The organism is Synechococcales cyanobacterium CNB, from assembly GCA_030263455.1.
Taxonomy (GTDB): Bacteria; Planctomycetota; Phycisphaerae; order Phycisphaerales; family UBA1924; genus CAADGN01.
Genome location: SZOZ01000006.1, coordinates 57,672 through 114,296 on the forward strand (window position 1 = coordinate 57,672; position 56,625 = coordinate 114,296).

Consider the following 56,625-nt stretch of genomic DNA (forward strand, 5'->3'; position numbering starts at 1 on the left):
CGACCTCACCGCCGAGACCAACGGTGCGCTCCTCGATCCAGCCACTGTCTCCAGTTATGTCTCGACCTGGGACGGCCTCAACGTCGTCGGCGCGGACAAGGACACCGGCGAAATCATCGTCTACTGGTGGTCACCCGCACGCGTCGATGACGGCTGGGCCATCACCTCGCTCTCCGATACCGTCCCTGTCGGCACGCCCGTCATCGGACCGCCGCTCACCGGCATGGCAGGCTCGAACAGCAGCCTCAACGTCTTCGGTTACTCCTCCGCAAACGCCTTCGTGCGCTACTACTGGGAGCCGAGCTTCGGTGGGGCATGGAACGCCGAGAACCTGACCGATATCGCCGTCGAGCGGTGAACGCGCCGTCACTCGCTGATCCGCCGGACGCGTTCGACCGCGAGCGAGAGCGTCGAGCCGGTTCGCGCGAGGGTTCCCTCGACTTCTACAGGTTCGGCGATGAACGGCAGGACGAGCGCGTTTGCACGGGATCTCGCGGAGTCTGTGAGCAGGATGAAACGCAACGTTCCATCAGGGCCGGTCGCGACGAGCATCGGCGGGATGCCTCCCTCGACGCAGAGCGTGGCGCAGGCCTTGTGTGCCTTTCCATCCCCCGGTTTCATGGCCCCGAGATAGCACTTGCTGTCCACGATCTCGCCGCGCAACGCGACGGACCCCAGACCCTCGTGCTCGGGAACCCGTCGCGGTCCGCCCGCAAGCGGCGTGATCGCCCCGGACTCGGGCGCCAACTCGATCATCCGGCGCCCGTCCCGTTCAAGCAGCCAGCCTTCGACGCGAACACGCCGACCACGGTGCACGCCGATATCTGATCGCGGGCCTCGCTTGCCCACTTCTACCAGGAGGTACTCCTCCCCGGCCTCCGTGAACAGCATCGGGTATGGGTCGGCGATCAGCGTTCCCTCCCAGCGCTGGGCGAGACCCGCCTGCCACTCGCCAGTGCCGGGGTCGCGTTGCAGCGCGGTGATCGCGGCCGCGAAGAGCGCAACGCTCAACGCAAGCGGGGGCACCATCAGGGCGAGAAACACGGCATGGCGCCGGGGTAGTGAGCGATAGCCGACATAGAACCCGCGGGACTCGGGGCCGACTGTCATGGATTGCCTCCCGCGAGGTGCGCCGGAATCACCGCCGGCTTGACCGGAGTCCCGGGGGCCAGCGCCTCGGGGTTCAACATGATCCGGCGACCGTGCAGGCGCACCTCGTAGGTCGGAATTCGCTCCGTGAAGGGGGGTGGGCTTTGCCCGTTGCCCGGCAAGTACTGGTACCCATGCCACGGGCAGGTGATGCAGCCGTCGATGATCCTGCCCTCGCCGAGAGGCCCCCCTTGGTGAGCGCACTCGTTCGAGACGGCCGAAACCGTGCCGCCGGAGCGAAACACCGCGACGCGGCCTCGACCCTTGAGACAGACAACCTTCGCGCCGTTCTCAGGGATGTCCCCCACGTCGCCCGCGTCGACCCAGCCGTTCGCGGCGCTCGCCTCGACGCCCCGCGCGTCCTTCCGCCATTCGCGCACGCCGGCCGTAGCGTGCAGGACCACAAGAGCCACCGCCCCGATCACCAGCGTGACGGCAAAGACGGGGCTCCGCTCGGACTGGAGCGCGCCGAGCGCGACGTGAAACAGCACGAACGCATAGCCGAGGTAGACGAGCATGTGCATCCGCTTCCACACACGCGGCGAGAGGTTCGCCAGCCAGAAGTCGTGGCTCGTTGCCGCCATGAGGAAGAAGATGAGAAGCGCGAGCAGGCCCAGCAGTTCGAACGGAAAGCCGCTCAGGGAAGCGAAGGAACCGGTCCCAGCGACGAGCGCCGACACCGGGAACCGCACCCCGGAGCCGCCGTAGTAGACGGTCGCAACGACGGCGTGCATGAGCGCGACGAGGAAGAATGAGACGCCGAGGTGGCGCCGGTTGTAGAGAAAGGGAGCGAAGCGGTCGTCGAGGCGAGCGAGCGGTCCGATGGCGAGAATCACGTGCAGGAGGAGGATCGCCAGCGTGCCCAGCGCCCGCATCAGCAGGATCGGCAGGCTGATCTGCCGCGGCGGCGAGTGAAGCAGGATCCCCAAGCCCACGAAAACGATGATGTAGGTGACCGCTGCGGACGACAGCACGCAGTCGTAGACCCGCTTGTGGCGGTTCCACTGGATGGCCCGATACCCCGCGCTCACGGCGCCTCTCCCGTCGCCTCGGAAACCGCACGTGAGCCCGGCGCGGTCGGGCGGAACGCGATTACCGCGACAAGCCCGCCGATGACGATCGGGCCAAGCACAAGCCACACCAAAGCGTGAACCCGTCGCTGAGCGGGCGTCACGACGCGGTCCTTCCGCGTCTCGCGTCGCGCCACCGGATCGCAAGGTAAGGCCAGAGCGCCGCCGCCCCTGGGACGATCAGCAGGCGGAAGCCGATCGGCCCGTCGTCGGCCGCGCGATCCACCTCCGAGATGCCTACCGAGACGAATGCGGCAGCGAAGAGCAGGCCGACCGCGAGGTACGCCCCGGCCGCGATCAGAAACAGGGTAACGATGTGCATGGCCGATCCTTTCAGTGCATCGAGTCGATCGCGGTTCGCGGAAGAGAAACAGATGGCTCACCGCCGCGCGGCTCCTCGAGCAGCGAGTACAGCACAAGGTTGCTGAACGCGGGGTCTCGCGTCAGCCCGAGATGATCAGAGGAGAGGAAGACGACGGATGACCACGGGATCGGTGTCCGCAGACGCGGCACATAGCCGGACCCGACGCGCTCGTCCATCAGCGCACTCGAGCGTGTGACGGTGCCGTCGCCCGGGCCGGATGAGAGCACGCGCACACGCCCGGTCCGCGGATCGACACCGAGCACGTCCGGCGTCGCGTGCGCATCGCCCGCGATCAGCAGGATCGAACAGCCGGGCGGCGGCCTCGGCGCGGGCGCGTCGAGCGCGGCATGAAACTGTCGCGCACGCGCGAGGCACTTGCCCAAGTGGTCACGCGCGACAGTGCGCCTGTCCTCGCGCGACGAGACATCCGGCAGCAGCCATCGAAGCACGCCGTCCTGCCGCTCGTCGGCCAAGCCCCAGCCGAATCGCTCCCACTCACACGGATCGGTCGGGTCGATCGCTCGCCCCGAACCGATCTCGATGACTCGCGCGTGGCGACCACGCGGCATGAGCTGATACACCGCCGGCATCGTGCCCAGCACCGCGGGGCGGTACGTTGGCGTGATCAACGCCGCGTAGTTCACGCCCTCGACGAGTTGCTCGAGGGCCAGGACCGATCCCGCGTTCGGCGTGCCGATGAGGATCGCCTTCTCCACGTGCCGCGCACCTTCCCACGTCGGTTCGGGAACGCTCCCGTCCTCCGGCAACGGCCGCGGCCCGTAGAGCAGGTAATACCGCAGAACAAGTCCTCCCATCGAGTGCGCTACCACGTCGACCCTGACAGGTTCGTTCGTGCCTCGAGCCGCGCCTGCCGAGTGCTGCGCGGCAACGATGAGTTCGTGCAGCGCGGCGGCCTGCTCGGAGACATCCCTCCGCCAGTCGTAGGCAAACTGGAAGCACGTGTAATGCAGGCCTGCGTAATCGATGCCCATGCCGCGTGCGAGCGCGGCGTCGCGGTACTTGCCCGCCGCCAGGGTCCGCAGAATCTCCGCATACGCCCCGAGCTCGACGCCGCGAACAAGCGCCACGTCGAGCGTGAGCGTGTCGAGCACCTCGGTCGCCTCGACGGTATCGCGCAGGTCGGAAAGCGCCGCTCCGAGCCTCATCGGAAGAGCCACGAGGCGAGCGCCCTCCGCCGTGTCTGGGTCCGCGGCCCCGTACGTGAACGAACCCCAGATGGGGGTCCGCGATCCCTGCTCGACGAGCTTGGAGCCGAGAATGCCGGGGATGACGACGACCGGGTTTCGGGCGTTGCCGACCCCCTGCGCAGCGTCGTTGTAGATGACGCCGAGATCGGGACCTGGCGGCGGCGTAGCGCAGCTCGCTATCGACACGCCGACCAGAATGAGAACAGCAATGAACCGGGATGCTGGCATGGCGAATCTCACGGCCTGACGGGAGCCGAACCCGTCGACCGTGTCAAGACGTTTCCCGAGACGAGTCGGTTACCGATCACTTGGCGGCGCGTCTCTGGGGTGCAAGACTGAGCGCGGTTCGATTTCCCAGGGGCAGCACGATGGAACCGCATGCCGACTGCGTCGGTCTGGCCGATCACGATGTCGAACTGGTCGCCGCGCTGCGAGCGGGCGACGACGCTGCCGTCGAACGCTTCGTCCGTGAGTACGGGGCGTCGCTCATCGGGCTGTGCCGCTCGCTGACCGGCTCGGAGCACGAGGCGCAGGACGCGGTGCAGGACGCGCTGATTCGTGCGCTGCGCTCGCTTGACACGCTTGAACGTCCCGAGTCCTTCTCCGGCTGGGTGAAACGAATCGCCGCCAACGCGGCCATCCAGCGCGTCCGCGACCGCTGCCGACGGCGCGAGAGGCCGATCGAGTCGATGCTGCCCACATACCACCAGGACGGGCACCGCGATGTAACCGGACCACGGTGGGACGCGTCCGGGGTGTCGAGTCTCGAACGGGAGGAGGTCCGCCGGAAGGTCCGCGAAGCGATGGAGCAGTTACCCGACGCCTACCGGACGGTCCTCATGCTCCGCGATCTCGCGGGCTTCAACACGGAACAGGCGGCGGACGCCCTCGGAATCAGTCAAGGACTTGTCAAGGTCCGCCTGCACCGCGCACGGCAGGCCCTCCGTGAGTTGCTCGAAGAGGAGTTCGGATCGTGAGCGACCTGACCTGCCGGGAACTGATCGACTTCCTCGACGATTTCGTCGAGAACGAGCTGCCGGCCGACCGGCGGGCGGTCTTCGAAGCGCACCTCGCCATCTGCCCCGATTGCCGTGCCTATCTCGATTCCTACCGCGCGTCGATCGGACTGGTCGGCGAGCTGCGGCAGCGATCGCCCGAGTCTCGCCCGCCCGCCGACGTTCCCCAGTCGCTCCTGCACGCGGTCAAGCAGGCGATGCGCAAACAGGGCAACTGAGCCGCAACGCTCCGCTCGCATTACCCATCATCATCGCCGTCGGCGTCACGCCAACGCGTGAAGCGCATCAGGCGCCTGCTCGGCAGGCCGCCGGTTGGCACGGGCCTTCTCGTCAAGGAGCGTCTCAGCCCGGATCAGTTCGCCCACCGACCATGCCTGGAACGGGCATCCGCGCGGCAGGCGCGGCGGCTCGGCGTCGAGAATCTCGCTCACGTGCCCCAGGCCGCCTTCGTCAAGGTGCACGCGGAGCGGTTCGATGAACCTGCGCCGTGCTTCCTCAATCGTCTCAGGGGATGCGCCGAAGACTCGCAGCCACGCCTCGACGAAGGGACCGCACAGCCACGGCCAGACCGTCCCCTGGTGGTACGCCCCGTCGCGCTCGAACGGACCGCCCTCGTAGCGCGTGCGGTAGGCGCTCGACCCGGGAGCAAGTGTCCGCAATCCGAGCGGCGTCAGCAGATCGCGCTCGACGCGCTCGACGACCGCCCGCGCCTTGTCGCCGTCCAGAAGCGCGACAGGCAGGCCGCCGACGGCGAGAATCTGGTTCGGACGGATCGACGCGTCGCACCGACCGAACTGGTGGTCGCAGTCGACGACATCGAACAGGCTGCGGGTGTCGGGGTTCCAGAAGCGCCGGGGGAAGGACTCGACGGCACGATCCATCAGCGGCGTCCAGTCAGGGTTGAACAACGTACCGACCGAGAGCGCATTGATCCACAGCGCCTGGACCTCGACGGGTTTGCCGATGCGCGGCGTCACGACCCAGTCACCGACTTTCGCGTCCATCCAGGTGAGTTGCACGCCCGGCTCCCCCGCCGCCAGGAGGCCGTCGGTGTCCGCACGGATGCCGAAGCGCGTCCCCCGCGCGTAGCCGGACAGGATCGCTTCGATCGCGGCCTCGATCTCGCGGTAGCGCTTCCGCTTCCCGTTGATTCTCGACAGGAACTCGCCCGCCGCGACGACATACCAGAGCGACGCGTCCACGCTGTTGTACTCCGGTGTCCCGCCCCCGTCCGGGAAGCGATTCGGAAGCATGCCCTCGCTCACCGCGCCTGCCCACTCGGTGAGCATCTCGCCGGCTTCGCGGAGCCGACCGGTCGCAAGACAAAGCCCGCGCATGGAGATGAACGTGTCACGCCCCCAGTCCTCGAACCACGGGTAGCCCGCCACGATCGTCCTGCCCTCGCCGCGCTGCACGATGTACGCGTCGGCCGCGCGGTGCAGCGGCGACGCAAATCGGGAACGGCGGTTGGCCTCCGTGGTGCGCAGCCCGCGCATGCACAACTCGACGCCCGACCCGGTCGCTGACGGTTCGCAGGCGGGAACATGCGCCGAGAGTACAACGACCCCCTCGCGACCGCCATCGACGGCAAGCTCGAACTCGCCCGGCGAGGCAAGGTCCTCGGTGGCGTCGAGACCTCGGGCAGCCTCCTCGGCGTAGAAAAACTGCCGATACCAGGCAGGATCGTGTCTGTAACGTCCGTTTGAAGCAATGAAGAGGGACGGCGAGCCGAAGTAGAGATCCCAGCGCAGCGTGGCGGGTCCGACAACGCTGGGCGAAAAGCCGAGATACCCGTTCTCGCGATGGCTCTCGTGCAACGAGGCGACGCACAGCAGCGGCCTCACCACAAGCCGCGATCCCGGTGGTGCGGCGGGGCAACGCCAGGTGAGCAGTGTCGTATCCTGCTCATGCACAACGACGACCTCGTGCTCGACGATCAGGCCGTTCGGCAGGCGCCACTGCCAGCACGGCCACGGATCATGCTCGAAAGATGCAAGCCAGGACGCGCCGTCGGGGTGTGCGGCGACGCCAGGATACGCCTGCGAGGTCAGCGCCCACCGACCATCGGGCGTCTCCAGAAACGCCTCGACACCCCTGACGAGATGAACTCGCCCGGTCGGCGGCGCGAGGGCAACGGTGAGAAGCGAGTGGTAGCGGCGAGTCCGGATGCCGGTCGCCGAGCCCATCGCGTACCCGCCCCGACCGTCGGCTTCGAGCCACTCGAACGTGCTGTCGAACCTGCGGTGCATGGATCCCTCCCGATGGAACCGTCAGTCGTCCGTAAAAAGGAGCAAAGCGTGCCCGTCCGGGTCGCGGAGCAGGAGCGCCTCGCCGCTGTCCCGATCCGGAAGGTCCGCGTCGATCGCGCCGGGCGAAACGGGCAACGCTCCGAACAGGCGGGCGCGCCGGAACCACGCCGCGGGCCGTTCCGTGCGCACGCCGACGTGCCAGTGCCAGAGATCGTTCGCCCGCGAGTCGAGCGGATACGGGCGGCCGTCGCGCGGCGTCAGGTACTCGAGCAGCTCCACCGCCGGCCCGCGGTCCGCGCGGAGCGTGGTGATGCGCAGCCGTGCACCGAAGACGGTGTTCAGGCGTTCCTGCTCAGGCCCGTGGTTCTCGCTCTCGCCCGCGACGCGCATGCCCAGGCCGTCCCTGTAGAAGCGGAGGCTCGCATCGGTGTCGTCCACGACGATCGCCGTGTGATCGATGCCGAGAAAGAGGTCGGAGGTGGCGGCGTGCCAGCGCGGATCACCCTTGCCCTGCGGGAAGTCAAGGACCTCGAGAAAATGGCCGTCGGGGTCACGGAAGTAGAACGCGCGGATGCCGCCCGCCGCCGCGTTCCAGGCGGGGAGCGTCTGGGGACCGCTCGAAGCCTGCCCGACACCATGGGCACGCAGCCTGGCGTAGGCGGCCTCCATGTCGCGGACGATGATCGCGACGTGCTGGAACCAGCGATCGTTGCCCCGGGAGTCCGCGGGAACGGGCCGACCCTCCGGCGTGACGAAGTCGATCAGGTCGAGCCGCTCCTCGCCCAGCCGCAGCGTGGCGACGCGGACACGCGCGCCGAAGACACCGAGCAATCGTTCGGCCTCTTCGCCCTCCAGCTCTCGCTCGTCCGTGAGGCGGCAATCAAGCACTCGCGTGTACCACTCGACGGACCGGTCGAGATCAGCCACGGTCAGCGCGATCGATTCGACCGCGAGAGCCTTCGGCGGGTCGTCCACTTGCGCACTCGCCGCCTTCTCGGCCATCGCGATCACCGACGCAAAGGTCAGCGTGGCCGCGATCGTTGCTCGGACCCTGTGCCTCGGAGACACGGCGCGTCTTGTGATGCTCGGCACTGTTGTACCTCCGCGGCGATCGGGGGACGGATGTTCCCGGCCCACCGATCGCCGCTCGTGCGTCCCGCGTGTTCTCGGTTCGGGCCGCCGTTCGATCGGCCCGCTTCTGGACGCCACCCGTGCGTTGCGGTTACGGCATCGGGCCGCTGACCCCCAGTCGCACTCGATAGACTCCGGTGTGACACGTCATGTAGAGCGTGCGCCCGTCCGGGTCGCCGAAGGCGATGTTGTGGGGCGTCTCCGTGTTGCGGAGGAGTCCGAGCCGCGTGCCGTCGGCAGCGAAGATCCACAGGCCACCCGGGCCGCAGACATAGACGTTGCCGCGACTGTCGCACTTGACGCCGTCGATGGCCTCGTCGCCAGGCTCTGCGGTCAGATCGCAGAAAACCGTCCCCTCGCCGAGCGAACCGTCGGCCAAGACGGGATACGCGGTAACAACCTTGTGCCGCTCGTCCCAGTCCCCGACGTAGAGGACGGTCTCCTTGTGGTTGAACGCGATCCCGTTCGGGCCTCGGTGGCTGGTGGTGAGGAGGCTCAGGCCGGCGTGGTCGAGCCGGTACACCCCGAAGTGCGGTGTCTCACGCGCTGGGTCGTCGTAGCCACGAGGCAGGCCGAACGGCGGGTCGGTGAAGTAGAGCGCGCCGTCGGAGCGATAGACGAGATCGTTGGGGCTGTTGAGCCTCCGGCCGTGGTGACGATCCGCAAGGACTGTCTCTGAGCCGTCGTGCTCGAGACGGATGACGCGCCGGTTGCCGTGCTGGTTGATCGTGAGCCGACCCTCGTTGTCGAAGGTGAGACCGTTGGACCCCGGTTGGCGGTACTCGGCGACGTCCGCGCCCGCGTAGCCGCTCGGGAAACGCACGACCTCGACCGAACCGTGCGAACACCACCGGTAGATCGTGTTCGCGTTGGGATCGCTGAAGAGCAGCGAGCCGGTCTGCCGGTCCCAGACCGGCCCCTCCGTGAAAACGAAACCGGTGGCGATGCGCTCGACCGGCGTGCCGGGCGCGATGATCGAATCGAGCCGGGGATCGTAGCGCACGAGCGACCCCGAGACCGCCTCGGGCGTCACCGCGCGGGGGTTGGCGTACACCTCGACCGCGGCGGATCGCACCCAGATGAAGTTCTCTGGAACCTCGGAGATCGGACCGTTCACGGCGAAAATCGCGACGTCGAAGGTCTCGCCTGGACGGGCGTCGCTGGACAGGAGGATGCGATTCGACGCGTTCCAGCCCGCGATAACCGCACCGCCGGTCTGTGCAAAGCGGTACGGCAAAGCGCCGTTGACCCAGACCTCAGCGTAGTCGTCGATGCGAAGGTCGAGAATGATGGTGGAGCCGGTCGGGTCCAGCTCGCCCACGCGATCCGGAATCCTGAGGTTCAGCCTGTACCACTGGAACGAGACCTTCCCCGACCCACGCCGATGCTCAAGTTCGCCCGGGGAAACGGAGGCCCAAGGCACGGTATCGAAGTCCGGCGAGCCGATGCGAGGGTGCAGATCGAGCGCGCTCCAAGGCATTCCCGTCACGCGGCCGTCGTCATCCGGACTTCGGCCCTGCGCGGCGAGCACGTGGACATCCGCCGTTCGCCACTCGGCCGACATCGCCTGTGCGCCCTCGGGGGTCTTGAGGTTGAGGATCACGCGCGGCTTGGGCACGAGCGGGGCGAGGTCCGGCCCGGACGCGGGCATGACCGCGAGGAGCGAGGCTGTCATCATGGTCCATGTCATCATGGGCTGATTCCCTGTATCTGTTGTGATGCGCTCCTCAGCGACCGTGGCGATCGACAAGGCCGGGCCAGTTGCGGTCGGCCCTCTCGAGGTTCACGCCCGCGTCCTTGTTGAACAGCCGGTAGGCCTCCGACGTGTGCTGCAGGACCAGGCGGCCCTCGATGATCTGGAAAATCGTCGGGTCGATGGGCGAGACCTTGTTGATGCTGGCCGCGTACCCGCAGTAACCGCCGAACGCCGGCGCATACCTGGCGGGTTCCTTCTCGAAGGCGGCGCGATTCTCCATCGAGGTGAAGCGGTAGATCGCACCGTTGTACACGGCCTCGTAGTCCGGTGATCCCTGAACCGCCCTGCCTTCGGTGAAGTACGCGACGGGGTCGTGACCCTCGATGGCGATCCCCTGCTTGTCCGTATTCACGAGCAGTTTCAGCGGCGTGCCGTTGCGCTCGACCAGCGAAGGCCAGTTGCCGTTCGCCCTGGCGAGATTGCCGGAGAGGTCCTTGTTCCAGAGATCGAACGCCCGCTGGTTGTGCTGGAGGATGAGGCGATCGTCGATGATCTGCCAGTAGTTGGGATCGACCGGCGACACCTTGTTGATGCTGGCCGCGTAGCCGCAGTATCCGCCGAACGCAGGGGCGTACTTCGCAGGCTCCGCGATGAACCTCGCACGGTGGTCAGCGCTGACGAAGTGGTAGATCGCCCCGTCGTGCGTCGCCTTGAAGCGGGGATTCCCCTTCACGGGCTTGCCCAGAGTGAAGTACGCCACCGGGTCGTAGCCCTGGATGGCGATCCCCTCCCGGTTGCGGTTGACGAGAACTTTCGCGGGCCGAGCCGGGGCCTGCTCCTCCGGCTGCGCCACCGCAGGACTGCCGGCGAAAAGTGCGGAGCCGACCCCAGCGCCAGCGAGCAGCAGAGCGAGAGCGATCGACCGAGTGGACGTGGGCATCGTGGATTCCTTTCGATCAGTTCGGGCGCGGCTATCGCGCCGGTGATGTGCGTAACCCCGTGCGCCGGGACAAGCCGGCGCGTCCAGACGTGGTTCGGTCAGTTCTCGACGGCGGACGCCCCCGCCTCGGCGATCAGCACGTCCTCCTCGCTGCTGTGCGCGCCGCTCACGCCGACCGCGCCGACGACCTGCCCGGCGACGACGATCGGCACGCCGCCTTCGAGCGGTGTCATCGCGTCCACAGCGAGGAGCGTGTGCCTGCCGTTGCGCACCGCGTTCTCGAAGTCGCGCGTGGGCCGACGGAACGTCGCGGCGGTGCGCGCTTTGCGCGCGGCCACCTCCGACGACGCAGGGAATGTACCGTCGATGCGCGCGAGGAGGACGAGATGACCGCCGTCATCAACCACGGCGATCGCTCCCCCTGCGTCGAGACGCCGCGCTTCGGACAGTGCACCCTCGAGCGCCGCCCGTGCGGCATCGAGCGTGAGCGTCGGACGAAGCGGCAGGTCGAACGGCCGAGATCCCGCCGGGAGACCGGCCCCGGGGGGGGCGGTCCGGGGCGCGGTCGGTCCCGCGGCGGAAGGAGAGAGAGTCGAGATCGCAACGGCCAGAGACAGCGGGAGCAGCGGTACGCGAAGCATGATGTGTCCTTTGTGTTCCGGTCAGGCAGGGAGCGCACGGCCTCGCGCTGCTGGCGCCTGCGCCGCGGCACGGCCCAGACGTTCCAGGATGCGATCGCCGACACGGAGCGCGTTGGCCATGATCGTGAGCGACGGGTTCACCGCGCCGCTCGAAGGAAAGACGGCGGAATCAGCGACGTACAGATTGTCGAGGTCGTGGGCTTTGCAGTCGCGGTCCACGACGCTCGTCGCCGCGTCGTTACCCATGCGCAGCGTCCCGCACTGGTGCGAGACGCCCTCGACGCCCAGGCGACGGTGCGCGTGGAACCGGCCCGTCGTGCGACCGGACTTCGCGCCCATCGCTGCGTCAAGGTGGCGGGTGAACCTCGCGAGAAGTCGGCCGTACGCCTCCCCGTTCGTGTCCCGGCACTCGAGCCGGATGCGCCCGTCCTCCGCGAGCGTGACACGGTTGCCAGAGTCGGGCAGATCCTCGGCCGTGAGGAAGAAATCGATCGTGTGCCGGCCGATTCCCTCACGCGGCACGCCGGGGAGCCGATCGCCGACGAGCGACGACAGGTACTCGGAGTCAGGCTTGCCCATCAGTTGCACAGTCCCCATCGGGTACGGCCAGCCCGCATCGCCGCGGTAGAAGTCCGTCAGGGCAAAGGCCTTCTGGAACGGCGAATCGTGCGGTTCGTCGGTGAGGGCGATGAGCAGCCCGTTCTGATGACGCATGTAGTTCCGACCGACCTGGCCTGACGAGTTGCCCAAGCCCCGTGGGTGCGCAAGCGTCGCGGATCGCAGGAGCAACGCCGCGGAGTTCACCGCCCCGCACGCCACCACGAAAAGGTCCGCCTCATACCGCTCGGCGCCGCCGTTTCGGTTCACGACAACGGCGCGAATCTCACGCCCCGAAGAGCTCGCTTCGAGCCGCTCGGCCTTTGCGCCGGTCACGAGCGTGACGTTCGGACGCCGCGCCGCGGCCGCCACGCACACAACCTCGCTGTCCGCCTTCGATCCGGTTGGATCTGGATAGCCGTCGAAGCGGCTCGAAGGTCGCGTCTCGCCCGCGCGCAGGCGGACACCGAGCGCGCAGGGGAACGGACGAAGCCCCCGCGACCTGAAGGCCTCGCACAGTTCCGCCATGCGCGGTTCCATCGGGACGGGAGGGTGCGGGTACGGCGCGGAGCGGCGCGGCTCGCAGGGATCGACGCCCGCTTCTCCATGGACGCTGAAAAGCCGCTCAGCACGCGTGTAGTACGGTTCCATCTCGTCGTAGCCGATGGGCCAGGCGGGAGAGACGCCCCCGTGGTGGACGACCTCGTCAAAGTCGCTCTCGCGCAGCCGCAGCAGCGCGGCGCCGTAAACCTTCGTGTTCCCGCCGACCCAGTAGTGCGTGTACGGGCGGAACTCGCGCCCCTCCGCGTCGAGCCAGGCGTCATCAGCGAGATAGCGCCCCTTCACAAAGACCGCGTGCTCGTCGTGGTTCTGCGCCTCGCGAGGCAGGAAGCCCCCGCGCTCGAGCACGAGGATCCGAAGCCCCGATCCGGCCAGCGCGTGCAGCAGCGTGCCGCCTCCCGCCCCCGTCCCGATGATGATGACGTCGTATCGCTCGCTCATCGTGGGTCGTCCGTGTGGGCCTCGAAGTGAATGGGTCCGTCGCAACCGCAGTGCGGGCACACGCCCGGGCCGCAGTGGTTCAGCTTGCAGCAATGGACGCGCGGCAGAACTCGCAGGTTACGGAACACCTCCGCGGCGGCGAGCACGCCAAGCGTCGGCGCCGCGAAGTACATCCACAGGGCATCGTGCACACCGGCCGGAACCGCCGACGCCAGCGTTCTCGCAGGGTTGAGGCTCATGCCGGAAACCGGCGACTCGACCGTGATGAACGTGAAGAGCAGCACCCCCGCGAACACGCCCGTCCAACGCGCCAGCCGCCGCGTGTTCGAGGCGTAGAGGACCGTGCTCATGAGGATGAACGTCATGGCAACCTCGGCCGCGAACGCCGCCGGAACTCCCCAGACGCCCGGCACGGTCGGCGCGTACCTGACAGGCTCGTCGGTGAAGAGCGGACCCGCAACGACGCCGCCGATCGTCGCCCCGGCCACCCCCCCCGCGAACTGGCAGACCACGTAGCCGCAGGCGTCGAGCGGACGGATGCGACCCAGCCGGAGAAACCCGAGCGTGACCGCGGGGTTCATGTGCGCGCCCGAGCGCTCGCCTAGCGGCGAGTAAATCAACGCAATCGCAGTGAGCCCCATCCCCGCACCGACCAGCCCGCGCCGGACGAGCGGCGACGGCAACAGCGCGTGCAGTGAAGACGCGGGAGACTCGATCAGCCCCACGAAGACCGCAACGGCAAACATGAACAGCCCGAGGAGGAACCCGTCGATGACCCACAGCGGCCATCGCTCGCGCAGGCGAGGCGTCGTGCCCAAGAATCAGCCTCCCGTCTCGAATCCGGGATAGAGCGTCATGCCTCCGTCGACGAAGAGGCTCGCTCCGGTCACGTAGTCGGCGTCATCGGACGCGAGCCACACCGCGAGGCGGGCGACGTCGTCAGGCTCACCGATCCGCTTGTAGGGGATGAGCTTCATCAACTCGTTGTATGCCTCCGCAGTCTCCCACGCCGAGCGGTTGATCGGCGTGCGGATGGCGCCGGGGCAGATGCTGTTGACACGGATGCGCCACGGCGCGACCTCCTGGGCGATGCTCTTCATCATCAGCATCACGCCACCCTTGCTTGCCGCGTAGTTCACGTGCCCGGCCCACGGGATGACCTCGTGAACGCTCGACACACAGACGATCTTGCCGGCGGCGCACGACACCTCGGGACGAACGCCGCGACGCTTGAACTCGCGGACCGCTTCGCGCGCACACAGGAACTGACCCGTCAGGTTCACGTCCAGGACTCGGCGCCATTGCCCAAGCGTCATGTCCTCGATCGCCGCGTCCTGCTGGAGGCCCGCGTTGTTCACGAGAACGTCGATCGTGCCGAACTCGTCGAACATTCGCTCGAACATCCCGCTCACCTGCCCCTCGTCCGAGACGTCCGCCCGAACCGCGACCGCCCGCCCGCGACCGGAGCAGCCGCAGTGGGTCGCCTCATCGACCGCCTCGCGGGCCTGCTCCTCGGGACCGACGAAGTTCAGCATGACGTCCGCTCCGGCGGCGCACATCGCCACTGCGATGGCTCGCCCAATGCCGCTGCTCGCGCCCGTGACAAGGGCCTTCTGCCCGCGGAGCACGGGACGGGCGTCGCAGTGCGGCATGACAACGCTCGGCAACTGCTCGGGCATGAGGTCGCGGATCGCTGCGCTCGACATCGGTGCAGTGTGACTCATGGCGCGTCCTTTCCCGGGACAGTGCGGTAGAGTTCAGACGGAAACGGCTCGGCGGGCGTCCCGTGCGACACGCTGCGCGGACGCGATCGGGTGCGTCGGATCGGCGAGCAGCGCGGCAACCAGCCCCGTCCATCCGGTCTGGTGGCTCGCACCGACGCCGCGACCGCTGTCGCCGTGGAAGTACTCGTAGAAGAGCAGGTTGTCGCGGAAATGCGGATCATCGCGCAGCAGCGGCGCGTGCCCGAAGACAGGGCGGCGACCGGACTCGTCCGGCAGGAAAATGCGCACGAGACGCTCCGCGATCTCGTCCGCGGCACGCCCGAGACTGATCTCCCGCCCGCGCGCCGTCGGGCATGCGACGAGAAAGGTGTCGCCGTAGAAGCGATGGAACTCACGTAGCGACTCGACTATCAGGTAGTTGACTGGGAACCAGACCGGGCCTCGCCAGTTCGAGTTGCCGCCGAAGAGTCCACTCTCACTCTCGCCGGGCGTGTAGCGGACCACGTGCTCCTGCCCGCTGACGCGAAAGACGAACGGCTCGTCGAGGTGCGCCCGGCTCAGCGCGCGGACCCCGAACGGAGAGAAAAACTCGTTCTCGTCGAGCAGACGACGGAGCACGCACTTCATGCGGTGCGCCCGGAGCAGCGAGAGCAGGCGGCAGTCACCCTCGCCCGGCTCCTGCCAGCGCGAGACAAGCGACGCGAGGTCAGGGCGGTAGTTCAAATACCACTCCAGTCGAGCGGCGAACTCGGGCAGCTCGCGCAGGAGGGAGCCGTCGATCACCTCGACGGCGAAGAGGGGGATCAGACCGACCATCGTCCGCAGGCGCATCGGCAGCGTCGAGCCGTCAGGCAGATGCAGCACGTCGTAAAAGAACTGGTCCTGCTCGTCCCAGAGGCCGGTCTCCGCCCCGCCGAGGTTGTTCATCGCCGCGGCGATGTGCAGGAAATGCTCGAAGAACTTGGTGGCGACGTCCTCGTAGACGTGGTTGTGCCGAGCGAGTTCGAGCGCAATGCGCATCATCTTCAAGCTGTACGCCGCCATCCAGCTCGTACCGTCCGCCTGGTCGATGTGCCCCCCCGTCGGCAGCGGCGCACTGCGGTCGAAGACGCCGATGTTGTCAAGCCCGAGGAATCCCCCCTGGAAGACGTTGCGTCCCTCGGCGTCCTTGCGGTTCACCCACCACGTGAAGTTCAGCAGCAACTTGTGGAAAACTCGCTCGAGAAACGCGAGATCGCCCGCGTCACCGCGCTGCGCCCGGTCGATCTCGAAGACACGCCACGCGGCCCAGGCGTGCACGGGCGGGTTCACGTCACCGAACGCCCACTCGTAGGCGGGCAGCTGCCCGTTCGGGTGCATGTACCATTCGCGCGTCAGCAGCACGAGCTGCGACTTGGCGAACTCGGAATCCACCATCGCAAGCGGCACGCAGTGGAACGCCAGGTCCCACGCCGCGTACCACGGGTACTCCCACTTGTCGGGCATCGAGACGATGTCGGCGTTGTTCAGGTGCGTCCAGTCGGCGTTGCGGCCGTGCCGGCGAGAACCCGGAGGCACGGGCTGCGTCGCGTCGCCGTCCAGCCACCGAGGCACGTCGTAGAAATAGAACTGCTTGCTCCAGATCATGCCCGCGAGCGACTGACGATGGATGCGCCGTCGCTCGGCGTCCATGCCCGGCTGGAACACGGCGTAAAACTCGTCCGCCTCGGCACGCCGTGCCTCGACGATGTCGTCGAAGCCATCGAACGGAGCAAGCGCCACCGTGTCCGCCAGGCGCACGCGCACCACGATCGATCCGCCGGCGGGAACGATCGTCCGGTAATGGAACGCCGCCTTCGTGGCGCGTCCCTCCCTGCGCACCGCCTCACACACGCCATGCACGACGTAGTCGTTGACGCCATCCTTGAATACGCCGGCGGCGTCGATGCCCCAGAGCCGGCGCGGGTTCGTCTCGTTCTCGCACAGGAGCATTTCCGCCCCGGCCTGAGCGACGACATGCCACTCCCCCAGGTCGGGATGCCGCAGCAGCAGCGAGCCTTCGCCCGTCGGCTCGAGCCATGGACGATCCGAGCCGTGCGACCACGACCACGTGTTGCGGAACCAGACCTGCGGCAGGACACGGATCGGGGCGTCTTCAGGACCACGGTTGTGGACCGTGATCCGCATCAGAATGTCGCGCGGACCCGCCTTCGCGTACTCGACCTCCGCATCGAAGTATCTCCCCCCCTCGAACGCGTCTGTGTCGTGGATCTCGAGCTCCGGATCGTGCTGGCCACGGCGCCGGTTCTCCTCCACGAGCGCAGCGTACGGGAACTCGCGCTGAGGATACTTGTAGAGCGCTCGCATGTACGAGTGCGTCGGTGTCGCGTCGAGGTAGTAGTACAACTCCTTCACGTCCTCGCCGTGATTCCCCTCGCTGTTGGTCAGGCCGAAGAGACGCTCCTTGATGATCGGATCGTGCTCGTTCCAGAGCGCCAGCGCGAGACAGAGCCGCTGCTGGCCGTCGGAGAAGCCCGCGATGCCGTCCTCCCCCCAGCGGTAGGCACGGCTGCGGGCGTGATCGTGCGGGAATGAATCCCACGCCGTGCCGTGCGGACTGTAGTCCTCGCGGACCGTCCCCCACTGCCGCTCGCTCACATACGGCCCCCACTCACGCCACGGCTCACGCCCGGCGGACTGCGCCTCAACACGCAGCCGCTCCGCACCGCGGGTTGACGATCGAAACACGGTGCCCGCTCGGTAGGTCATGAGCATCCTCGTGCGTGCGAACCCGCGAACCGCCTCGACGACTCGCCAGGCCCTCACGCACCATGACGGGGATGAACAGGAATGGTTACGGCGACCGACGGCGGTCGTCCCAAGACCCGTCGCGGCGACCCGGTCGAGTCACGCCGAGCGAGTCGCCGATATGCACGACCGGATGGTCCGCGATGAGGGCGACGCGCACGGTCGACGAGAGCGACGCGGAATGCGGCGCACGCTGCGCGCAAAGTGGCCGCAGCGCGAACCCGCGCCGGTTCGCACCGATCCGTACGAATCATCGAAAACGCTTGTTGGGGCGGGCATTCCGCAAGACGATGCGGAATCGCGCGAAGCCTCGAAAACAAACCAATGACCCCACGGGGATTCGAACCCCGGTTTCCAGGATGAGAACCTGGCGTCCTGGACCAGGCTAGACGATGGGGCCAACAGGCTCAGGGCAGCATAGGCCAGAGCGGCATGGCGTCAAGGAAACGAGCCGAACCAGCGGGCGGGTGGGTTGAAGCGGAGCTGCTCTCGCGGCAAGGTCGGATCAGACGGTCGCCACCGCCGAGACGCTCGAGGTCGCACGACGCATCTGCGACAGCGCGAAGACCGCGGCCTCGGCGGCGGTGCGGCCGACGACAGCACCCGCCGGTTGGCCCGTGCCGTCATGCCACTCCGCACGATAGCAGTCGAACAACTGCACGTGCCGCACCTTCAGCGGGAAGCCCGCCGCGGCGAACTCCTGCTCGACCCTGGCCAAGGACGGGAACGGCCTTCCGTCGTCATGGCGTTCGCAGTCCCGCGTGTCGAGCGGGGACCACCCCGTCGCGTACAGCTCATCGATGGCGAAGTCGAGACCCATACCCGGACCTCCTTGGCTCGTCGAGGGCGGGCACTGCCCCGGTCGAACGGACACGCCCTGCCCTTGAGATCGGCTGACCGGCCGGGGGCGGACCAGCCCAAGTGTAGCGAAGGGGGGGAGGGGGCGTCCAGAAGCGGGCAAACAGCCCTTGGAGAGGACGCCGAGCAGCAAAGCAGGAGGTAAGACCCGGCACGGCTCCCTAGCCCATGATGACGAGGGCGAGGACGTCGTACAGGGCGTGGACCGCCACCACGATCCCGAACCCACGCAGGATATACAGACCCGCGAAGTACAACCCCGCCAGCAGGAAGAACGCCGACTCGACCGGCGTCGCCGCGTGGTGATAGAGCATGAACGCCACGGCCGAGACCGCCGCCGATCCGATCTTCGCCCAGTGGTCCGGCAGCCGGAGCAGGTCGGCGAGCACGAAATGGGCCGCGGCGATCAGGATCATTCGGAACAGAAGTTCCTCGTACAGCCCCGCGCCGATCGAGAGCGTGAGCCGGGCCTGCCACGAACGTTCCCGCAGTTCCGCCGCGGCGGTGGCGACCTCGGGCTGCAGAGCCGGCCCCGCGGTCATCAGCAACGCGAACAGGAACAGCGGCACGGTCCAGACACACGACTCCATCAGCATGAACACGAGATACGGCGCCCGGACACGCCAGCGCTCCCGCACCAGCGCGTGCCAGAGCAGCAGTACGACGACCAGCAATCCGGCCGGAAGGTGCAGGCCGACGATCCCGAACGACTCGAACACGCGCGCCAGGATGCCGCGGGCGGCGATCGTCTCGCCGGGCAGGTACACGATCGCACCGATCTCGTAGAGCAGGATTAGCGGGCAGAGAAAGACGAGAATATGCAGGGGGCTTGTCGAGGCCTCGCCGTAGGTGAGCGCGCCGGAGTGCCTGCGGCGAGATCGGCGCCGCGGCGCGGCGGCCGATGCGTTCTCGCTCCGGGTGGGCCGGCTCATGGCGTGAAGGTAGCGTGGAATGGGATCGAGCGTGCGAGGCTCATGCGCTCAGGGGGAGAGCGCGACACCGAAACAGCAACAACACCCGCAGAGCCGTGGGCCGAGCGAGAACGAGAGTTCGGACGTGGCGTGTGCGGTCAGGCGCCGCCGGTCTGCTTCGCCTTCAGACGAGCGCAGAGCCGGCTCTTGCGACGGGCCGCCTGGTTCTTGTGGATCACGCCCTTCTGGGCCGTCCGGTCGATCACCGAGGAGCACTCGCGGTAGGCCGCCGCCGCGTCTGTGGCGGTCCCCTGCGTCAGGGCGTCCTGAAACTTCTTGATCGCCGCCCGCATCGTCCGGAGTCGCCACCGGTTCAACGCACGGCGCTTGGCGTTCTGGCGGATGCGCTTGCGGGCGGAGTTTGAGTGCGCCATCGGGTTCCTCTGCTGGCTCTCGGGTCGCCGGGGCAGCCCCGGCGGGACTTCAATCGTGGCAGGCTGGGGGCGGAAATCAAGCCCCGGGGACGAGGGTAGGCTTGCCGGAGGGGCAGGGCTGGATTAGGCTTCTCCGCGCAGGCCGGCAGGCTCGCTCGGGCGGGCGTAGCTCAATTGGATAGAGCACCTGACTACGGATCAGGAGGTTAGGGGTTCGAGTCCCTTCGCCCGTGTGTCGCGACAGCCCCGCCGACAAGGCGGGGTTGTGCTTTTTGGACTCCATGCGGGTCGGGTTCGGGTCTTCCCTCCCCCGGTTGAGCGGGACGCGGCCGCCATGCCTGCATCTAGGCCGCACCGGGGTCGATATAGTTCTGACGATGCTCGCGAGATTCGCCATCCTGATGCTCGCAGCCGGCATGTTCCTGCAGCCGCTCCTCGCCGTCGTGCATGGGGCGAGCGAGTGCTGCGCTGTCGAGAGCAGCAAGCCCTCCACGCTCGCCGCCCTCGACGGCGGCCATGAGTGTCACTGCTGCGAGACTGCCGTCGCTGCCGACGAGGGCCGCCCGGCAGATCGTGAGCGGAACGATCAGAGATCGCACGGCTGCGACTGCCCGAAGTCATGCTGCTTCGGCGTCGTCAAGCTCCCTTTGGGCGTCTCTCCCGCGGGCGTTGCCCCCGCATGGCGGGATGTCGCGTCCCGCGTCGTCGATGACATGCCGGGTCCGGCAGGTGACGCCGCGATCTCGCGTCTCAAGCGACCTCCCAGAGCCTTCGCCACCGTCTGACACTGAAGGTGCGCGCCGATCGTGCGCGCACGGGCGAAGACAGGCTCTGGAGCAACACCCATGACGGCGGGAACTATCGGGGGCGATCGGCCCGGCGCGGACGTGCCGCGGCGATCCAAAGTGGCGGTGATCGTGCCGGCGGCTGTGGTCGTGCTGACGCTACTGGTCGTCGCATGGAGCGCGTGGCCCACGGTGCGGCCTGTCCGAACCGTGCAGGTCACGCAGGCAGTCTTCGAGCGCGCAGAGGAACCCCCCGGCACCCGCGTGACCGGTGACCGCCATGCCGGCGCGGGGCGCGTGGGCACGGCCGTGCAGGCTCCGGGCTGGCTCGAAGCAGAGCCGTACTACGTCGCCGCCGCCGCGCTCGCGGACGGCGTCGTCGAACACGTCGACGCCCTCGAAGGCGACCGCGTGGCAGCCGGGCAGGTCATCGCGCGGCTGGTCTCGGTCGATGCAGAACTGAAACTCAGCAGCGCAGAGGCGGAGTTGTCCGTCGCGCAGGCCGAACTCGCCCTGGCCGAGGCCGAACTGCGGGCGGCCGAGACGGACTGGAACGAGCCGGTCGAGCGCGAGCGTGCGGTCGAGGCCGGGCGCGCCGCCGTTGCCGAGAGCGAGGCCGAGGTCGCGCAGTTGCCCTCGATGATCGCCGCGGCCCGCGCGACCCTGGTGCAGTACGAGGAGGAACTCGCTCGCGCGGAGCGCTCGCGGGCCGGGCAGGCAGCGACCGAACTCGAGGTGATCGTGGCACGCCAGCGCGTCGAGGCCCAGCGGGCGACGGTCGAGTCGCTCGAGGCCCTGCGGCCGCTGCTCGCCGCACGGAGCCAGCGTCTGAGGGCAGAACTCCGTGCCGCGGAGCGAAATCTCGCGCTGCGCATCGAGGAACGCCGACGGCTGGACTCGGCCATCGCGTCCGTGAACAAGGCACGCGGCGCGGTCGAGCGCGCCCGGGCCGCCCGCGACGAGGCCGCGCTCGAACTCGACCGCATGGTCATCCGCGCTCCGATCGACGGCTACGTGCAACGCCGGCTCAAGGCGCCCGGCGACAAGGTCGTCCGCATGATGGACGACACGCACTCAGGCCACGTCGCGCTGCTCTACGACCCCGAGCGGATGCAGGTGCGCGTTGACGTGCCGCTGGCCGACGCCTCGCACCTGTTCGTGGGCCAGCGATGCGAGGTCGTCGTCGAGGTGCTCCCCGACCGCGTCTTCGAGGGCGAGGTGCTCCGCATCACGCACGAGGCCGATCTGCAGAAGAACACCCTCCAGGCAAAGGTGCGCGTGATCGATCCATCGCCCCTGCTCCGACCCGAAATGCTCACGCGCGTTCGCTTCCTGCCCCGCGGAGAAGCGGCTCAGCATGGATCCGCAGCCCCAGCGAGCGGACCGGGGCGTGTGCGCGTCCCCAGCGACACCCTCCACGCCCACCAAGGCGGGGTGCAGGTCTGGACAGTCACGAACCGGCGCGGCGACCGCGGCGTCGTGCGCCCGGTGCACGTCCAGCCCGAAGCCGAATCGGCAGGCTGGGCAGTCGTCAGCGGCCCGGTCCAGCCGGGCGCGTTGCTGGTGCTTGATGCAGACGGACTCCGCGAAGGGCAACGGGTGCGATTCGCCTCGCGCGGCGGGGAGGGAACACGATGACCATGATCCAATGCAGAGCCTTGACCCGTGAGTATCGCAAGGGCGACAACGTCATCCGACCCCTCGACGGCCTGGACCTCGACGTTGACACCGGAGAGTTCCTCGCCCTCATGGGACCCAGCGGCAGCGGAAAGACGACCCTCCTCAACCTCATCGCGGGCATCGACAGCCCCACCCGAGGCACGCTCCGCATCGGCGGCACCGACCTCGCCAGCCTCGGCCGCGGCGCGCTCGCCGCCTGGCGATCCAAGAACATCGGCTACGTCTTCCAGCTCTACAACCTCGTCCCTGTCCTCACCGCCTACGAGAACGTCGAACTCCCGCTGCTGCTGCACCCGCTGAACCGACGCGAGCGGCACGAGCGCATCATGGACGCCCTCGAGCGCGTGGGCGTCGCCGACCGCCTCGACCACTACCCGCGACAACTCTCAGGCGGGCAGGAGCAGCGCGTCGCAATCGCGCGCGCGATCGTCACGAATCCGGGCATCATCGTCGCCGATGAGCCGACCGGCGACCTCGACAAGACCGCCGCCGCCGCCGTCATGGCCCTGCTCGGCGAACTCAACCTCGAACTCGGCAAGACCATCATCATGGTGACCCACGACCCGAAGACGGCCGAGCACGCCACGCGCACCCTGCATCTCGAAAAGGGCAGGCTCGTCGAGAGCGGCGTGGTAACCGCCGGAGGAGAACGGCCATGAGCATCCTCAACTGCGCGCCCTACGTGCTCAAGCAGGTGGCACGCCACCGCGTCCGCTCCGCGCTCACCATTGCAGGCATCGCCATCGCCATGTTCCTGTTTACCGCCGTGCAGGCCATGGACCGTGGCGTGACCGCCGCCACAAGATCTGCCGCGGGCGACACCACCCTCGTCGTCTACCGCGAGGACCGCTACTGCCCCGCCACCAGCGAACTGCCGCAGGACTACCTCTCCCGCATCGAGCGCATCGACGGCGTCGTCTCCGTGATCCCGATGAAGATCGTCGTCTCCAACTGCCGAACCAGCCTCGACGTCGTGACCTACCGCGGCGTGCCGAAGGAGCAGTTCCTCGCCGACCGCGCCGACAGACTCACGATCGTCTCCGGCTCGGCCCAGGACTGGCTCCGCCGCACCGATGCCGCGCTCGTCGGCGAAACGCTCGCGAGCCGGCGCGGCCTGCGCCCCGGCGTCACCTTCGACGCCGCCGGCATCACCGCCTACGTCGCCGGCGTCATCCGCTCCGACGACCCCCAGGACTGGAACGTCGCCTACACCTCGCTCGAGTTCGTGCAACTCGCCCAACGCAACCGCCTCGGCGTCGTCACCCAGTTCAACGTCAAAGTCGCCGACCCCTCCATCCTCGACCGAGTCGCCAAGGACATCGACGCGACCTTCCGCCACGCCCAGGAGCCGACCTCGACCTTCACCGAAAAGGCGTTCATCGGGCGCATCGCCGACGACGTCATCGAGATCGTCGGCTTCGCACGCTGGCTCGGACTCGGCTGCCTCGTCGCCGTCCTCGCCCTCGTCGGCAACTCGATCGTCCTCGGGGTCCAGAGCCGCGTCTCCGAGCACGCCGTTCTCCAGACGCTCGGCTTTCCCGGCCGGCTCGTCGCCGCGCTCATCGTCGCTGAGGGCGTGATCCTCGCCCTCGTCGGCGGACTCGTCGGCGCGGGCGCGGCCGTCGCGGTCGCGGGATTCAAGAGCTTCGCTCTCTCCGTTGAGGGCGCGACCATACCCATCGTCGCCGACACCGCCCTCCTCCTCACCGGCATGGTCGTCTGCGGCGCAATCGGCGTCGTAGCAGGCCTCGTCCCCGCGTGGCAGGCGTCCAACCGCGAGATCGCCGAATGCTTCAGGGCCGCCTGAGAACAACCCCCATGCGACAACTCCCATTCCATTACGCCTTCCGCAACCTCGGCCGAAGCCGACTGCGCCTCGCCGCTACGCTCATCGGCTCCACCCTCGTCGTCCTGCTCGCTCTCGCCTCGGGCGGGTTCGTACGCGGCATGACCGCCACGCTCACCCAGCGCGCGGGCCTCCACGAAAACGTCATGATCGTCGGCATCGGCAGCGAGGAAGGCGTCGAACGCTCCCAGATCGACGCGGGCATCGAGGGCATCGCCGCCGCCAGCATCACCGGCCTCAAGCAGAGCGCGGGCGTCGTCTACGCCTCGCCCGAGATCCATGCCGCCCTTCCCGTGCGAGAGAGCGCGACCAGCGACCGCGACCTCCCCGCCGTGATGCGCGGCGTGCGACCGGTCGCGCTGCTCGTCCACCCGGAAGTCGAGATCGTCGAGGGCCGCGCCCCGCGCAGCGGACGCGATGAACTCATGGTCGGCGCCCTCGCCGCCACGCGCCTCGGCCTGCCCGATTCCCGCCTCGCCATCGGCCAGACGCTCCACTTCAGCAACCGCGAGTGGACCATCGTCGGCCGCTTCACAGCGCCAAACACCGTCATGGACGCCGAAATCTGGCTCCCCTTGATCGACCTGCAGGTCGCGATCAACCGGCCCGCATCGCTCTCCTGCGTGATCGTCACGCTCGACTCCGCCCGCTTCGCCGACGTGGACCTCTTCGTCAAAGGGCGCCTCGACCTCGAAATCACGGCCATCCCGGAACGCGACTACTACGCTTCCATCGCCGCTTTCTACGCTCCGATCCGCGCCATGGTGCTCGTCACCGCCGCGCTCATCGCCTCGGGCGGCATCCTCGGCGGTCTCAACACCATGTACGCCGCGTTCGCAGCCCGCGTCCGGGAGGTCGGCATGCTCCAGGCACTCGGCTTCACACGCACCGCCATTGTCCTCAGCCTCACCGAGGAATCGACCTTTGCCGGCGCGTGCGGCGCGCTCGCCGGTGCTGCCCTCGGCCTGCTCCTGCTCGACGGCCTCGCCGTCCGCTTCTCCATGGGCGCGTTCATGCTCACCCTCGACGCACCCGTCGTCCTTGTCGGCGTCCTCGCCGGGCTGGGCGTCGGACTCGTCGGCGCCATCCCGCCCGCCGTTCGTTGTCTCCGTCTCTCCATCCCCGAGGCCCTCAAGGCCCACTGATCCGGCGTCCGATCGCCGAGGAGTCTCCCATGCGTCAGCTCACCGCTCTCACACTCGTTTCGATCATCGCCGGTTCGCTCGCCGCCTGCGGCGAGTCCTCCACGACCTCGACCGGCACGCAGGCGCCCAGCACGCCGCCTGCGTGGCTCCTCGCCTCGGAACCCGCCGATGCGATCTCCGTCGCGGATGCCAAGCAGAAGTCGGCCGAGGGCGAGGCCGTCGTCGTGCGCGGCAGGATCGGCGGCCGAAAGGCCCCGATCTCCGCCGACAGCCCCGTCTTCATCATCGTCGATCTCTCGCTCCCTCACTGCGGCGAAGACCCCGACGACAAGTGCCCCACTCCCTGGGACTACTGCTGCGAGCCGAAGAGCGACCTCGCCGCGCGGAGCGCGACCGTCCAGATCGTCGATGCCGATGGCAATGCGGTTGCCCCCATCGGCCCCTCGCTCAAGCCCCTCGACGAGGTCATCGTCGTCGGCTCCGTCGGCGCGCGGCCGAACGAGAGCGTCCTCACCATCCGCGCCACCGGCGTCTACCGCGTCGGCGGCTGAAGCGGCGAACGAACACGCACCCGTCAGTCCGACGACGGGTCCGGGGTCTCCAGCACACGGCGCGTCTGCGCCTCGCGATACCCCGCCAGCGCGTCCCGGTACTCCGGTCGCTTCGTGCCCAGGATCGCGGCCGCGAGCAGTGCGGCGTTGATCGCCCCGGCCTTCCCGATCGTCAGCGTGCCCACCGGAACGCCCGCCGGCATCTGCACGATCGACAGCAGCGAATCGACGCCCTTGAGCGCCTTGGACTCCACCGGCACCCCCAGCACTGGCAGCGTCGTCTTCGCGGCGCACATGCCCGGCAGGTGCGCCGCCCCGCCCGCCCCCGCGATGATGACCTCCAGCCCCCGCCCCTCGGCCGACGAGGCGTACTCGAAGAGCAGGTCCGGCGTCCGGTGCGCGCTCACCACCCGGCTCTCGTGCGGGATGCCGAGTTCCGACAGCGTCTCCGCGGCGTGGCGCATCGTCTCCCAGTCGGACTTCGAACCCATGATGATGCCGACCAGCGCGTTCATGACATGAGCATCATAGGAACACGATCGACGAAGGGGTCCGCAGCCGATCAGGGCAGCCGCTCCGCCCACTCCGCCGGCAACTCCCTGTATCCCTTCGACGAGCCGTCGAAACGCACCGCCTGCACGACCCGTCCCGATGCATGGAACCACCCGACCCGGTACTCGACGTGCTCGCTCTGGCGGAAATCGATCACGCTCGCCGTCCGGTCCGAGGGGGGGGCGTCCGTGATGTTGTATCCCAGGTCCGAGTCCAGCAGCATCGCCGGACGATCCGGGAACGCCACGAAATCGAACCGCACGTGCGCCCGCCCGTCCGGCAGGTCGTAGTCCGTCGCGTCGCCCATGTCCGCGCCGGCGTGGCCTGTGCCGTTCATCGCGTACGTCCGCGTCATCACGACTCCAAACGCACGGTCGATCGTCGGGCACACGAGCACGGATTTCGACCGATACAACTCGCCACCCGTCTCCCCGGCCATCCCCGCGTACGTCTGCACCACCAGCGCCCAGTTCGGCGGCTTGCCCCACGGCTGCCCGATCGCAGGCCCGTACCCGTCGTACTCATCGGCATAGATACGGCATGCGAGGAACATCTGACGAAGGTTCGACAGGCACGCCGCACCCCGACCCGCCTCGCGCGCCCCGGCCAGCGCGGGCAGCAGCAGACCGATGAGCAACGCAACGACCGCGATCACCACCAGCAGCTCGACAAGAGTGAAGCCACGCCGAACGGACATGGTGGATTCTGGGCCTGCCGACGCCCCACGGCTACCGTCACACTCCCAATGTCCACTGTCCTTTGTCCTCTGTTCACTGGCTCAAGGAGGCCCGCATGACCCGCAGAACCCTCGCCGTGCTCTTGACCGCCTTTGCCTGGCCCACCTCCGGGCAGGGAACGGGGCCGGGAGTCCCCGAGTTCGGCGTGCGCGAGGGGTATCTCGTCGAGGTCGCCGTCCCCTCGCTCCCCGGGGCGAGGTTCCTCGCCTTCGACGATCGGGGCACGCTCTACGTCTCCCTCCCAGGGCCGGGCGTCATACGCACCTTCCACGACCCCGACGGCGACGGACGCTACGAGCCGCTCGGCACTTTCGTGCAGGGCAAGCGCTCCGTCCACGGACTCTGCTTCGCCGACGGATGGATGTGGTTCAGCACCGAGTCCTCCATCCACAAGGGACGCGACACCAACGGCGACGGCGTCGCGGACGAAGTCGTGGACGTCCTCTCCGAACGCGACCTGCCCACAAGGGGGGGGCACTGGTGGCGATCCCTGCTCGTCACCGGCGATCACATCTACACATCCATCGGCGACTCCGGCAACATCACCGACGAACGCGACACCGACCGCCAGAAACTCTGGCGCTACAACCTCGACGGCACCGGAAAGACCCTCTTCGCCGAGGGCCTCCGCAACACCGAGAAACTCCGCATCCGACCAGGCGACGACCCCGCCGCCGAACGCCTCTGGGGGTTCGACCACGGCTCCGACTGGTTCGGACAACCCATCGGCGACAGGCAGGGCCACCAGCCCATCACCGATCTCAACCCGCCCGACGAACTCAACCTCTACGTCAGGGGCGGCTTCTACGGGCACCCCTTCGTCACCGGTCTCCGCGTCCCACGCTACGAGTACCTCGACCGCTCCGACATCCACGACCTCGCCGCTCGCACAACCCCCCCCGAGTGGTGCGTCGGCGCGCACTGGGCCACCAACGGCTTCACATTCGTCGATCCCGCACGCAACCGCGGCGCGTTCCCCCCCGATCACAACGGCGACATCTTCATCGCCTGCCACGGCTCATGGAACAGCTCCGTTCCCGTCGGCTACTGCGTCGCCCGCGTGATCTTCGACGATGACCCGCTCGGCGCGGGCAGGCCCGTCGGCATGGTCAAGGTCGTCTCCACCCTCAGCCGCGACGCCCGGCAGGTGCTCGCCCGACCCGCGGACGTCGAGCAAGCCCCCGACGGCTCCCTCTTCTTCTCGACCAGCGGACGCGAGGGCGCGATCTACCGGCTGCGCTACGTCGGCATGGACGAGTAACCCATGCCCCACACGCGCCGTCACCCGATCGACGCCGCCCTCGCCCGCAGACCGTCGATCATCCCACGCACTTCCTCCGCCATCCGCGTGTTCGGAAACTCGTTGATGATCCGCTCACCCACTCGTGCGGCGTGCCCCCACCGACGATCCCGGACAGCCAGCTTGAACTCCACGCCGAGGTTCTCCCGCGCTTTGCCGATCACGCCGCGCGCCACCTCCCGGAACGGCTCCGCCTCGCGCTCCGACAGGTAGCCGTCCAGTTCCTTGAGCATCGCCATCGCGTCCTCGATCCGGCTCTCCTGCGCCGCCAGCAGGAACCGGCGTTCCAGGTCCTCCTTGTACCGCTCGTGCGCGTCGTCCACACGCTTGCGAAGCCCCTGCACCCGGTGCGAATCCGGGTACAGCCGGGTGAGCCTCCCCGCCTCGGCACGCGCGTCGTCCCATCGACGCTGGATGATCAGCCCGTCCAACTGCGCGATCGCCGCCGAAATCTGCCGCTCGTACGCGTCGCGCCGACCCGCCTCGACCCGCGCTCGGAACTCCTCCGCATCCGTCCGGTAGCCGAAGCGATCCGCCAACTCGCGCACCAGCACCAGCGCGGCCTCCCATTCACCTGCCGCGATGTCCTCCTCGATCGCCCGTCGCAGCAACTCCCTCTCACGCCCGCGGTTCAGCACGCGACGAGCGTCGTCCGAGAGCGCCTGCAGCTCCGCCAGCCGCTCGACCGCCGCCCTGAACTCCGACGCCGCCCGCCCGAAGTCACCCCCCCCTCCGCCCCCGTTCCGTACCGCCGCGAACGTCACCGGCGCGACCGCCAGCACCAGCACGAGCCCGAGCACACCCATCGCCGTCAGTGTCGTGTCGCGGTGCCAGACGCCCCACAGGCACAGACCGAGCGCGACCACCGCGGCCGCACCGTAACTCCACGCCAGCCTCACCGTCGTCTCCCGCCATGCCGATCGTGAACCCTTGTCGCTCATCCCTGATGACTCCGTGGCTCGATTGAAGCCGCCTCAACTCCCAGGCGTCGGATCGCCGCAGTCCCGGCTCATCGGCACCAGGCACAGAAACCGCAGGCCGTCCGGACCCGCAGCCTGAAACTGATGCTCCTCGTTCGCAGGCACATAGATCACGTCGCCGGCCCGGATCGGTCGCTCCTTGCCCTCCAGCAATACGGTCCCCGAACCCGACACGATGAACACCTCGTGCTCGTAGTCGTGCGAGTGCCGAGGCGTGTGACCGCCGGCCTCGACACGGAACTGCCGCAACGCGAAGTTCGGCGCGCCGTCCGCACGCCCCACCATCACCGCCATTCGTGCCCCCTGCACGCCCGGCATCTCCACGGGGGTCAGCGGGGTCGCGTCGATGTTCCGGATCAGGGGCATGGTCGGCTCCTTGCCCTTTGATCGGGCTGGCTGCTCCCCAAGTCTAACTATGATCGATGGATGCGGCCCGAGCCAGCCCCGAACGTCGAGATCGTCACCCTCGGGCCGTGGGAAACCAACTGCTACGTGGTCTCCGTGCCGGGGTCCGACGAGTGCTGGATCGTCGATGCCGGCTTCGACCCAGGTCGCCTGATCGACACCGTCCGCAGGGGTGGTTTCCGACCCGCCGCGATCGTCCTGACCCATGCCCACCTCGACCACATCGGCGGTATCAACGCCGTCATCCGGGCATTCCCCCGGACTCCGGTCTGGGTTCACGCCGCCGAAGCGAAGTGGCTCAACGATCCCGAACTGAACCTCTCCGCCGCGATCGGAATGCCCGTCACCGCCCCCGGCCCCGACCGGATGCTCGAAGGCGGCGAGGAAATCACGCTCGCGGGCACCACCTGGCGCGTCCTCCACACGCCCGGCCACTCGCCGGGCGGCATCACGCTTGTCCACGACGCCTCGAAGACCGCGATCGTCGGCGACACCCTCTTCGCCGGTTCAGTCGGACGCAGCGACTTCCCGACCTCGGACCCGGATGCACTCGTGCGCTCCATCCGCCACACGCTCTATGCGCTCCCCGACGACACCCGCGTCCTGCCCGGCCACGGCCCCGCGACCACGATCGGTCGCGAGAAACAGACCAACCCGTTCGTGCGCGCCTGAAGGCGATCACCACCCACGCGCGACCGCGACCACGCTCTCGATGATCTCACGCGAGTTCGCGCATCGAGGGCACTTGTGCTGCCCGCCCAGCTTCCCGCGCGATTCGAGCCAGCGGTGGATCGCCCCCGGCGGCAGAGGCGTAACGACCGGAGGCGCCATGCCGAGGTCGGCCGTTCGCTTCGTCGTGTAGTCCACGTTCTGCGACTTGAGCGCGCGGTCGAACGCCTCGACGAACGCCGCCGGCACCGTGCCCGCGATCTCCACCGCCAGCTCCAGCCCGGGCCGCCGACCCTCTCCAGGGTACACCGGCGCAGCGGTGAACTCCCCGACCGTCACGCCCGCCTCGCGGGCCGCAGCCGCCACCGCGTTCTCGACGTGCTCGACGATGATGTTCTCGCCGAAGGCGTTGATGAAGTGCCGATGCCGGCCGACAATGCGAAGGCGACAAGGGCCAACAAAGTCGCGGCCTCCTGTCCCCGGGGCGGGGCCTTGAAGGCCCAGTCTCGCCCTCGGTATCGAATCAAACTCCACAACGTCTCCCAGCACGTACCTCCACAATCCCGCGCACGTCGAGAGCACGACGACGTACCTCACCCCCGGCTCGACCTCATCGCACGCGAACGCGCGCGGCGAGGCCGAGTCGATCTCTTCCAACGGCACAAACTCAAAAAAGTTCCCGTGGTCCGCGCACAGCCGCAACGAAGGCTGCGACACCCCCTCACGGTTCGGCTCGTCCTGGATCGCCACGAACGCCTCGCTCGCCGGGTACAACTCGATCCGGTGCGGGATGTCCTCGTTCTCGTTCCCCGACCAGAACCGACGCACGCGAGGATCGAACGGCGCATACTTCACGCCACCATGCACGAACACCCGCAGGTTCGGCCACAGGTCGCGGATGCACGACGCGGCACGCCCCCGCTCGCGCGCGACCTGCAACATCCGATCGAACAGCACGATCGCCCACGACGGCATCCCGCTGATGAACCGCACGTCGTGATCGACGCACAGCCGCGCCATCGCGTCGATCTTCGCCGGCCAGTCGCTCATCAGCGCGATCTCACGCCCGGGCAGATACACCTCGCTCAGCGGCCAGCGGATCAACCCCGTCACCAGCCCCGACAGGTCGCCCGTGCGCACGCCGTGCTCGTTCGTCTCGACGCTCGTGGACCCGCCGATGAAGAGGCTCCGCCCTCCCATCAAGCCCGGGAGCGAGACCCCGAACCGAACCGCGTGCGCGAAAATGTCCAGGCTCGCCCGGTAGTTCGACCGCATCATCTCCCGGGAGACGGGGATGAACTTGTCGCCCGCGGTCGTGCCGCTGGTCTGCGCGAAGTCCCGCACCAGCCCCGGCCAGAGCACGTCCCGCTCGCCCCCCTCACGCATCCGCGCGATCCGCTCGCGGAAGGCGTACCAGTCCGCGACCGGCGCCGAGGCACGGTATCCCGCCAGCATCTCGTCATCAGGCAGCGACGCCAGGCGCGCAAAGCCGTGCGAACGCCCGAACTCGCACCGCGCCGCTCGCCGCAGCAGCCACCGCAACTGCGCCCGCTGCACCCGCGCCGTGTGCTCCGCCCACCAGCGCGTGTCCGAGAGCCTCGCCGACCGGCGCGCAACACGTGCCCGCAGCGCGTGCCCCACGATCGAGGTCCAGCGCCCGTTCGCGGGCGAGTGTGCCGCGCTGGCCCGGTCAGCGACTGCCACGGCCGTTCGCACCCGCGGAACGTTCGTCGAGTTCCTCCGCGAACCGGATCATCGCCGCGGCGAACTCGTCCGGCCGCTCGACCATCGGCACGTGCCCGCACCGGTCGAACCAGACCAGCCTCGCATCCGGCAGCAACCGCATGAACTCCTCCGCGGCCTCGGGCGGTGTCACGATGTCGTTACGCCCCCAGATGAGCAGCGTCGGCGCGGTGATGCGCCCGATCTGCTCGCCGAGGTGGTTCCGGCGCGCCGTCCGCGACAGCCGCACCATCGCACGCGCCTTCTCACGGTGAGTCAGCTCGCGGTACGCACGGTCGAGGTCCGCCTCACGCACGTGCATCGGGTCGTAGAACAGTTCCCCGATCTTCCGGGCGAGCCACTCCCGGCTCGGCCGGATCTGCACCTCGCGCACCATCGACCGCTCGATCAGCCCGCTCGACCCCGCCAGCACCAGCCCCCGGACCAGTTCCGGCCGCCGCAGCGCGACTCGCAACGCGACGTGCCCCCCGAACGAGTTGCCCACCAGCACCGCCGGACCGTCGAGGTGCTGGTCGAGGAAACGGGAGGTCAACTCCTCCACGCCGTCCACCGAGCAGTCCTCGTCCGTCAGGTCGAGGAGGGGCAGTTCGAGCATCACGCAGCGGACCCGCGGGTGAACGCGGTTGACCACGTCCTCCCAGTGGTCGTTCAGCCCCACCAAGCCGTGCAGAAAGACGACCGTCGGCCCCTCGCCGACCTCCGTCACCTTCGCGCACACCGGCTGCCCGCTCGCCCCGACGAGGGTAAGCGAGGTAGACGGAAGGGCCGGTCCTGGGGTGACTTCGCTGGTCGGCATGGCTTCACGTGGGGCCGATCCGGGGATAGTAACCGCTTTACCCCCCCGGGGCGCGCCGGCCCCCTCAGATCGACCCCGCCACCACGCGGCCGTCCTCAAGATGAACGATCCGATCCGCCCGAGCGGCAACCTCGGGGTCGTGGGTCACCATCACGATCGTCCGGGCCGGCCCGCCCCGAACGCCCGCAATGGCATCGAGGATCCGCCTCCCCGTCTCACGGTCGAGATTGCCCGTCGGCTCGTCCGCCAGGAGCAGCCGCGGCTCGTTGATCAGGGCACGGGCGATCGCCACACGCTGGCGCTCGCCCCCCGAAATTTCAGCCGGCCTGTGCGCGAGCCGGTGCGAAAGGCCGAACGAAGTCAGCAGGTCCGTCGCCCGGGCACGGAGCGCCGCACGCCGGCGGGAATAGCCGAAGCGGCCGTGCAGCACCATCGCCCCCAGCAGCACGTTCTCCAGCACGTTCAACTCCGGCAGAAGGTGGTAGAACTGGAACACGAAACCCACCGATTCCGCCCGGTAGCGGTCCAGTTCGCGGATCGACATCTCCGAGAGCGGCCTGCCGTCGAACCGGATCGGATGCTCACCGCCAACGCCCCGGTCCGGGCGGTCCAAGCCCCCGATCAGGTGCAGCAGCGTGCTCTTCCCCGAGCCGGACGCCCCAAGCACCGCCACCCACTCGCCCTCTCGCACCTCGAGCGTCGCGCCCCGCAGCACCGGCACGTCCACGCGACCGAGGCGGTAGGTCTTGTGGAGGTCACGCACGGCAAGCAGCGAGCCCCTCGACGCCGCGTGCGGCTCGGGAATCATCGGAATGGCGGCGTGCTGCGTCACGGTGCTCACTCGAAGCGCAGAGCGCGGATGGGATGCATGAACGCCGCACGCAACGCCGGGATCAGCGCGCCAAGCAGGCACGAGAGCACGCCCCCGGCCAGCACGAACGCCGCCTTGTCAGGCTCGATCCGCCGCGGAATCTCCTTGAACACGTACACCGCCGGATCCCAGACGTACAGCCCGAGGCTCGTGCCCATCCAGTCGTGGATGTCGTTGATGTTCGTCACGATCGCCCACGCCAGCAGCCCGCCCGCCACCGACCCCACCAGCCCGATCGCCGCGCCGTACCGCAGCCACACCCACGCGATCCCCCACGAACCGGCGCCGAGCGCGCGCAGTACGCCGATGTCGCGCGTCTTCTCACTGATCATCGCCCAGAAGATCGCAAGCACCAGGAACACCGCCGTCATCGAGATGAACGAGAAGATGAACAGAACCAGCGCGGTCTCCTTCTTCACCGCCGCGATCATCGTCCGGTTCGCGTCCTCCCACGTCTGGATGACGATCACGGACGGCGCTGGCACCTCCCCGGCGTGCACCGCCGCGAACTCCGCGTAGATGCGCTCAACCCGGGCCTTGAATCCGGCAAGATCACGGTCGGCAGTCCGTCCCCGGACCAGCACAGCCGTCGTGCGCGCCGGATCGATCTCGTAGCCGCCCTCCCCCTCGCCCTCAGCCTCCGCGAACACGTCGTCCGGACCCTTGTCGGACAGCCTCAGCCCCTCGTTCATCTGCAGCATCGACTGCAACGCGTCGAAACGCACCAGCACCGTCTGCCGGTCGATGTCGTACAGGCCGCTCTCGAACTCGTTGGCCACCGGCAGCACCCGCGTCTGCACGTCGCGCGGCCTGCCCTTGCTGTCCAGGGGCACCACCCGCAGCGTCAGTTCCCCCTGCAACGGCATGAACACGTCGGCGTGCGTCAACCCGCCCTCCGCCGTCTGCTGCGGGATCACCATCGGGATGTAGAACCCGCTCCGCGTACGCCGGTTGAAGTCCGTCACCTCGATCCCGAGCACCAGCGCCGGCTTCGGCTCGCCCGTCTCCGGGTCGGGCCGCGTCAACGCCAGCCCGTTCTCGTACAGCCGACGCCACATCTCGCGCCCATCCAGCCGCGGATCCTCACCCCTGCGATCCTTCCGAAGCGGCTCGGCCATCGGCTTCCACCACAACGTCTCGGCGAATGACGTGACCCGCGCGAACCCCGGCCCATCCACGCCGCGCACCGCTACGCCCTCCGTCCGACCGTCCGGGAGCGTGATGATCCCGAACGTCTCGATCAGAGGCGTCGCGGCTTCGACCTCCGGGTCCGCCTCCAGCCGCGCGATCAGGTCGTCGTAGTGCGGGAACCCGGTGTTCGGCCAGACGATCCGCACGTCCCCGATCAGCGAACGCCCCGACTCCGTGAGCATCCGCAGGAACCCCCCCATCACCGACCACGTGATCAGCACCATCGCCGTGCACAATGCGACGCCCAGCGACGCCAGCAGCGGCATGACCTTCGTCGTCAGGTACTTCCGGGTCAGCAACGCCTGATACACGCGGGCAGTCTAGGAGGAAGTGACGGAGTGAGTCGTGATGAAGCGGTGGAGTGGTCAAGGGCAGGCGTCACCTTTCTGATGCCCGGTGCCCGATGCCTCCCCCTACAGTTCCGCGTGCTCGCCAAGCCGCTCCAGATCGGCCCGGTTCGGCTGCGGACCAACCTCCTCCTCGCGCCGATCGCCGGCTGGTGCGACCTCGCCTGGCGCATGACCTGCCGCGAACTCGGCGGCGTCGGGCTGGCCTGCACCGATCTCCTCAGCCCGCGCGGCCTCCTCTGCGGCTCGGAAGCCTCGCTTGACCTCGCACGCACCAACGAGTTCGACCGCCCGGTCGGCATGCAACTCTACGGCTCGGACCCGGCCCTGCTCGCCGACGGCGCGCGGTGGTGCGCCGACCACGGCGCGACCGTCGTGGACCTGAACATGGGCTGCCCTGTGGACAAGGTCTGCAAGAAGGACGGTGGCTCGAAACTGATGTGCGACCTCGACCGAGCGGTCCGCATCGCAGAGGCCGTGCGGGCCGCGCTGCCCGAAAGCATCCCGCTCACCGCCAAGATGCGCCTCGGCTGGACCCAAGCCGACTACGAGCGCGGCGTCGCGTGCTCGCTCGCCGTGCGCCTCTCCCGTGTCGGCGTTGCCATGGTTACCGTGCACGGCAGGACCACGGAGCAGATGTTCAAGGGCGAGTGCCGGCGCGAGGGCATCCGCCGCGTTGTCGAGGCTGTCGCCGAGGCGACAGGCCGCTACACCGGCGAGCCGGGTGGTGGCGTCCCGGTCATCGGCAACGGCGACGTGCGAACGCCCGATGATGCCGTGTCCATGCTGCGCGAAACCGGGTGCGCCGGCGTGATGATCGGCCGCGGTGCATTCGCCATGCCCTGGGTCTTCAGGCTGGCGTGGCAGGAGCAGTGCAGGATCGCGCGGGAAGAGGCGGACGGAACGCCCGCCCCACCCGAGGATGAAGGATCGGAGGAGCCGACGGAAGCGGAGAAGGTCGAGATCGTGCGCCGCTACTTCGAGCGCATGCGCGAGTTCCGCGGCGACCACTACGCCATGCACAAAATCAGACAGAAGATCGCCTGGCTCGGCAAGACCATCAACGGCTCCCACTGCCGCGGGTTGAAGGACGGCGTGCGCCTGGCCGCCAATCCGGGCGACGTTCACCGCGCCATCGACCACTGGCTCGCCTTCGGCGCGGCGAACGAGCGGGCGGTTCCCCCGGTTCCTGCCTGAACCCCACGATTCTCGGCCTCAATCAGTACCCCAAACCCCGCGACGCCCATTGATCGTGGGCCTCTCCCGCTTGTAGTCTGGCGGTTTCGGGGGCGGCCGCCGCGGTTGCGGGCGGCAAGGAGCACGCGATGGCATACCGAGGACCGGCGTGGTTGGCCGGCTGCACGGCGGCGTTCCTGATCTTCGCGTGGATGTCCCCGAGCCAGTCGCGGGGACAGACGCTCTCCGGCAGCGCGCCGGTGGCGACTTACACCTTCGACGACGCCGCGCTCGACGGGCGCGCCGGAGGACCGATCGTCGTCCGGGACTTCCCGCTCGGAGCGAGCGGGCGCCGGGCCGACCTGCTGCTCACACGACTTTCCGTGACAACCCCGTGGACGCGCTTCGCCGTCGGGCGCGCCGGCGAGGCTGACTCTCCACTGAACTTCGACCCATCCTCCGTCACTCTCCTCCGCGGGACCGTCGTCGGCCAGCCCGGGTCGCATGCCTTCATCGCGCTGGGTGCGAACGCCGCGAACGGCTACCTCGAAGTCGCCGGCGAACGCTTCGGCGTTTCCTCGCGCCTGCCCGGCGGCGGCGCGACTCGCCCGGGCGAGGTCAGCGTCTTCGCCGTGCGCCCGGGAGGAACGCTCCTCCCACCCGGCGTCGAGTTCTGCCGTGTCGTACGCCACAACCAGGAGCCGATGCCGGACACGCGCAGCACACCCGACCAGCCGAGCAACCTCTATCGAATCATCGAACTGGCGATCGAGACCGACTACGAGTACTTCCTGCTCTTCGGCGACCTCGATGCCGCCGCCGAGTACGTCGTCACTCTCTATGGCGCCGTCTCGGACATCTACCTTCGGGAGATGAACCTGCGCTTCGAACTGACCTACGTCCGCCTGTGGGACAACCGCAACGACCTCTACCAGGGCAACGAAAACCCGCTCGGCGCGTTCAGGAACCACTGGAACAACAACATGCAGCACATCCCCCGCGACACCGCTCAATACCTCAGCGCGAGGCGGTACCTCAGCGCGGGCGGTGTCGCCTATCTCAGCGCGCTCTGCACCAACAACGGCTACTCCTGGGCGGGCTACACACTCGGGTTCTTCGTCGATCCCGACCGCCCCCACGTCTTCAACCGCGACGTCGTCGTCCCCGCCCACGAACTCGGCCACAACTGCGGCACCCTCCACACCCACGACTACGGCGTCGACAACTGCGCCAACGACACGCCCATCCCCAGCCGCGGCGATATGATGAGCTACTGCGCCCAGACCGTCAGCGGCGGCGAAGCCAACATCGACATGCGATTCCACCGCCTCACACGACGTGCCATGCACGAGCACGTCGCCACCCGTGACTGCCTCACCTTCGACTGCAACCTCAACGGCATCCCCGACAGCGAAGAGATCGCCCTCGGACTCGCACAGGACGCCAACGCCGACGGCATACCCGACGACTGCCAGGACTGCAACCGCAACGGCATCCTCGACCCCGAGGAGATCGCCCTCGGACTCGCCGAGGACGCCAACGGCAATCTCATCCCCGACCGCTGCGAGCCGGACTGCAACGCCAACGGACTCCCCGACGCCTGGGACACCTACACCGGACTCGAAACCGACAGCGACGGCGACACGATCCCCGACGCCTGCCAGTCCGACTGCGACGCCGACGGCGTCTACGACTACGCCGCCATCCAGGCGAACATGCCCCTCGACATCGACCGCGACGGCATCCTCGACGCCTGCCAGGATTGCGACGGCGACGGCATCATCGACCTCCTCGCTCTCGACGCCGCCCACTTCTGTTTCGTCACAAGCCTCACACAGCCCGCAATCCGCTCCTGCCACTCCGTGACGGGCGTCGTCGCGGCGGTCTCGCCACCAGCAGTCAACGCCGGGCACGATCTCGTCATCACCCCCGATCGCCGCGTGCTCGTCTCCAGCGGCGCGGACCACCGCGTCGTTGAGTTCGACCGCTCAGGCGCGCTCGTCGGCGACTTCGTCCCCTCCGGCGCAGGCGGCCTGTCCACGCCGACAGGCATGGTCGTCACCCCCCGGGGCACGCTCCTCGTCGCCTCGCTCGACACCGCCAGCGTCCACGAGTTCGACCTCGCCACCGGGCAGCACCTCGGCGAACTGGTCGCGCCCGGTTCGGGAGGGTTGGTCTCGCCTTGGGGTATGACGCTCTCCCCGTCGGGCACGCTCGTCGTCGCCGCAGGCAACAACCGCGTCCGCGAGTACGACGCCAGCACCGGCGAGTTCCTCCGGACCGTCGTCACCTCGAACAACGGCGGCCTGAACCAGCCTCGCGGCATCGTCTACAACCCGATCACCGGCGACCTCCTTGTCGCCAGTTACGGCAACAACCGCATCCTCGCCTACGACGGCGCCACCGGCGCCCCGAAGGGCAAGTGGAACCAGGGCGGCACCTCCACCGTCCTCACCCTCGAGGAGCCGTGGGGGCTTCGTGTCGGACCGGACGGCGGGGTCTACGCCTCGACCAGCCACGTCCACCGCGACACCGGCGGCCTCCACGTCACACGCGCCCGCGTCTACCACTTCGACCCGCGCAACGGCTACTTCATGCGTGCCTTCATCGTCGGCAACGACACCGACATCTGGCGACCCAGCGGCTTCGACTTCATGCCCGACGCCGGAACCGACTGCAATCTCAACGGCATCCCCGACGACTGCGAGATCGCCGACGGACGCGCACAGGACTGCAACACCAACGGACTCCCGGACTCCTGCGACATCGCCGCCGGGCGCAGCCAGGACCTCAACCGCGACGGCATTCCCGACGAGTGCCAGTGCCTCGCCGACTTCAACCGCGACGACAACGTAGATTCCATCGACCTCGTCGCATTCCTCAACACCTGGGTCACCGGCGACCAGGCCGCCGACTTCAACGGAGACGGCGTCGTGAACTCGATCGACGTTGCCGTTTTCCTCAACCTCTGGATCGCCGGCTGCTGACCCGATCGAGACGGAAGCGTCAGAGCCGTTACGACACGCGGAAACAGGACTCGATTCCCCGGGTTTTCCGCGCCTCCTGCCACGGGGCCGACCTCGCGGCGATGCATCGCGTACAGTCCGTGCGATCGCGGGTCTGTCTTGCCTGGCCGGCCCGCCGTCGCGCGGGGGGCTGCCGCGCCACGCGGCAGCGCAAGGAGGTCGTCCATGCGAAGGATTCCCCTCGCCCTCGCGTTCTGCTCCGTGTTCACGCTCGTCTGCACCCACGCCACGGGGCAGGAGACAACCCCGCACGACCCTGCGCTTCCGTCCGAACGGCGCGATGCGCCGAGCATGATCGTCGACCGTCCGCTGCACGACTTCGGCTCGATTCTCGACGATCGGCCCGTGACAACGCGGTTCACGTTCGTCAACGACGGATCGGCGACCCTCCGCATCACCGGCATCGCGCCGAGCTGCAAGTGCACGAGCGGCGTCATCGAGACAGCAGAGTGCGATCCTGGCGAATCGGGCGCGATCTCCGTGTCGTTCGACCCGAGCGGACGCGACGGGGCTCAGGCCCAGTTCGTCACGCTCTCGACCAACGACCCCGAGCGACCCACCGTCAGGCTCGACATCCGGGCGAACGTCAGGCCGCTCGTGTTCGCCTCGCCCCGCGCCGCCGGCTTCGGAAGCGTGGAGAAGGACCATATCGCTGAAACCACGCTGCTGATCGCCGGTCGCACCGACGATTTCAGGGTGCTCGAAGCCCTTGCCGACAACCCGGACCTCATCCGCGTCGAAATCGGCGACACCGAACTCCGCGAGTTCGAGGGCGAGCCGGAACCCCTCCCCAGCACGGCGTTGAAGGTCCGCCTCCTCAAGGGCACGCCGGTCGGCCTCCTGCGCCAGTTCATCACCATCCGCACCAACGACCCCCGCCGAGAAACGCTCCGCGTCGACGCCGTCGCCTCCGTCGTCGGCGATATCGAAGTGACGCCGGAACGCATCCAGCTCGGCGCGATCGTCATCGGCGAATCGGTCGAACGCGAGATCGTGATCCGCTCACGCTCCGGCAGGCCCTTCACCATCCGCGACGTCAAGAACACCACCGCCGACCCCGACGCTTGCCGCGTCACCCTCACGCCCATCGCAGGCCCCGACGGCACACCGCCGAGCGCATACACCCTGACCCTCAAGATCACCATGCCCGAACACGGCCGCGCCGTCCGCGGGCACCTCACCATCCAAACCGACGTCGATCGGGAGTGGACAAAGTCCGTGATCTACGGAGCTTCCCCGCGTCGCAGACACGCCCCCACCGCAACCCCCCCCGCCGCACCACCGCGTTGAGCGGACACAGGGGTTTCCCCGCCCCGTACAACCCGTCCGCAGATGCCATCGCCGACCGGCGTGAGATCAGGATCGCTCCCCAACGGGGCGATAGACTTTCCGTGCCACCTCCCCTCTGCTTCGAGCGTATCAGTCGGTACGCGGGGGATCAGGTAGCGACGAGTTCGCGTTTTGACAGGTGCCGGCTGTGTCGGGCCTCCATGGCCCCAGGCCGGAACAGCGGAGGCGAGCCATGAGATTGTCCGTCATCGCTCTCTTTACTCTCGCGACGACCCTGCCGGCCGGGATGAGCGCAGCCCAGCTCCTCGACCAGGCCGACGCTCCCAACCGACTCCCGCCGACGCTCGAAGAGCGTGTGCCTCCCCGCATCGTTTTCGACCGCGACCGACACGACTTCGGGCTGATCCTGGACACCGAGAAGTCCGAGACCGAGTTCGTCTTCGTCAACGAAGGCCCGGGCCTGCTCCGCATCGAGAGCGCAAAGGGCAGCTGCAACTGCACCGTCCCGGCTCTCAGCAAGACCCAGTTCAAGCCCGGCGAGCGCGGCACCATCAAGGTCGTCTACGACCCCAAGAACCGCGCGGGCGATCAGCACCAGACCGTCACCGTCACCACCAACGACCCCGAACGGCGCACCATCCAACTCGTCGTCGCCGCCAAGGTGCGCCCCTCGGTCATCATCGAACCCAGGATGGCCCACTTCGGCCCCGTGGCCAAGGACACGCCCGCAGAACTCGTCATCCGCGTCGCCGGACGCACCCCTGACTTCAAGGTACTCGAAGCCGTCAGCGACAACGCCGACGTCTTCACGATCACGCTCGGCAAGACCGAACAGGTGAAGTTCGAGGATGAGCCTGAGCCGCTCCCGACCACGACGCTGACCGTCAAGATGCGCCCGGGTGCGCCCATCGGCCTCATCCGCAACTACCACGCCCGAATCCGCACCAACGACCCGAAGAATGAGCAACTCCAGGTCGAACTCCTCGCCCAGCACCTCGGCGACCTCGAAATCCTTCCCGAGCGCGTCTCCTTCGGCGCGGTCCGCATCGGCGACACCTTCGAGCAGGAGGTCGTCATCCGCTCCCGAACCGGAACCCCGTTCACAATCCTCGACGTCGAGGACCGCAACCCCGACCCCGATGCTGTCAAGATCACCCTCGCCCCGCAGTCCCCCAACGGCGGGAGCAAGGCCCCGGCCTACGTCCTGCGCATCTCGGGACAGATCGGCGAGAACGGACGCGGCGTCAGAGGGCTGCTCATCGTCCACACCGACGTCGAACGCGAGCAGACCATGAGCATCCCCTACTTCGCCTCCGTCCGTCGCAACTGACTGGTAGGCAACCGCCACATGGCCGAGCCGGACACCCGCGCCGCTTCCCGGACGACCACCGCCCACCGCGGCGGAGTGTCCGTCGTCCTCATGCGCGCGCTCACGCTCTTCGGCTTCGCCGTCCTGGTCGCCGGCGCGCATTGGTGGACGACCCCCAACATCCGCGTCCGTGCCGGCGAAGGACGCCCCGAAGGCCCCCTCATCCCCCCCCCTGATCGCCCACGCCTCGATCCCGGCGCCGACACCCCGGAGCCGACCGACGCGACCGGCGAAGCCAAGCCCGACTACGCCGCCGCGCTCGCCGCCTGGCTGGACGCCCTCCCCACCGAGATCGGTACCGACGCCGCCTTCCGCCTCTGGGACGAGAACCTCGCCCTCTTCATCGACGCCCGCCCCGTCGAGGAGTACGAGGCCGGCCACATCCCGGGCGCGTTCAACGTGCCACCCTCGAAAATCTCCGGCATCTCCGCCCTGCTCGACTTCATGGGGCCGGGCGACCGCATCGTCGTCTACTGCGAGGGCGGTTCCTGCGACGCCTCCCACCTCGTCGCCATCCGCCTTGAAGACCTCGGCATCACCACCGTCCACATCGACGTGGACGGCTACCCGGGTTGGGCAGCCGCGGGGCACGAGACCGCTCAAGGACCCGACGAACTCCTGAGGTGGGACGAGTGAGCGGCCCCCCCCCAATCGTGAAGGTCGTGCTGTTGCTCGTCCGGCTCGCGCTGGCGGCCGTCTTCGCCTTCGCCGCCGCCCTCAAGATCGCCGACCCCCAGGCCTTCGCCTTCAGCATCCACGGGTTCAAGATCGTCCCAGAGCAACTTGTTCCCGCCGCGGCCTTCGTCGTTCCCTGGACCGAGATGGTCTGCGCTGCCGCGATCGTGCTCGGCCTCTGGTCCCGCTCCGCCGCCCTGATCCTCTCGGTCATGCTCCTCGCTTTCATCGGGGCGATTGTCTCCGCCCTCCTCCGCACGGACGTGGACCCCAAGTGTGGCTGCTTCGGCGACTTCGGCCTCCTGTGCCCCCCCGACAAAATCGGCTGGTGCAACGTCGCCCAGAACATCCTGCTGCTGGTCGGCAGCGCGGCCGTCACCATCTGGGGCGCGGGCTACCTCAGCCTCGACGCCCTCACCCGCCGCCCTGCCGCCGGCCAGGCATAGACCTCCGTCTTCGGCGAACCTACCGTTGCCTCCCAAGACCGTCGCCCGGGCTGTCCTCCGGGCCGCACAGACCATGACGGAGCGATCGATGAGCAGGTTCTCTCGTTTCCAGGCACCGACCAGGACCAACGTCGTCAAGACCTCCGGCAAGGGTGTCGAGTACGTCGATTGGAAGGACTACGACACCCTCCGTCGGATGATGAGCCCCAACGGCAAGATCTACGGCCGCAAGCGCCTCGGCACCACCGCGCGCGAGCAGAAACTCGTCGCCCAGGCCATCAAGCGCGCCAGGTACATGGGCCTGCTGCCCTACACCTCCGCCACGCTCTGAACCGACCGTGCCCGACACCTCCGCCACCGCGGCCACACGCCGACGCGACTACTCGCGGGTGCAACCTGTCATCGCGCCCGCCTCGTCGCGCGAGGTACGCATGCAGGCGGTCGCGGATGCCCTCTGGGATGCCTTCTCGAACGAGGGCTACTCATGGGTCGGTTTCTACGTGAAACCGGGTGACCGCGACGAACTGGTCCTCGGCCCGCGCCGAGACAAGCCCGCCTGCTCGCCCATCGGCCTGCACGGCGCGTGCGGCCGCGCATGGCGGGAACGACGCGCCCTCGTCGTCCGCGATGTCGCTTCACTCGGCAGGAACTACGTCGCCTGCGATCCGCGCGACCGCTCCGAGGTCGTCGTCCCCATGCTCGACCCGAGCGGCGAGTGCTGGGGCGTCCTCGACGCCGACAGCCATGACGTCGGCGCGTTCAGCGACAATGACGCCGACGCTCTCGCGGAACTGCTCGTCCGTGCCGGCTTGTCCTCGGCTGCCGTCGCCTCGCGCACGCCGATCGTCATCTGACGGGTCTCACGCAGAAGCGCGGAGAACGCGGAGAGAGCGAAAGTGACGGTGCCGGGAGGACGACCGCATCGCGGTTTCCCGTCCTTCCCGACCCCTGCCGTACGCTCAGCGTGCGCCGCGCCTCCGCGTGAGAACGCTCAGAATGGCGGCTCGCTGCCGAACGTCAGCCACTCCCCCGTCTTCGGCCGCCGGAAGGCCAGCGTCGCCGCGTGCAGCATCATGCGCTCCGCCGGCGCGCCGGTCCCGTACAGCGGGTCGCCCACGATCGGAGCGCCGATGCCGCCTCGCTCGCGCGGCGTCGCGGCGTGGACGCGGAGTTGGTGCGTGCGGCCGGTGAGCGGACGAAACTCGACGCGCGTTCGTCCCGCCTCTCGTCCGATCACGCGCCAGAACGTCACCGATGGCTTGCCGCGTTCGGCGTCCACCATCTGCCTGGGGCGGTTGGGCCAGTCCGCGATGATCGGCAGGTCGACCCGCCCCTCGTCGCCCTCGACCTCGCCCCCCAGCAGGGCGACGTAACGCTTCTCCGTCTTGCGATGCTCGAACTGGCATGAGAGCGTGCGGTGGGTCTGCGCATCCAGCGCGACGACCATCAGGCCGCTCGTCTCGAAGTCGAGCCGGTGGACGGCCATCGGGCCTGTGGCCTCGGCGATGAGCGCGGCGACGCGGGCCGCCACGCAGTCGGCCTTGTCCGGCCCGCGCCCGGGAACGGAGAGCAGCCGGGTCGGCTTGTCCACGACAACGAAGCCGTCCTCGCGGTGCACGACCGGGATGCCGGGATCGGGCTGCACGAGAGGACGGTACGCGGCTACCCTTGCCCGCCGAGCAACGATGCCGGCCGATGCACCCTTGGAAACCCACGATGATGCGTTCCGCCGCCGCCGTGTTCTCTTGCTCCTGTGTCTTCGCGGCGACGGCCGCGCACGCACAGCCCGTCGGTACACCGAGCGGCGAACCGCTCGACTGGCGTGCGCTGGAACCGCCGGTCCTCCGTCGGCACGTGCAGTTGACGTCGCGCGATCGGTTTCTCCGCGCCGGCGAGCAGTATTTCAACGCCGATGCGTCATGGGTCATCTTCCAGGCCATCCCCGTGCCTCCGGCCGGCGTTCGCCCGGACGCGCACTACTCGATGTATGTCGCCAAGGTTGTCTACGACGACACGGGCAACCCCGTCGCGCTCGACGAGCCCATCCTCGTCAGCCCGCCCGGCTCGGCGAACACGTGCGGCTGGTTCCATCCGCTCCGTCCCTGGGAGGTCATGTTCGGTTCCACGCTCGTGCAGCCCGCCGAGCACAGCGGTCCCGGCTACCAGCGCGGCGAGGGGCGCTACGTCTGGCAGTTCCCGTCGGAGATGGAGGTCGTCACGCGCGTCGTGCCCGAAATCTGGCGCGCGATGCACCCCGGCCAGCCGCAGCCCGCGTGGGAGCCGAAGCAACTCGCCCCGACGCCCCTCTTCGAACGCCCGGGATATGACGCCGAGTGCTCGTGGTCGGCCGACGGCCGCTTCGTTCTCTACGCGAACGTGGACGATGAAAAGAGCGCACGCCTCGGAAAGCCGGACGCCGACATCTACGTCTACGACACCCGCACCGGTCGGCACACGCCCATCGTCGTCGCGGACGGATACGACGGCGGCCCGTTCTTCTCCCCCGACGGGGAGTGGATCTGCTACCGCTCCGACCGCAGGGGCGACAACGAACTGCAGCTCTTCGTCGGCGAACTCGACTTCGACGCGGACGGCGCGCCCGCAGGCCTCAAGCGCGAGATCGCCCTGAGCGACAACGCCTACGTCAACTGGGCGCCCTTCTGGCACCCCTCGATGGAGTTCATCGTCTACGCGACCAGCGAGGTCGGGCACCACAACTACGAGGTCTTCGCCGTCCAGTTCGACCCGGACACCCCGCTGAAGGACCTGTGGCGCGTCCGCATCACGCACGCGGACGGGTTCGACGGCCTGCCGGCGTTCAGCGCGGACGGCCGGCACGTGCTGTGGGTCGCGCAGCGCGGCCCGCTCGCCGAGAGCGAGCAGCGGCCGAGCAGCCAGATCTGGGCCGCCGAGTTCAACGCCGACGCGCTGCGCAGCCTCGCCCGCGAGCACGCCCCGGGCGACGATCGCCCGCGTACCCTTCCGGGCGAATGAACGAACCCGACGATTTCGGGCTGAGCGTCGTGCGCACCCTCGCGCACGTCGCGGACACCGCGCCATCCCCGCCGCACTCCGTCTTCTGGAAGCGGTGGCGCGAGGCGGCGTTCGCGTCCGAGCCTGCCCTCGAGCCGTGGACGCACGGCGAGCGCGACCCAGGCGACCCGACCGCCCAACTCTGGTTCGAGAGCGTGCGCGGCGTGCGAATCGGCTGCACCCTCGTCGAACCGCCGGAGGGCGTGCCGGTGCGAGCCGGCCTCGTCTCGCTCCACGGCTACGGCAGACCCCCTCGCCTTGCCGAGGACGCGGTTCGCTGGCAGGCGGTCGCGGCGCGAGGCGTCGCCGTGCTCATCGTCCGCGTGCGCGGCTACCCAGGCTCGCAGGTGGACGCCGGCGACCTCTGCTCGCCGTCCGTCGCTCCGTTCGGCTGGATCGGCGTGGGGCTTGACACGGAGGTGCACGCGCCCGAGGACGCGATGCACTGGGTGCTGCCGCAGGCCGTCGCCGACGCCGCGAACGCCTGCCGGGCGCTCGCGCGGCGCCTCCGCGAGCACGCCGACTCCGAGACGCCGATCTATCTGCACGGCACGTCGTTCGGCGGCGGGCTGGCGATCATCGCCGCCTCCGCGCTCGTCCCGGTGCTGCGCATCGACCGCGTCGCCGTGGCCCTGCCGAGCCTCGGCGACTGGACCTGGCGGCTCGAGGAACGCTCACGCTGCGCCCGCGGCCTGGGCGCGGAGGTCTGGGCGGTTCTCGCCGCGAACCATCTCCGACGTGATCGCATCGTGGAGACGCTCCGCCTCTGCGACGCGGCCGTCCACGCCGCCCGTGTCCGCTGCCACGCCCTCGGTATGTTGGCCGAACGAGACGACACCGTTCCCGCGCCGGCCGCCGCGGGAGTCTTCAACGCCCTCGGCGCGGACCCGGGCCGGCGCTGGCGGTTCGTCGTTCCCTACGGGCACTTCGACGGCGGGATCGCCAACGCCCGCCGGCACGCGCTCTTTGATCGGTGTCTAGTCGACTTCCTCGATCCGACCAGGCGCCCCGGCGATTCGATGGGGCCGTGGCTCGCCTCGCTCGCGTCGGGCCAGCGCGGGCCGGGCGAGAGCGCCCGCCCGGGCGCGGCCGGGCAACCCGCGCTCTTCGAAGCCGGGCAGGAGGCGAGCGACGCCGCGCTCATCACCGCGTACGAGCGCGAAGGGAGGACGCTCGACGACCTGCCGTACACGCCCGAGTTCGCCTCGCTCTTCGCCGCCGTGAAGGAGACGACGGGCCTCGACGAGCGCGGCGTCTTTCACCGCCTGCACAACCTCCGCAAGGCGGGACGGCTGCCGCGCCTGGGACGTGCCGCTGCCTCCCCGCCCCGGATCGACGAGCGCGAGGAGGCGCTGCTGTCGTCGCTCGTCGTCGAGGCCGTCGGCACGCTCGGCCAGCGCGACCGGCTTCCCTACACGCCGGAGTTCGAGTCGCTCGTCGCGCGATTCAACGCCGAGACGGGCCGCCACCTGGCCCCGCACACGGTCTGGCGGCTCGTCGCCAAACTCGCGAAGTGACGACACCCCTATCCTGCCCCATGCCGACCGAATCTCTCCGGGCGCTCGTCGCAGGACTGTTCGACTACGCCGGACTGTTCCCGCCGACCGGGCACGCGATGCAGCGCGCCGTCGAGTCGTACGCGCGCGACCGCATGGGCGGGCACGCCTGGATGCTCGGGCGGTTCGTCTGCGCGGCGTCGCGGCTCGGCGAGCTGAGCGAGCACGGCGCGGCCCTCATGCCCGGGACCTACGCGACCAGCGGCTACCGCGAGCACGCGGACGTGCTGGAGCCGTGGGGCGTGTCGGTCGTCGCCGACGTGCCCCTGGAGGACGCCCTCGCCCGCATCGCCGGGTTCAACGAGCGGCACTCGCGCGAGGACCGCGGCCTCGCCCGCGCCGACGCCGTCGAGCTCAAGGCCGACAGCGCGTCGTTCATCGACGAGACGCTCGACGCCCTCCCCGACGACCTGCTGCCGTTCTACGAGCTTCCGATCGACCGCGACTGCCGCGGCATGGTGGCCGCGCTCGCCGGCAGCGGGGCGTGCGCGAAGGTGCGGTGCGGGGGCGTCGTGCCCGGCGCGATCCCCGCGCCCGAGCGGGTGGCCGCGTTCCTGCACGCCTGCGCGGCGGGCGACGTCCCCTTCAAGGCGACCGCGGGCCTCCACCACCCCGTGCGGGCCGAGCAGCCGCTGACCTACGAGCTGTCCCCCCCCCGCGCGGTCATGCACGGGTTCGTGAACGTCCTTCTCGCGGCCGTCGCGGCGCGCTCGGGCGGCGCCGGCCCCGAGGAACTCGCCGCGATGCTCGACGAGCGCGAGCCGGGCGCGTTCGCCTTCACCGACGCGGCCGCCTCGTGGCGCGGCCGCGCGTGGAGCGCGGAGGAGATCGCCCGCGCGCGAGACAGCTTCGCCGTCTCGGTCGGCTCGTGCTCGTTCGAGGAGCCGGTCGCGGACCTGCGGAGGCTGGGGTGGCTGCGATGAGGCAGCGCAACAGCCGTCATCCGTCTCCCTCGGCATCCCTCCACAGCGAGGGCGCGGGGGCGAGAGCAGGAGGATGAAGCGACATGAACATGACCTGTGAAATCAACGAGACCCACGATCCCGACCTTCGGTGCTGGGTCGAGTCGGCGGACGATCCCGCGACGGACTTCCCCGTCCAGAACCTGCCCATCTGTCTCTTCAGCGTCGCCGGCGGGCGTGAGCGGCACGTGGGCACGCGCATCGGCGACCGCATCCTGAATCTCTCTTCCGTCGGGGACCTCCCGCCGGCCCCCGCCGCCCGCGACGGCCCGGAGGATCGTGCGATCGAGAGCGGCCTGCACGGCCTGCTCGCCGGGCCGCGCACGGCCTGGACCGGCGTGCGCCGCCGCCTCGTCCGCCAGCTCACCGATCCGGGCTCGCGCGGCCTGCTCGAACCCGCGATGCTCCCCGCACGCGACGTCACGCTGCACCTCCCCCATCCGATCGGCGACTACACCGACTTCTACGCCTCGGTCCACCACGCCACCAACGTCGGCTGCATGTTCCGCCCCGACAACCCGCTCCTGCCCAACTACAAGCACGTGCCCATCGGCTACCACGGCCGCGCGTCGAGCGTCGTTCCCGGCGGCACGCCGATCCGCCGCCCCGTCGGCCAGCTGCCCCCCCCCGAGGAGGGCGGCGCGCCGGGCTTCGGCCCCTGCCGCATGCTCGACTACGAGATGGAACTGGGCTTCATCGTCGCGCGCGGCAACGAGCTGGGCGAGCCGATCCCCGTCGGCCGCGCCGCCGAGCACGTCCTGGGCGCGTGCATCGTCAACGACTGGTCCGCCCGCGACATCCAGCGGTGGGAGTACCAGCCCCTCGGCCCGTTCCTCTCCAAGAGCTTCGCCACCTCCGTCAGCCCGTACATCGTCACGATGGAGGCGCTCGCGCCCTTCCGCGTCCCCGCCTTCGAGCGGCCGCCGGGCGACCCGCGCCCGCTCCCCTACCTCGACGACGAGGCCGACCGCGCCCGCGGCGGCATCGACATCACCTGCGAGGTCCGGCTCGCCTCCGCCGAGATGCGCAGGCGCGGCCTCTCGCCCGTGCGCCTCAGCCGCGGCTCGTTCCGTCAGATGTACTGGACCATCGCCCAGATGGTCGCCCACCACACCGTCAACGGGTGCAACCTCCGCCCCGGCGACCTCCTCGCCAGCGGCACCATCAGCGGCCCGGCCCGCGAGAACCGCGGCTGCCTCCTCGAACTGACTTGGGACGGCGACCCGTGGGCGGGGCCGGAGCGGGGGGGGCCGAGGATCGTCCCAGGCTCGCAGCGCACCCCCGTCGAACTGCCGACGGGCGAGAAGCGGACCTTCCTGCAGGACGGCGACGAGGTCGTCATGCGGGCGTTCTGCGAGCGGGAGGGCTTCCGCCGCATCGGCTTCGGCGAGTGCCGGGGGATCGTCGAGCCGGCGCGGGCGTAGACGGACCCGGGGGTTGACCCCGTCGATCCGGACAGCTCAGGCCGCGATGCCCGCCGTTCATCCGTCCGCGCGGCTCCCGGCGGCTGCCCGAGGCGTGCCGACCCGTGCCCGAGCCGCGCGGGCACGTGCCCGACACCCTCCGGCGCGTGCCGCGGCCGCTCGGACCTGTGCCCGAGCCGCGCGGGCACGAGCCGCGATCGCGCGGGCACGAGCCGCCGGGGCCTCGGCGCGGGGTTCGGAGCGCAGAACCTGCGCTTACGCCATGCGCGATTCGGCGGGGGCGTCGCGGAACAGGGCCACGCACGCCGAGAACCCGTGCAGGAACGATTCATCGCCGACCGGCCCGATCTCCCCGGCCGCGAACATGCCCGCCAGCGGCACCGACCCCCGGGCCGGCTCGATCGGCGCGCCCCCCTTGGCCAGCTCCTCGCCCGCGCGCTCCGGCGCGAAGGCCCTGGCCACGGCCTGCGCGTCGTGCCCGGGCCTCCCGAACAGCCCCGACCCGCGGCCGTTGCACGTCACCAGCAGCGCGCCCGCCGGACGCTCGTGCAGCTTCTGGGCGTCGAGCAGCAGCGCGAGGTCCTCGTCGGCCGTCGCCGCGTCGCGCACGTGCAGCCGCACCGTCTGCCCGGTGCGCACCGCGTCGCCCAGCGCGATCGCGCCGGTCGCCTCGTCCCCCCCCGCGACGTTGCGGATGAGGAAGTCGCCGCGCCCGAACCGCTCCTTGTACTCGTTGACGACGCGCCCGACGAACAGCCCGCGCTGCACCTGCTCGCGCCCGCGCTCGTCGAGCGACTCGACGACCTCTCGCACCACCTCCACCGCGGGCCGGCCGCCCAGCTCAAAGATGACGTTGCGCTTCGAGCGCGTCACCAGCAGGTTCGGCCCGACGGGGCGGCACCCCTGGCTCACCACCGTGTCCACCCGCACCGGCCCCGCGATGCTCACGCCGACCGCCCCCGACCGCTTCACCACGCCGTCGATCAGCAGCGCGTTCTGGCCCGGGCCGCGCCCGCCCGAGACCACCCCGCCGAAGATCGACCCGATCGGCCTGCCGTCGCGCCCGCGCCGCCTCGCCGCGCACAGCCCCGGCAGCGTGTTCAGCACCGGCACGCTGAAGGCGTCGGCGAAGATCAGCGTGCAGCGCAGGTCCTCGCTCGCGCCGATCGCCTCCCCCACCGCCGCCACCTGCTCGGCGTTCGACGGGTCGGCCGGGCCGAGCAGCGCCTCGTCGAACCCGTGCAGCCGCACGCCCGGCAGCGACGCCGCCAGCAGCGAGACGCCCGGCTGCCGCTCCAGCTCGACCCGCCCGCCGATCACCGACTCCGTGGTCACGCCCACGAGCCGCCGGGGCGAGAGGGCCTTCGCCACGATCTCCCCCAGCCCCCCCAGCACACGCGCATGATGGGCCGAGGCGAAGAGCAGGCAGAGATCGACGCCCGGCGCGCCGTCGAGATCGGCCCCCGCCTGCTCCGCGACCTGCCTCGCGGCGGTGAACGGGTCCAGGTGGCCAGACAGCCCCGACCCCATCCGCACGCCGCGCACAACCCCCGTCTCCGGCATGACAGGACTGTAGACGGCCGGCCGTCAATCCATGCGCACCGTCGAGTCCGCGGCGTCCGCGCCGACGCCGTCCTCGGGCCGGAGCACGTCGATCCGGTGCGGCACGACGATCCGCAGGCCGAGCGCCTCGTCCATCCGCGCCTCGCCGACGACGCCGACCACGCGCCCGACCTTCGCGCCGAGGTCGAAGCGGTCGTCGGGCAGAACGTAGCCGATCGTGCGAGGGCTGACGCCCCCGACCGACACGATGCGGTACATCAGCGGCAGCCGCCGCCCGTCGTACAGCGAACTCGGCACCACGCGCCCGACGAACTCGTACCCGCGCGTGCGCTCCAGCGCCGCGATCCGCTCCGCCACGCGCGACGAGTGCGTCTCCGTCTCCGCGCGCTTCTCGGCCAGCATCGCCCGCGTCTCGCGCAGCCTGATCCACAGCTCCACGACCGCGAGCCGCTGATCGAGCGAACGGCGAATCCCCTGCGAGTAGGGCGAGTCGTCGAGCGCATCGGCCGCGCGGCGGATCTCCGCCGCCAGCTCGCTCAACTCCGCACGGTCCGGGTCCTGCTGCCGGAGCGACTCGAAGGCCGCCTCGAGCGCGTCGAAGGTGCCGACGGCACGCTCGGTCTCGGGCAGAGGCGCGGGCGGCTCGACCGGCGCGGGGGCGACGACCGGGGGCGCCGATGGGGCCGCCTCGTCCGCCGGCGCGGGCGTCGGAACGACGTCCGGCGTCTCCAACGCGGGGGGCGTCGGCTGTTCCTGCACGGGCGGTGTCCGGGGCTGCGGTGTCTGCCCCGCCGGCTCGCCCGGCGAAGCCCGGTGCGCCCGCACCTCCTCCGCCGTCGCCGTGCGCAGGTTGTTCGACGCGATGTACCCCCGCGCCCCCGCGGGCGGCTCGACCTCGTAGCCGACGATCGCGTTCTCGCGGTTGCGCACGGGCTGGACGATCTTCAGCGTCGCTCCCGGTTCAAGCTCCGAGCCTTCGGGCATCAGGCGCTGCCAGCTCGCCCCCCATCCCGCGACCATGCTGCGGGCCTTGAGCGCGCTGCGCCGCGTGAGGCGGGCCGTCTCGCCCTCGACCTGGACCTCTCGCGCGTCCACGAACGCCGTCACGCCGGCGGGGTACGCCACCCGCGCCCAGCCGTTGCCCTCCGCGTCCACGCGGACGACCTGCCCGCGCTTGAGCTCCGCGACCTTGTAGTAGTCCGCCATGTCGCCGCTGCGCATCGCCGCGCCGTCCACCGTGACGACGGCGTGGTACGGCTCGACCGGCCGGACCTGCGCGTGCGAGGGGACCGCCGCGCACAGCGCGGCGACGACGAACGACACCAGGCTCGGAACGATCGTGAATCGGCGGAACATGGCGTGCGCCCTCCGTGATCCGCGCCGGCCGTCCCTGGGCTGCCCGCAGCGGGCCGCGTGCGGCCGCCACCGGGGCATCCGGCGCATGTGGTGTTGAGTCTACCCGGCCCGCGGAACGCGTGCGTCCCCGCGAGTCCCTTTGACCGGACGGCGAGCGGCGGCTAGGTTGTCCCCACGAATGAACGCCACCCTGCCACGGGCCGTGCCGCGGATGCTGCTCTTCTGCGGGCTGGCCGCGGCGGTGGGCGGGTGCGCCTCGCCCATCGCTCCCCGAACAGAAGCGGACCTGCGCCGATCCGTCGTCGAGGCGGTCCGTCGCGAAATGACCGAGGCCGAGCGCGACCCCACACGCCGCGCGACCACGCGCAGCGCGGACGCCCAGCCGCTGCCTATCCCTCCGCACCTGATGGCGGAACTGGAGCAGATGGCCGGACCCGGCTCGCGCAACGTCGCCGCCACACCGCTCACGCCCGACCTGATGGGCCTGCCGCAGCGCACCGTCGCCGTGAGCCTCGAACGCGCGGTGCGCTCCGCGGTCGAGAACAACCTCGAAGTGCAGTTCGCGCGCATCGCCCCGGCGATCGTCCAGAGCCAGATCGTCGCCGCCGAGGCCGCCTTCGACTGGACCTTCTTCTCCAACTTCCAGTGGACCAGCCAGGACCAGATGCGGCCGTCCCAGTCCTCCTCGGGCTTCCCCATCGGCACCGGCCTCGACCAGCGCCAGATCGTCGAATCGACCACGGGACTGCGCCGCCAGCTGACCAGCGGCGGACGGCTGACCGTGCAGCAGGAGCTGATGTACACCGACTTCGCCACCCCGGGTCAGAACTTCTCCCCCGACCCCGCCACCGCGCTCACCGTCAGCGCACAGATCGACCAGCCCCTGCTGCGCAACTTCGGATCGGACGTCGCCCTCGCGCAGGTCCGCCTCAGCCGCAACGCCGAGCGAAACTCCGTCGCCCAACTGCGCCGCGACCTGATCCGACTCACCAACGACACCGAGCGGGCCTACTGGGAGCTCGTCCGCGCCCACCACGATCTCGCCATCCTCCTGCGGCTTCTCCAGCGCGGCGAGCAGGTCCGCGACATGCTCCGCATCCGCCAGGAGGAGGGCCTCGACGCCCGACCCGCCAACGTCGCCGAGGCCATCGCCCGCGTCGAACGCCGAAAGTCCGACGTCATCGCCGCCCAGGTCACGCTCCGCCAGGCCAGCAACCGCCTGAAGATCTTGATGAACGACCCCGACCTCACCGTCGGTTCCGAGGTGCTTGTTTTGCCCGTCGATCAGCCCATCGACGCCCCGATGGAGTTCAGCCTGCTCGGAGCGCTCTCCACCGCCCTCGCCCAGCGCCCCGAGATCGAGCAGGCCGTCATCTCCATCGACGACACCTCCATCCGACAGGTCGTCGCCGCCAACCAGCGGCTGCCGCAACTCGACATGCGCGGCCAGATTCGCTTCCACGGCATGGACGACGACCTGAGCGTCTACGACAGCGTCTTCGACGGCAAGTTCATCGACTACATCGTCGGCCTCTTCTTCGAGCAGCCCATCGGCAACCGCGCCGCCGAAGCCGGCTTCCGCCAGCGCAGGCTCGAACGCATGCAGGCCGTCATCTCCTACCGCAACACCGTCCAGGGCATCGTCCGCGAGGTCAAGGACGCCCTCGACGCCGTGACGCTCAACTACCAGCTCATCGCCCAGACCCGGCTCTCTCGCATCGCCTCCGCCGAGTCGCTCCGCGCCCTGCAGGTCGAGAACGAGCTCCTCACCGGCCTCACCGCCGAGCGCCTCGCCCTCGAACTCAACCAGCAGGAATCGCTCGCCGCCGCCGAGCGCGCCGAGATGGAGGCACTCACCAGTTTCAACGCCTCCATCAGCCAGTACCACGCCGCCGTCGGGACCATTCTCGAACGAAACCGCATCGAGTTTGTCGTCCCCGACGCCGACGAGGCCCTCACGGGCCGCACGCGAGGCCGCGCCCGCGCCGAGCCGGAATAAAGTCCCGCATGGACGCCGGCCCCGAGCAGATCGCCGAGGCGGTGCGCCGCCTGAGCGCGGGCGGCATCGTCGCGTTCCCCACCGAGACCGTCTACGGCCTCGGCGCGGACGCCCTGAACGCCGACGCCGTCGCCCACGTCTTCCGCCTCAAGGGCCGACCCGCCGACAACCCGCTCATCGTTCACGTCTCAGGCCCGGCGATGGCGCGCGAGGTCGTCGCCCGCTGGACCGCCGACGCCGACACGCTCGCCGATGCCTTCTGGCCCGGGCCCCTCACCATCGTGCTCCCCAAGGCCGAGCGCGTCCCGGACATCGTCACCGGGGGCGGGCCGACCGTCGCCGTGCGCTGCCCCGATCACCCCCTCACGCTCGCCCTGCTCGAAGTCTTCAACGGCCCGCTCGTCGGACCGAGCGCGAACCCCTCCGGCTTCGTCTCCCCCACCACGGCCGGCCACGTCCGCGCCGCTTTCGATGCCGGGCACGTCTTTGTACTCGACGGAGGCCCCTGCCGCGTCGGCATCGAATCCACCGTCGTCTCGCTCGCCGAAGACCCGCCGCGCGTGCTGCGCCCCGGCCTCGTCAGCGCGGAGGAGATCGCCCGCGTGCTGGGCAGACCCGTCGTCGAAGCCCCCCCCTCGGCGGCGGACGACGCCTCCCCGCGCGCATCGCCCGGCAGGATGCGCACGCACTACGCCCCCCGCAAGCGCGTCGTGCTCGCGCCGGACGAACTCGCCGGCATCGATCTCAAGCAGCCGATGACCGTCATCGCCGCGCGCCCCATGCCCGCCGCGCCGACGGTCCGCCTGATCGCAATGCCAGCCGACCCGGCCGACTACGCGCGCGGCCTCTACGCCGCGCTGCGCGACGCCGACGAGCACGGCCCGGGGGATCTCATCGTCGTCGAGAGGCCGTGGGATGGCGACGAGCCGCCCCCCGCGTGGCGGGCCGTCGCCGACCGCCTCCGCCGAGCCGCCGGCCCGCGCGACTGAACAGCGTCCGCGAACGAGCCGATCCCGTGGCGGGGTGCGCTATCCTTGCCCCCCGAAACCCCGTCACGCCGGAGGAATCCCGCATGTCCGCCCCCGTCCGCGTCGCCCTCGCCCCGGGCGACGGCATCGGCCCCGAGATCACGCAGGCCGTCCTCGCCGTCTTCGAGGCCGCCCGCGCGACGAACCACCTCGAGTTCGTCCCCGTCCGGATGGGCCGAGCCGTCTTCGAGCAGGGCGACTCCCGCGGCGTCACCGACGATGCCCTCGCCGCCGTCGAGGATTGCGGACTCGTCTTCAAGGGACCGATGGAGACGCCCAAGGGGGGGGGTGGCAAGTCCATCAACGTCACACTCCGCAAGCTGTACTGCGCCTACGCCAACATCCGA

General features: G+C 69.4%; 54 protein-coding genes and 2 tRNA genes (2 of these 56 running past the window's edge). 28 read left to right on the forward strand and 28 right to left on the reverse strand.

Annotated elements, in window-relative coordinates; genetic code table 11:
• On the forward strand, positions 1-358 hold the 3' portion of the coding sequence (locus FBT69_07470) for a hypothetical protein (protein MDL1904632.1). 1,802 nt of this gene lie to the left of the window's left edge; only the last 358 of its 2,160 coding nucleotides appear in the window; its start codon lies off the left edge, out of view; it ends in the stop codon at positions 356-358.
• Between the two features lie 8 nt (positions 359-366).
• On the opposite strand, the gene FBT69_07475 is transcribed toward FBT69_07470, so the two are convergent.
• From FBT69_07475 to FBT69_07490, 4 genes are all read right to left on the reverse strand, one after another.
• Positions 367-1,110 carry a hypothetical protein gene (locus FBT69_07475; GenBank protein ID MDL1904633.1) on the reverse strand — a complete coding sequence of 248 codons (744 nt, stop codon included), beginning with the start codon at positions 1,108-1,110 and terminating at the stop codon, positions 367-369.
• Entirely contained in the window at positions 1,107-2,180 is a 1,074-nt protein-coding gene (locus tag FBT69_07480) for a Rieske 2Fe-2S domain-containing protein (protein MDL1904634.1), read from the reverse strand. Before FBT69_07480 ends, FBT69_07475 begins: the two co-directional genes overlap by 4 nt.
• A gap of 139 nt (positions 2,181-2,319) precedes the next feature.
• Positions 2,320-2,541 (reverse strand): hypothetical protein, encoded by a 222-nt coding sequence (locus FBT69_07485; GenBank protein MDL1904635.1) that lies wholly within the window; start codon positions 2,539-2,541, stop codon positions 2,320-2,322.
• 11 nt (positions 2,542-2,552) lie between these two features.
• On the reverse strand, positions 2,553-4,019 hold the full coding sequence (locus FBT69_07490; protein MDL1904636.1) for a hypothetical protein: 1,467 nt from the start codon (positions 4,017-4,019) through the stop codon (positions 2,553-2,555).
• Here FBT69_07490 and FBT69_07495 point away from each other — a divergent pair.
• Both FBT69_07495 and FBT69_07500 read left to right on the forward strand, forming a co-directional pair.
• A complete protein-coding gene (locus tag FBT69_07495) occupies positions 4,010-4,768 on the forward strand; it encodes an RNA polymerase sigma factor (GenBank protein ID MDL1904637.1) in 759 nt (252 codons plus the stop codon). The two genes, FBT69_07490 and FBT69_07495, sit on opposite strands and share 10 nt — an antisense overlap.
• Positions 4,762-5,025, forward strand: a complete 264-nt coding sequence (locus tag FBT69_07500) for an anti-sigma factor (GenBank protein MDL1904638.1) — start codon at positions 4,762-4,764, stop codon at positions 5,023-5,025. Before FBT69_07495 ends, FBT69_07500 begins: the two co-directional genes overlap by 7 nt.
• Positions 5,026-5,070: 45 nt before the next feature.
• On the opposite strand, the gene FBT69_07505 is transcribed toward FBT69_07500, so the two are convergent.
• The 9 genes from FBT69_07505 to FBT69_07545 all read right to left on the reverse strand — a co-directional run bounded on the left by FBT69_07505 (position 5,071) and on the right by FBT69_07545 (position 17,535).
• Positions 5,071-7,056: a glycogen debranching protein gene (locus FBT69_07505; protein MDL1904639.1), complete on the reverse strand. Its 1,986-nt coding sequence runs from the start codon at positions 7,054-7,056 to the stop codon at positions 5,071-5,073.
• 21 nt (positions 7,057-7,077) lie between these two features.
• On the reverse strand, positions 7,078-8,058 hold the full coding sequence (locus tag FBT69_07510) for a glyoxalase (GenBank protein ID MDL1904640.1): 981 nt from the start codon (positions 8,056-8,058) through the stop codon (positions 7,078-7,080).
• Positions 8,059-8,278: 220 nt separating this feature from the next.
• Complete coding sequence (locus FBT69_07515; GenBank protein ID MDL1904641.1) at positions 8,279-9,880, reverse strand: SMP-30/gluconolactonase/LRE family protein; 1,602 nt, start codon at positions 9,878-9,880, stop codon at positions 8,279-8,281.
• A 34-nt stretch (positions 9,881-9,914) separates the two neighbouring features.
• Complete coding sequence (locus FBT69_07520) at positions 9,915-10,823, reverse strand: hypothetical protein (GenBank protein ID MDL1904642.1); 909 nt, start codon at positions 10,821-10,823, stop codon at positions 9,915-9,917.
• Between the two features lie 98 nt (positions 10,824-10,921).
• Positions 10,922-11,329: a heme-binding protein gene (locus FBT69_07525; protein ID MDL1904643.1), complete on the reverse strand. Its 408-nt coding sequence runs from the start codon at positions 11,327-11,329 to the stop codon at positions 10,922-10,924.
• 156 nt (positions 11,330-11,485) lie between these two features.
• Complete coding sequence (locus FBT69_07530; protein ID MDL1904644.1) at positions 11,486-13,063, reverse strand: GMC family oxidoreductase; 1,578 nt, start codon at positions 13,061-13,063, stop codon at positions 11,486-11,488.
• Complete coding sequence (locus tag FBT69_07535; protein MDL1904645.1) at positions 13,060-13,881, reverse strand: aquaporin family protein; 822 nt, start codon at positions 13,879-13,881, stop codon at positions 13,060-13,062. The genes FBT69_07530 and FBT69_07535 overlap by 4 nt, the downstream gene beginning before the upstream one ends.
• A 3-nt stretch (positions 13,882-13,884) precedes the next feature.
• On the reverse strand, positions 13,885-14,787 hold the full coding sequence (locus tag FBT69_07540; GenBank protein MDL1904646.1) for an SDR family oxidoreductase: 903 nt from the start codon (positions 14,785-14,787) through the stop codon (positions 13,885-13,887).
• Positions 14,788-14,820: 33 nt separating this feature from the next.
• Complete coding sequence (locus FBT69_07545) at positions 14,821-17,535, reverse strand: glucosidase (GenBank protein ID MDL1904647.1); 2,715 nt, start codon at positions 17,533-17,535, stop codon at positions 14,821-14,823.
• Positions 17,536-17,695: 160 nt separating this feature from the next.
• Between FBT69_07545 and FBT69_07550 the strand changes: the two genes are divergently transcribed.
• On the forward strand, positions 17,696-17,902 hold the full coding sequence (locus FBT69_07550) for a hypothetical protein (GenBank protein MDL1904648.1): 207 nt from the start codon (positions 17,696-17,698) through the stop codon (positions 17,900-17,902).
• Here FBT69_07550 and FBT69_07555 read toward each other — a convergent pair.
• The 4 genes from FBT69_07555 to FBT69_07570 all read right to left on the reverse strand — a co-directional run bounded on the left by FBT69_07555 (position 17,900) and on the right by FBT69_07570 (position 19,777).
• Positions 17,900-17,974 (reverse strand) — tRNA-Glu (locus FBT69_07555). The two genes, FBT69_07550 and FBT69_07555, sit on opposite strands and share 3 nt — an antisense overlap.
• 105 nt (positions 17,975-18,079) lie before the next feature.
• On the reverse strand, positions 18,080-18,394 hold the full coding sequence (locus FBT69_07560; GenBank protein ID MDL1904649.1) for a hypothetical protein: 315 nt from the start codon (positions 18,392-18,394) through the stop codon (positions 18,080-18,082).
• Between the two features lie 199 nt (positions 18,395-18,593).
• A complete protein-coding gene (locus tag FBT69_07565) occupies positions 18,594-19,364 on the reverse strand; it encodes a CPBP family intramembrane metalloprotease (GenBank protein MDL1904650.1) in 771 nt (256 codons plus the stop codon).
• 137 nt (positions 19,365-19,501) lie between these two features.
• Positions 19,502-19,777: a 30S ribosomal protein S20 gene (locus tag FBT69_07570; protein MDL1904651.1), complete on the reverse strand. Its 276-nt coding sequence runs from the start codon at positions 19,775-19,777 to the stop codon at positions 19,502-19,504.
• A gap of 159 nt (positions 19,778-19,936) precedes the next feature.
• Between FBT69_07570 and FBT69_07575 the strand changes: the two genes are divergently transcribed.
• From FBT69_07575 to FBT69_07605, 7 genes are all read left to right on the forward strand, one after another.
• Positions 19,937-20,010: transfer RNA gene (locus FBT69_07575), tRNA-Arg, on the forward strand.
• A 144-nt stretch (positions 20,011-20,154) separates the two neighbouring features.
• Entirely contained in the window at positions 20,155-20,562 is a 408-nt protein-coding gene (locus FBT69_07580) for a hypothetical protein (GenBank protein MDL1904652.1), read from the forward strand.
• Between the two features lie 60 nt (positions 20,563-20,622).
• Positions 20,623-22,200 carry an HlyD family efflux transporter periplasmic adaptor subunit gene (locus FBT69_07585; GenBank protein ID MDL1904653.1) on the forward strand — a complete coding sequence of 526 codons (1,578 nt, stop codon included), beginning with the start codon at positions 20,623-20,625 and terminating at the stop codon, positions 22,198-22,200.
• The gene (locus FBT69_07590) at positions 22,197-22,901 is read left to right on the forward strand and encodes an ABC transporter ATP-binding protein (GenBank protein MDL1904654.1); all 705 of its coding nucleotides are present in this window, start codon (positions 22,197-22,199) and stop codon (positions 22,899-22,901) included. The genes FBT69_07585 and FBT69_07590 overlap by 4 nt, the downstream gene beginning before the upstream one ends.
• On the forward strand, positions 22,898-24,049 hold the full coding sequence (locus tag FBT69_07595) for an FtsX-like permease family protein (GenBank protein MDL1904655.1): 1,152 nt from the start codon (positions 22,898-22,900) through the stop codon (positions 24,047-24,049). Before FBT69_07590 ends, FBT69_07595 begins: the two co-directional genes overlap by 4 nt.
• The gene (locus FBT69_07600; protein ID MDL1904656.1) at positions 24,031-25,233 is read left to right on the forward strand and encodes an FtsX-like permease family protein; all 1,203 of its coding nucleotides are present in this window, start codon (positions 24,031-24,033) and stop codon (positions 25,231-25,233) included. Before FBT69_07595 ends, FBT69_07600 begins: the two co-directional genes overlap by 19 nt.
• 29 nt (positions 25,234-25,262) lie before the next feature.
• Positions 25,263-25,784 carry a hypothetical protein gene (locus FBT69_07605; protein MDL1904657.1) on the forward strand — a complete coding sequence of 174 codons (522 nt, stop codon included), beginning with the start codon at positions 25,263-25,265 and terminating at the stop codon, positions 25,782-25,784.
• Between the two features lie 23 nt (positions 25,785-25,807).
• Here FBT69_07605 and purE read toward each other — a convergent pair whose 3' ends face one another.
• On the reverse strand, positions 25,808-26,299 hold the full coding sequence (purE, locus tag FBT69_07610; GenBank protein MDL1904658.1) for a 5-(carboxyamino)imidazole ribonucleotide mutase: 492 nt from the start codon (positions 26,297-26,299) through the stop codon (positions 25,808-25,810).
• Positions 26,300-26,346: 47 nt separating this feature from the next.
• Entirely contained in the window at positions 26,347-27,033 is a 687-nt protein-coding gene (locus FBT69_07615; protein ID MDL1904659.1) for a prepilin-type N-terminal cleavage/methylation domain-containing protein, read from the reverse strand.
• Between the two features lie 95 nt (positions 27,034-27,128).
• Between FBT69_07615 and FBT69_07620 the strand changes: the two genes are divergently transcribed.
• Entirely contained in the window at positions 27,129-28,334 is a 1,206-nt protein-coding gene (locus tag FBT69_07620) for a hypothetical protein (protein MDL1904660.1), read from the forward strand.
• A gap of 20 nt (positions 28,335-28,354) precedes the next feature.
• On the opposite strand, the gene FBT69_07625 is transcribed toward FBT69_07620, so the two are convergent.
• Together FBT69_07625 and FBT69_07630 are read right to left on the reverse strand one after the other, a co-directional pair.
• Positions 28,355-29,314, reverse strand: coding sequence for a hypothetical protein (locus FBT69_07625; protein ID MDL1904661.1), 960 nt, complete (start codon positions 29,312-29,314; stop codon positions 28,355-28,357).
• A 33-nt stretch (positions 29,315-29,347) separates the two neighbouring features.
• Positions 29,348-29,719 (reverse strand): cupin domain-containing protein, encoded by a 372-nt coding sequence (locus FBT69_07630; protein MDL1904662.1) that lies wholly within the window; start codon positions 29,717-29,719, stop codon positions 29,348-29,350.
• Positions 29,720-29,779: 60 nt separating this feature from the next.
• Here FBT69_07630 and FBT69_07635 point away from each other — a divergent pair, with 60 nt between their 5' ends.
• A complete protein-coding gene (locus tag FBT69_07635) occupies positions 29,780-30,430 on the forward strand; it encodes an MBL fold metallo-hydrolase (protein MDL1904663.1) in 651 nt (216 codons plus the stop codon).
• Positions 30,431-30,436: 6 nt separating this feature from the next.
• Here FBT69_07635 and FBT69_07640 read toward each other — a convergent pair whose 3' ends face one another.
• The 4 genes from FBT69_07640 to FBT69_07655 all read right to left on the reverse strand — a co-directional run bounded on the left by FBT69_07640 (position 30,437) and on the right by FBT69_07655 (position 35,339).
• A complete protein-coding gene (locus FBT69_07640) occupies positions 30,437-32,143 on the reverse strand; it encodes a GH3 auxin-responsive promoter family protein (protein ID MDL1904664.1) in 1,707 nt (568 codons plus the stop codon).
• Positions 32,118-32,966, reverse strand: coding sequence for an alpha/beta hydrolase (locus tag FBT69_07645; protein MDL1904665.1), 849 nt, complete (start codon positions 32,964-32,966; stop codon positions 32,118-32,120). Before FBT69_07645 ends, FBT69_07640 begins: the two co-directional genes overlap by 26 nt.
• Positions 32,967-33,030: 64 nt before the next feature.
• The gene (locus tag FBT69_07650; GenBank protein ID MDL1904666.1) at positions 33,031-33,774 is read right to left on the reverse strand and encodes an ABC transporter ATP-binding protein; all 744 of its coding nucleotides are present in this window, start codon (positions 33,772-33,774) and stop codon (positions 33,031-33,033) included.
• A gap of 29 nt (positions 33,775-33,803) precedes the next feature.
• Positions 33,804-35,339 (reverse strand): ABC transporter permease, encoded by a 1,536-nt coding sequence (locus FBT69_07655; GenBank protein ID MDL1904667.1) that lies wholly within the window; start codon positions 35,337-35,339, stop codon positions 33,804-33,806.
• 27 nt (positions 35,340-35,366) lie between these two features.
• Here FBT69_07655 and FBT69_07660 point away from each other — a divergent pair, with 27 nt between their 5' ends.
• From FBT69_07660 to FBT69_07695, 8 genes are all read left to right on the forward strand, one after another.
• Positions 35,367-36,572 carry a tRNA-dihydrouridine synthase gene (locus tag FBT69_07660; protein ID MDL1904668.1) on the forward strand — a complete coding sequence of 402 codons (1,206 nt, stop codon included), beginning with the start codon at positions 35,367-35,369 and terminating at the stop codon, positions 36,570-36,572.
• 128 nt (positions 36,573-36,700) lie between these two features.
• A complete protein-coding gene (locus tag FBT69_07665; protein MDL1904669.1) occupies positions 36,701-39,538 on the forward strand; it encodes a hypothetical protein in 2,838 nt (945 codons plus the stop codon).
• Between the two features lie 204 nt (positions 39,539-39,742).
• Positions 39,743-40,867, forward strand: a complete 1,125-nt coding sequence (locus FBT69_07670; protein ID MDL1904670.1) for a DUF1573 domain-containing protein — start codon at positions 39,743-39,745, stop codon at positions 40,865-40,867.
• 232 nt (positions 40,868-41,099) lie between these two features.
• Positions 41,100-42,197 carry a DUF1573 domain-containing protein gene (locus FBT69_07675; GenBank protein ID MDL1904671.1) on the forward strand — a complete coding sequence of 366 codons (1,098 nt, stop codon included), beginning with the start codon at positions 41,100-41,102 and terminating at the stop codon, positions 42,195-42,197.
• 18 nt (positions 42,198-42,215) lie between these two features.
• Entirely contained in the window at positions 42,216-42,872 is a 657-nt protein-coding gene (locus FBT69_07680; protein ID MDL1904672.1) for a rhodanese-like domain-containing protein, read from the forward strand.
• On the forward strand, positions 42,809-43,357 hold the full coding sequence (locus FBT69_07685; GenBank protein MDL1904673.1) for a DoxX family protein: 549 nt from the start codon (positions 42,809-42,811) through the stop codon (positions 43,355-43,357). The genes FBT69_07680 and FBT69_07685 overlap by 64 nt, the downstream gene beginning before the upstream one ends.
• A gap of 88 nt (positions 43,358-43,445) precedes the next feature.
• The gene (gene rpsR, locus FBT69_07690) at positions 43,446-43,688 is read left to right on the forward strand and encodes a 30S ribosomal protein S18 (GenBank protein MDL1904674.1); all 243 of its coding nucleotides are present in this window, start codon (positions 43,446-43,448) and stop codon (positions 43,686-43,688) included.
• A 7-nt stretch (positions 43,689-43,695) separates the two neighbouring features.
• A complete protein-coding gene (locus FBT69_07695) occupies positions 43,696-44,211 on the forward strand; it encodes a GAF domain-containing protein (protein MDL1904675.1) in 516 nt (171 codons plus the stop codon).
• Positions 44,212-44,348: 137 nt separating this feature from the next.
• Here FBT69_07695 and FBT69_07700 read toward each other — a convergent pair whose 3' ends face one another.
• Complete coding sequence (locus FBT69_07700; GenBank protein MDL1904676.1) at positions 44,349-44,984, reverse strand: RluA family pseudouridine synthase; 636 nt, start codon at positions 44,982-44,984, stop codon at positions 44,349-44,351.
• Positions 44,985-45,052: 68 nt separating this feature from the next.
• Here FBT69_07700 and FBT69_07705 point away from each other — a divergent pair, with 68 nt between their 5' ends.
• The 4 genes from FBT69_07705 (at position 45,053) to fahA (ending at position 50,332) form a co-directional block, all read left to right on the forward strand.
• On the forward strand, positions 45,053-46,351 hold the full coding sequence (locus tag FBT69_07705) for a hypothetical protein (protein MDL1904677.1): 1,299 nt from the start codon (positions 45,053-45,055) through the stop codon (positions 46,349-46,351).
• Complete coding sequence (locus FBT69_07710) at positions 46,348-47,907, forward strand: hypothetical protein (GenBank protein ID MDL1904678.1); 1,560 nt, start codon at positions 46,348-46,350, stop codon at positions 47,905-47,907. The genes FBT69_07705 and FBT69_07710 overlap by 4 nt, the downstream gene beginning before the upstream one ends.
• Positions 47,908-47,927: 20 nt before the next feature.
• Positions 47,928-48,869, forward strand: a complete 942-nt coding sequence (locus FBT69_07715; GenBank protein MDL1904679.1) for a hypothetical protein — start codon at positions 47,928-47,930, stop codon at positions 48,867-48,869.
• Positions 48,870-48,958: 89 nt separating this feature from the next.
• Positions 48,959-50,332, forward strand: coding sequence for a fumarylacetoacetase (fahA, locus tag FBT69_07720; protein ID MDL1904680.1), 1,374 nt, complete (start codon positions 48,959-48,961; stop codon positions 50,330-50,332).
• A 255-nt stretch (positions 50,333-50,587) separates the two neighbouring features.
• Here fahA and FBT69_07725 read toward each other — a convergent pair whose 3' ends face one another.
• Together FBT69_07725 and FBT69_07730 are read right to left on the reverse strand one after the other, a co-directional pair.
• Positions 50,588-51,895, reverse strand: coding sequence for a hypothetical protein (locus FBT69_07725; GenBank protein ID MDL1904681.1), 1,308 nt, complete (start codon positions 51,893-51,895; stop codon positions 50,588-50,590).
• Between the two features lie 24 nt (positions 51,896-51,919).
• Positions 51,920-53,338, reverse strand: a complete 1,419-nt coding sequence (locus FBT69_07730) for a hypothetical protein (GenBank protein ID MDL1904682.1) — start codon at positions 53,336-53,338, stop codon at positions 51,920-51,922.
• A gap of 91 nt (positions 53,339-53,429) precedes the next feature.
• On the opposite strand from FBT69_07730, the gene FBT69_07735 reads away from it, so the two are divergent.
• The 3 genes from FBT69_07735 to FBT69_07745 form a co-directional block, all read left to right on the forward strand.
• Complete coding sequence (locus FBT69_07735; protein ID MDL1904683.1) at positions 53,430-55,250, forward strand: TolC family protein; 1,821 nt, start codon at positions 53,430-53,432, stop codon at positions 55,248-55,250.
• 8 nt (positions 55,251-55,258) lie between these two features.
• Positions 55,259-56,239 (forward strand): threonylcarbamoyl-AMP synthase, encoded by a 981-nt coding sequence (locus FBT69_07740; protein MDL1904684.1) that lies wholly within the window; start codon positions 55,259-55,261, stop codon positions 56,237-56,239.
• A gap of 83 nt (positions 56,240-56,322) precedes the next feature.
• On the forward strand, positions 56,323-56,625 hold the beginning of the coding sequence (locus FBT69_07745) for an isocitrate dehydrogenase (GenBank protein ID MDL1904685.1). It continues 1,185 nt past the right edge of the window; 303 of the gene's 1,488 nt are visible here — the first part of the coding sequence; its start codon is at positions 56,323-56,325; its stop codon lies beyond the right edge, outside the window.

What these genes read in the sequence shown, in the direction of transcription:
- FBT69_07475 (MDL1904633.1), bottom strand. Translation starts at nt 1,110, where the DNA reads ATGACAGTCGGCCCCGAGTCCCGCGGGTTCTATGTCGGCTATCGCTCA.
- FBT69_07485 (MDL1904635.1), bottom strand. Translation starts at nt 2,541, where the DNA reads ATGCACATCGTTACCCTGTTTCTGATCGCGGCCGGGGCGTACCTCGCG.
- FBT69_07495 (MDL1904637.1), top strand. Translation starts at nt 4,010, where the DNA reads ATGCTGGCATGGCGAATCTCACGGCCTGACGGGAGCCGAACCCGTCGA.
- FBT69_07490 (MDL1904636.1), bottom strand. Translation starts at nt 4,019, where the DNA reads ATGCCAGCATCCCGGTTCATTGCTGTTCTCATTCTGGTCGGCGTGTCG.
- FBT69_07505 (MDL1904639.1), bottom strand. Translation starts at nt 7,056, where the DNA reads ATGCACCGCAGGTTCGACAGCACGTTCGAGTGGCTCGAAGCCGACGGT.
- FBT69_07510 (MDL1904640.1), bottom strand. Translation starts at nt 8,058, where the DNA reads ATGGCCGAGAAGGCGGCGAGTGCGCAAGTGGACGACCCGCCGAAGGCT.
- FBT69_07515 (MDL1904641.1), bottom strand. Translation starts at nt 9,880, where the DNA reads ATGATGACATGGACCATGATGACAGCCTCGCTCCTCGCGGTCATGCCC.
- FBT69_07520 (MDL1904642.1), bottom strand. Translation starts at nt 10,823, where the DNA reads ATGCCCACGTCCACTCGGTCGATCGCTCTCGCTCTGCTGCTCGCTGGC.
- FBT69_07530 (MDL1904644.1), bottom strand. Translation starts at nt 13,063, where the DNA reads ATGAGCGAGCGATACGACGTCATCATCATCGGGACGGGGGCGGGAGGC.
- FBT69_07540 (MDL1904646.1), bottom strand. Translation starts at nt 14,787, where the DNA reads ATGAGTCACACTGCACCGATGTCGAGCGCAGCGATCCGCGACCTCATG.
- FBT69_07545 (MDL1904647.1), bottom strand. Translation starts at nt 17,535, where the DNA reads ATGACCTACCGAGCGGGCACCGTGTTTCGATCGTCAACCCGCGGTGCG.
- FBT69_07550 (MDL1904648.1), top strand. Translation starts at nt 17,696, where the DNA reads ATGCACGACCGGATGGTCCGCGATGAGGGCGACGCGCACGGTCGACGA.
- FBT69_07560 (MDL1904649.1), bottom strand. Translation starts at nt 18,394, where the DNA reads ATGGGTCTCGACTTCGCCATCGATGAGCTGTACGCGACGGGGTGGTCC.
- FBT69_07565 (MDL1904650.1), bottom strand. Translation starts at nt 19,364, where the DNA reads ATGAGCCGGCCCACCCGGAGCGAGAACGCATCGGCCGCCGCGCCGCGG.
- FBT69_07570 (MDL1904651.1), bottom strand. Translation starts at nt 19,777, where the DNA reads ATGGCGCACTCAAACTCCGCCCGCAAGCGCATCCGCCAGAACGCCAAG.
- FBT69_07580 (MDL1904652.1), top strand. Translation starts at nt 20,155, where the DNA reads ATGCTCGCGAGATTCGCCATCCTGATGCTCGCAGCCGGCATGTTCCTG.
- FBT69_07585 (MDL1904653.1), top strand. Translation starts at nt 20,623, where the DNA reads ATGACGGCGGGAACTATCGGGGGCGATCGGCCCGGCGCGGACGTGCCG.
- FBT69_07590 (MDL1904654.1), top strand. Translation starts at nt 22,197, where the DNA reads ATGACCATGATCCAATGCAGAGCCTTGACCCGTGAGTATCGCAAGGGC.
- FBT69_07595 (MDL1904655.1), top strand. Translation starts at nt 22,898, where the DNA reads ATGAGCATCCTCAACTGCGCGCCCTACGTGCTCAAGCAGGTGGCACGC.
- FBT69_07600 (MDL1904656.1), top strand. Translation starts at nt 24,031, where the DNA reads ATGCTTCAGGGCCGCCTGAGAACAACCCCCATGCGACAACTCCCATTC.
- FBT69_07605 (MDL1904657.1), top strand. Translation starts at nt 25,263, where the DNA reads ATGCGTCAGCTCACCGCTCTCACACTCGTTTCGATCATCGCCGGTTCG.
- purE (MDL1904658.1), bottom strand. Translation starts at nt 26,299, where the DNA reads ATGAACGCGCTGGTCGGCATCATCATGGGTTCGAAGTCCGACTGGGAG.
- FBT69_07615 (MDL1904659.1), bottom strand. Translation starts at nt 27,033, where the DNA reads ATGTCCGTTCGGCGTGGCTTCACTCTTGTCGAGCTGCTGGTGGTGATC.
- FBT69_07620 (MDL1904660.1), top strand. Translation starts at nt 27,129, where the DNA reads ATGACCCGCAGAACCCTCGCCGTGCTCTTGACCGCCTTTGCCTGGCCC.
- FBT69_07625 (MDL1904661.1), bottom strand. Translation starts at nt 29,314, where the DNA reads ATGAGCGACAAGGGTTCACGATCGGCATGGCGGGAGACGACGGTGAGG.
- FBT69_07630 (MDL1904662.1), bottom strand. Translation starts at nt 29,719, where the DNA reads ATGCCCCTGATCCGGAACATCGACGCGACCCCGCTGACCCCCGTGGAG.
- FBT69_07635 (MDL1904663.1), top strand. Translation starts at nt 29,780, where the DNA reads ATGCGGCCCGAGCCAGCCCCGAACGTCGAGATCGTCACCCTCGGGCCG.
- FBT69_07645 (MDL1904665.1), bottom strand. Translation starts at nt 32,966, where the DNA reads ATGCCGACCAGCGAAGTCACCCCAGGACCGGCCCTTCCGTCTACCTCG.
- FBT69_07650 (MDL1904666.1), bottom strand. Translation starts at nt 33,774, where the DNA reads ATGATTCCCGAGCCGCACGCGGCGTCGAGGGGCTCGCTGCTTGCCGTG.
- FBT69_07665 (MDL1904669.1), top strand. Translation starts at nt 36,701, where the DNA reads ATGGCATACCGAGGACCGGCGTGGTTGGCCGGCTGCACGGCGGCGTTC.
- FBT69_07670 (MDL1904670.1), top strand. Translation starts at nt 39,743, where the DNA reads ATGCGAAGGATTCCCCTCGCCCTCGCGTTCTGCTCCGTGTTCACGCTC.
- FBT69_07675 (MDL1904671.1), top strand. Translation starts at nt 41,100, where the DNA reads ATGAGATTGTCCGTCATCGCTCTCTTTACTCTCGCGACGACCCTGCCG.
- FBT69_07680 (MDL1904672.1), top strand. Translation starts at nt 42,216, where the DNA reads ATGGCCGAGCCGGACACCCGCGCCGCTTCCCGGACGACCACCGCCCAC.
- rpsR (MDL1904674.1), top strand. Translation starts at nt 43,446, where the DNA reads ATGAGCAGGTTCTCTCGTTTCCAGGCACCGACCAGGACCAACGTCGTC.
- FBT69_07705 (MDL1904677.1), top strand. Translation starts at nt 45,053, where the DNA reads ATGCACCCTTGGAAACCCACGATGATGCGTTCCGCCGCCGCCGTGTTC.
- FBT69_07710 (MDL1904678.1), top strand. Translation starts at nt 46,348, where the DNA reads ATGAACGAACCCGACGATTTCGGGCTGAGCGTCGTGCGCACCCTCGCG.
- FBT69_07715 (MDL1904679.1), top strand. Translation starts at nt 47,928, where the DNA reads ATGCCGACCGAATCTCTCCGGGCGCTCGTCGCAGGACTGTTCGACTAC.
- fahA (MDL1904680.1), top strand. Translation starts at nt 48,959, where the DNA reads ATGACCTGTGAAATCAACGAGACCCACGATCCCGACCTTCGGTGCTGG.
- FBT69_07725 (MDL1904681.1), bottom strand. Translation starts at nt 51,895, where the DNA reads ATGCCGGAGACGGGGGTTGTGCGCGGCGTGCGGATGGGGTCGGGGCTG.
- FBT69_07730 (MDL1904682.1), bottom strand. Translation starts at nt 53,338, where the DNA reads ATGCGCCGGATGCCCCGGTGGCGGCCGCACGCGGCCCGCTGCGGGCAG.
- FBT69_07735 (MDL1904683.1), top strand. Translation starts at nt 53,430, where the DNA reads ATGAACGCCACCCTGCCACGGGCCGTGCCGCGGATGCTGCTCTTCTGC.
- FBT69_07740 (MDL1904684.1), top strand. Translation starts at nt 55,259, where the DNA reads ATGGACGCCGGCCCCGAGCAGATCGCCGAGGCGGTGCGCCGCCTGAGC.